At 48.0% G+C, this 57,671-nt stretch carries 49 protein-coding genes and 1 pseudogene (1 of these 50 running past the window's edge); 30 read left to right on the plus strand and 20 right to left on the minus strand.

Translation table 11 applies throughout. The annotated features are described in order from the left end of the window. Positions 1 to 189 precede the first annotated feature (189 nt). On the plus strand, positions 190 to 699 hold the full coding sequence (locus EXT46_RS13530) for a VC2046/SO_2500 family protein (protein WP_138548917.1): 510 nt from the start codon (positions 190 to 192) through the stop codon (positions 697 to 699). Positions 700 to 1,092: 393 nt separating this feature from the next. Here the strand turns inward: EXT46_RS13530 and EXT46_RS13540 are convergent, their stop codons facing one another. Then, the gene (locus EXT46_RS13540) at positions 1,093 to 1,461 is read right to left on the minus strand and encodes a YchJ family metal-binding protein (protein ID WP_165381130.1); all 369 of its coding nucleotides are present in this window, start codon (positions 1,459 to 1,461) and stop codon (positions 1,093 to 1,095) included. A 125-nt stretch (positions 1,462 to 1,586) separates the two neighbouring features. Further along, on the minus strand, positions 1,587 to 2,036 hold the full coding sequence (locus EXT46_RS13545) for a SulA-like leucine-rich domain-containing protein (RefSeq protein WP_026110985.1): 450 nt from the start codon (positions 2,034 to 2,036) through the stop codon (positions 1,587 to 1,589). Between the two features lie 257 nt (positions 2,037 to 2,293). Here EXT46_RS13545 and EXT46_RS13550 point away from each other — a divergent pair, with 257 nt between their 5' ends. After that, complete coding sequence (locus EXT46_RS13550) at positions 2,294 to 3,586, plus strand: NCS2 family permease (protein WP_130147907.1); 1,293 nt, start codon at positions 2,294 to 2,296, stop codon at positions 3,584 to 3,586. 341 nt (positions 3,587 to 3,927) lie between these two features. Here EXT46_RS13550 and EXT46_RS13555 read toward each other — a convergent pair whose 3' ends face one another. Next, positions 3,928 to 4,692: a hypothetical protein gene (locus EXT46_RS13555; RefSeq protein ID WP_045978091.1), complete on the minus strand. Its 765-nt coding sequence runs from the start codon at positions 4,690 to 4,692 to the stop codon at positions 3,928 to 3,930. Positions 4,693 to 5,023: 331 nt separating this feature from the next. On the opposite strand from EXT46_RS13555, the gene cysB reads away from it, so the two are divergent. After that, positions 5,024 to 6,001, plus strand: a complete 978-nt coding sequence (cysB, locus tag EXT46_RS13560) for an HTH-type transcriptional regulator CysB (RefSeq protein ID WP_022944048.1) — start codon at positions 5,024 to 5,026, stop codon at positions 5,999 to 6,001. Between the two features lie 56 nt (positions 6,002 to 6,057). On the opposite strand, the gene EXT46_RS13565 is transcribed toward cysB, so the two are convergent. From EXT46_RS13565 to pabB, 3 genes are all read right to left on the minus strand, one after another. Continuing rightward, positions 6,058 to 7,434, minus strand: coding sequence for an L-serine ammonia-lyase (locus EXT46_RS13565; RefSeq protein ID WP_022944049.1), 1,377 nt, complete (start codon positions 7,432 to 7,434; stop codon positions 6,058 to 6,060). Between the two features lie 81 nt (positions 7,435 to 7,515). After that, complete coding sequence (locus EXT46_RS13570) at positions 7,516 to 8,109, minus strand: CoA pyrophosphatase (RefSeq protein WP_240701140.1); 594 nt, start codon at positions 8,107 to 8,109, stop codon at positions 7,516 to 7,518. Next, positions 8,106 to 9,455 carry an aminodeoxychorismate synthase component I gene (gene pabB, locus EXT46_RS13575; protein WP_130147909.1) on the minus strand — a complete coding sequence of 450 codons (1,350 nt, stop codon included), beginning with the start codon at positions 9,453 to 9,455 and terminating at the stop codon, positions 8,106 to 8,108. The genes EXT46_RS13570 and pabB overlap by 4 nt, the downstream gene beginning before the upstream one ends. A 154-nt stretch (positions 9,456 to 9,609) precedes the next feature. Between pabB and EXT46_RS13580 the strand changes: the two genes are divergently transcribed. The 6 genes from EXT46_RS13580 to EXT46_RS13605 all read left to right on the plus strand — a co-directional run bounded on the left by EXT46_RS13580 (position 9,610) and on the right by EXT46_RS13605 (position 19,818). Beyond that, positions 9,610 to 11,136, plus strand: coding sequence for a fumarate hydratase (locus tag EXT46_RS13580; RefSeq protein WP_053911581.1), 1,527 nt, complete (start codon positions 9,610 to 9,612; stop codon positions 11,134 to 11,136). A gap of 55 nt (positions 11,137 to 11,191) precedes the next feature. Then, the gene (locus tag EXT46_RS13585) at positions 11,192 to 13,255 is read left to right on the plus strand and encodes a S9 family peptidase (RefSeq protein ID WP_053911580.1); all 2,064 of its coding nucleotides are present in this window, start codon (positions 11,192 to 11,194) and stop codon (positions 13,253 to 13,255) included. Positions 13,256 to 13,620: 365 nt separating this feature from the next. After that, positions 13,621 to 14,661, plus strand: coding sequence for a Glu/Leu/Phe/Val dehydrogenase (locus tag EXT46_RS13590; RefSeq protein WP_045978088.1), 1,041 nt, complete (start codon positions 13,621 to 13,623; stop codon positions 14,659 to 14,661). Between the two features lie 86 nt (positions 14,662 to 14,747). After that, a complete protein-coding gene (locus EXT46_RS13595) occupies positions 14,748 to 15,401 on the plus strand; it encodes a CatA-like O-acetyltransferase (protein ID WP_053911579.1) in 654 nt (217 codons plus the stop codon). Between the two features lie 103 nt (positions 15,402 to 15,504). After that, a complete protein-coding gene (locus EXT46_RS13600) occupies positions 15,505 to 16,710 on the plus strand; it encodes a M23 family metallopeptidase (protein WP_053911578.1) in 1,206 nt (401 codons plus the stop codon). 207 nt (positions 16,711 to 16,917) lie between these two features. Next, entirely contained in the window at positions 16,918 to 19,818 is a 2,901-nt protein-coding gene (locus EXT46_RS13605) for a ligand-binding sensor domain-containing diguanylate cyclase (protein WP_053911577.1), read from the plus strand. Here EXT46_RS13605 and EXT46_RS13610 read toward each other — a convergent pair. Beyond that, positions 19,815 to 22,172 carry a helicase-related protein gene (locus EXT46_RS13610; protein WP_130147911.1) on the minus strand — a complete coding sequence of 786 codons (2,358 nt, stop codon included), beginning with the start codon at positions 22,170 to 22,172 and terminating at the stop codon, positions 19,815 to 19,817. The genes EXT46_RS13605 and EXT46_RS13610 overlap by 4 nt on opposite strands. A gap of 92 nt (positions 22,173 to 22,264) precedes the next feature. Here EXT46_RS13610 and EXT46_RS13615 point away from each other — a divergent pair, with 92 nt between their 5' ends. From EXT46_RS13615 to EXT46_RS13630, 4 genes are all read left to right on the plus strand, one after another. Continuing rightward, entirely contained in the window at positions 22,265 to 23,095 is an 831-nt protein-coding gene (locus EXT46_RS13615) for a M90 family metallopeptidase (RefSeq protein WP_130147913.1), read from the plus strand. Between the two features lie 305 nt (positions 23,096 to 23,400). Next, on the plus strand, positions 23,401 to 23,904 hold the full coding sequence (locus EXT46_RS13620; protein WP_130147915.1) for an outer membrane beta-barrel protein: 504 nt from the start codon (positions 23,401 to 23,403) through the stop codon (positions 23,902 to 23,904). Positions 23,905 to 24,152: 248 nt separating this feature from the next. Then, complete coding sequence (locus EXT46_RS13625) at positions 24,153 to 27,326, plus strand: amidohydrolase family protein (RefSeq protein WP_130147917.1); 3,174 nt, start codon at positions 24,153 to 24,155, stop codon at positions 27,324 to 27,326. Between the two features lie 164 nt (positions 27,327 to 27,490). Next, positions 27,491 to 28,060 (plus strand): hypothetical protein, encoded by a 570-nt coding sequence (locus EXT46_RS13630; RefSeq protein ID WP_130147919.1) that lies wholly within the window; start codon positions 27,491 to 27,493, stop codon positions 28,058 to 28,060. A 208-nt stretch (positions 28,061 to 28,268) separates the two neighbouring features. Here EXT46_RS13630 and EXT46_RS13635 read toward each other — a convergent pair whose 3' ends face one another. Continuing rightward, the gene (locus tag EXT46_RS13635) at positions 28,269 to 28,982 is read right to left on the minus strand and encodes a hypothetical protein (protein WP_022945871.1); all 714 of its coding nucleotides are present in this window, start codon (positions 28,980 to 28,982) and stop codon (positions 28,269 to 28,271) included. Positions 28,983 to 29,265: 283 nt separating this feature from the next. Between EXT46_RS13635 and EXT46_RS13640 the strand changes: the two genes are divergently transcribed. Beyond that, on the plus strand, positions 29,266 to 29,640 hold the full coding sequence (locus EXT46_RS13640; protein WP_130147921.1) for a septal ring lytic transglycosylase RlpA family protein: 375 nt from the start codon (positions 29,266 to 29,268) through the stop codon (positions 29,638 to 29,640). On the opposite strand, the gene EXT46_RS13645 is transcribed toward EXT46_RS13640, so the two are convergent. Together EXT46_RS13645 and EXT46_RS13650 are read right to left on the minus strand one after the other, a co-directional pair. Then, entirely contained in the window at positions 29,637 to 29,906 is a 270-nt protein-coding gene (locus EXT46_RS13645; protein WP_022945873.1) for an acylphosphatase, read from the minus strand. The two genes, EXT46_RS13640 and EXT46_RS13645, sit on opposite strands and share 4 nt — an antisense overlap. A 42-nt stretch (positions 29,907 to 29,948) precedes the next feature. Then, entirely contained in the window at positions 29,949 to 30,392 is a 444-nt protein-coding gene (locus EXT46_RS13650; RefSeq protein WP_022945874.1) for a host attachment family protein, read from the minus strand. Positions 30,393 to 30,642: 250 nt separating this feature from the next. On the opposite strand from EXT46_RS13650, the gene EXT46_RS13655 reads away from it, so the two are divergent. Beyond that, positions 30,643 to 31,200 (plus strand): DUF1287 domain-containing protein, encoded by a 558-nt coding sequence (locus tag EXT46_RS13655; RefSeq protein ID WP_130147951.1) that lies wholly within the window; start codon positions 30,643 to 30,645, stop codon positions 31,198 to 31,200. A gap of 50 nt (positions 31,201 to 31,250) precedes the next feature. On the opposite strand, the gene EXT46_RS13660 is transcribed toward EXT46_RS13655, so the two are convergent. After that, complete coding sequence (locus EXT46_RS13660; protein WP_130147923.1) at positions 31,251 to 31,640, minus strand: hypothetical protein; 390 nt, start codon at positions 31,638 to 31,640, stop codon at positions 31,251 to 31,253. Positions 31,641 to 31,805: 165 nt separating this feature from the next. On the opposite strand from EXT46_RS13660, the gene EXT46_RS13665 reads away from it, so the two are divergent. Continuing rightward, entirely contained in the window at positions 31,806 to 32,558 is a 753-nt protein-coding gene (locus EXT46_RS13665) for a Nif3-like dinuclear metal center hexameric protein (protein ID WP_130147925.1), read from the plus strand. Positions 32,559 to 32,564: 6 nt separating this feature from the next. Here EXT46_RS13665 and EXT46_RS13670 read toward each other — a convergent pair whose 3' ends face one another. From EXT46_RS13670 to EXT46_RS13685, 4 genes are all read right to left on the minus strand, one after another. Next, entirely contained in the window at positions 32,565 to 33,128 is a 564-nt protein-coding gene (locus EXT46_RS13670; RefSeq protein WP_053911569.1) for a hypothetical protein, read from the minus strand. Positions 33,129 to 33,133: 5 nt separating this feature from the next. Beyond that, the gene (locus EXT46_RS13675; protein WP_022945879.1) at positions 33,134 to 33,829 is read right to left on the minus strand and encodes a hypothetical protein; all 696 of its coding nucleotides are present in this window, start codon (positions 33,827 to 33,829) and stop codon (positions 33,134 to 33,136) included. Between the two features lie 74 nt (positions 33,830 to 33,903). Next, a complete protein-coding gene (locus tag EXT46_RS13680) occupies positions 33,904 to 34,482 on the minus strand; it encodes a DUF2589 domain-containing protein (RefSeq protein WP_022945880.1) in 579 nt (192 codons plus the stop codon). A 261-nt stretch (positions 34,483 to 34,743) separates the two neighbouring features. Then, complete coding sequence (locus tag EXT46_RS13685; RefSeq protein ID WP_045978077.1) at positions 34,744 to 35,634, minus strand: LysR family transcriptional regulator; 891 nt, start codon at positions 35,632 to 35,634, stop codon at positions 34,744 to 34,746. 299 nt (positions 35,635 to 35,933) lie between these two features. Between EXT46_RS13685 and metE the strand changes: the two are divergent. The 3 genes and pseudogenes from metE (at position 35,934) to EXT46_RS13700 (ending at position 40,426) form a co-directional block, all read left to right on the plus strand. Beyond that, positions 35,934 to 38,200, plus strand: a pseudogene (metE, locus tag EXT46_RS13690) (5-methyltetrahydropteroyltriglutamate--homocysteine S-methyltransferase). Between the two features lie 126 nt (positions 38,201 to 38,326). Beyond that, complete coding sequence (gene pyrC / locus EXT46_RS13695) at positions 38,327 to 39,370, plus strand: dihydroorotase (protein WP_130147927.1); 1,044 nt, start codon at positions 38,327 to 38,329, stop codon at positions 39,368 to 39,370. A 216-nt stretch (positions 39,371 to 39,586) separates the two neighbouring features. Continuing rightward, positions 39,587 to 40,426, plus strand: coding sequence for a 2OG-Fe(II) oxygenase family protein (locus EXT46_RS13700; protein ID WP_045978074.1), 840 nt, complete (start codon positions 39,587 to 39,589; stop codon positions 40,424 to 40,426). A 33-nt stretch (positions 40,427 to 40,459) separates the two neighbouring features. On the opposite strand, the gene EXT46_RS13705 is transcribed toward EXT46_RS13700, so the two are convergent. Both EXT46_RS13705 and EXT46_RS13710 read right to left on the minus strand, forming a co-directional pair. Further along, positions 40,460 to 41,215, minus strand: a complete 756-nt coding sequence (locus tag EXT46_RS13705; protein ID WP_130147929.1) for a DUF3307 domain-containing protein — start codon at positions 41,213 to 41,215, stop codon at positions 40,460 to 40,462. Further along, positions 41,208 to 41,837 carry a hypothetical protein gene (locus tag EXT46_RS13710; RefSeq protein ID WP_022945886.1) on the minus strand — a complete coding sequence of 210 codons (630 nt, stop codon included), beginning with the start codon at positions 41,835 to 41,837 and terminating at the stop codon, positions 41,208 to 41,210. The genes EXT46_RS13705 and EXT46_RS13710 overlap by 8 nt, the downstream gene beginning before the upstream one ends. A gap of 403 nt (positions 41,838 to 42,240) precedes the next feature. On the opposite strand from EXT46_RS13710, the gene EXT46_RS13715 reads away from it, so the two are divergent. The 10 genes from EXT46_RS13715 (at position 42,241) to EXT46_RS13760 (ending at position 51,926) form a co-directional block, all read left to right on the plus strand. Further along, positions 42,241 to 43,158 (plus strand): BadF/BadG/BcrA/BcrD ATPase family protein, encoded by a 918-nt coding sequence (locus EXT46_RS13715; protein WP_045978071.1) that lies wholly within the window; start codon positions 42,241 to 42,243, stop codon positions 43,156 to 43,158. Continuing rightward, positions 43,155 to 44,285, plus strand: coding sequence for an N-acetylglucosamine-6-phosphate deacetylase (nagA, locus tag EXT46_RS13720; protein ID WP_130147931.1), 1,131 nt, complete (start codon positions 43,155 to 43,157; stop codon positions 44,283 to 44,285). Before EXT46_RS13715 ends, nagA begins: the two co-directional genes overlap by 4 nt. A gap of 93 nt (positions 44,286 to 44,378) precedes the next feature. Beyond that, the gene (locus EXT46_RS13725) at positions 44,379 to 45,515 is read left to right on the plus strand and encodes a DUF5009 domain-containing protein (RefSeq protein ID WP_130147933.1); all 1,137 of its coding nucleotides are present in this window, start codon (positions 44,379 to 44,381) and stop codon (positions 45,513 to 45,515) included. A 215-nt stretch (positions 45,516 to 45,730) separates the two neighbouring features. Beyond that, a complete protein-coding gene (gene nagB / locus EXT46_RS13730; protein ID WP_045978068.1) occupies positions 45,731 to 46,525 on the plus strand; it encodes a glucosamine-6-phosphate deaminase in 795 nt (264 codons plus the stop codon). A gap of 198 nt (positions 46,526 to 46,723) precedes the next feature. Next, positions 46,724 to 47,644: an NAD(+) diphosphatase gene (gene nudC / locus EXT46_RS13735; protein ID WP_130147935.1), complete on the plus strand. Its 921-nt coding sequence runs from the start codon at positions 46,724 to 46,726 to the stop codon at positions 47,642 to 47,644. Then, the gene (locus EXT46_RS13740; RefSeq protein ID WP_130147937.1) at positions 47,641 to 48,819 is read left to right on the plus strand and encodes a cystathionine beta-lyase; all 1,179 of its coding nucleotides are present in this window, start codon (positions 47,641 to 47,643) and stop codon (positions 48,817 to 48,819) included. Before nudC ends, EXT46_RS13740 begins: the two co-directional genes overlap by 4 nt. Before the next feature lie 90 nt (positions 48,820 to 48,909). Further along, entirely contained in the window at positions 48,910 to 49,719 is an 810-nt protein-coding gene (locus EXT46_RS13745; protein ID WP_022945087.1) for an ABC transporter permease, read from the plus strand. After that, positions 49,716 to 50,627 (plus strand): ABC transporter ATP-binding protein, encoded by a 912-nt coding sequence (locus EXT46_RS13750; RefSeq protein ID WP_022945088.1) that lies wholly within the window; start codon positions 49,716 to 49,718, stop codon positions 50,625 to 50,627. The genes EXT46_RS13745 and EXT46_RS13750 overlap by 4 nt, the downstream gene beginning before the upstream one ends. A 2-nt stretch (positions 50,628 to 50,629) precedes the next feature. Continuing rightward, positions 50,630 to 51,004 (plus strand): PH domain-containing protein, encoded by a 375-nt coding sequence (locus EXT46_RS13755; RefSeq protein ID WP_022945089.1) that lies wholly within the window; start codon positions 50,630 to 50,632, stop codon positions 51,002 to 51,004. 130 nt (positions 51,005 to 51,134) lie between these two features. Then, the gene (locus EXT46_RS13760; RefSeq protein WP_022945090.1) at positions 51,135 to 51,926 is read left to right on the plus strand and encodes a putative porin; all 792 of its coding nucleotides are present in this window, start codon (positions 51,135 to 51,137) and stop codon (positions 51,924 to 51,926) included. Between the two features lie 69 nt (positions 51,927 to 51,995). On the opposite strand, the gene EXT46_RS13765 is transcribed toward EXT46_RS13760, so the two are convergent. Continuing rightward, on the minus strand, positions 51,996 to 53,864 hold the full coding sequence (locus EXT46_RS13765; protein ID WP_130147939.1) for a M2 family metallopeptidase: 1,869 nt from the start codon (positions 53,862 to 53,864) through the stop codon (positions 51,996 to 51,998). A 189-nt stretch (positions 53,865 to 54,053) separates the two neighbouring features. Between EXT46_RS13765 and EXT46_RS13770 the strand changes: the two genes are divergently transcribed. After that, positions 54,054 to 56,327 (plus strand): acyl-CoA dehydrogenase, encoded by a 2,274-nt coding sequence (locus tag EXT46_RS13770; RefSeq protein ID WP_130147953.1) that lies wholly within the window; start codon positions 54,054 to 54,056, stop codon positions 56,325 to 56,327. Between the two features lie 38 nt (positions 56,328 to 56,365). On the opposite strand, the gene EXT46_RS13775 is transcribed toward EXT46_RS13770, so the two are convergent. Both EXT46_RS13775 and cysK read right to left on the minus strand, forming a co-directional pair. After that, entirely contained in the window at positions 56,366 to 56,800 is a 435-nt protein-coding gene (locus tag EXT46_RS13775; protein ID WP_022944544.1) for a hypothetical protein, read from the minus strand. 116 nt (positions 56,801 to 56,916) lie between these two features. Next, positions 56,917 to 57,671, minus strand: the 3' portion of a protein-coding gene (gene cysK / locus EXT46_RS13780; protein WP_022944543.1) for a cysteine synthase A. 214 nt of this gene lie beyond the right edge of the window; the window shows 755 of its 969 coding nt (coding positions 215-969); its start codon lies beyond the right edge, outside the window — the gene reads right to left on this strand; its stop codon occupies positions 56,917 to 56,919.

Here is a 57,671-nt window from a genome sequence, read left to right on the forward strand (position 1 = left end):
GGAGCTGGATTCGAACCAGCGAAGGCAATGCCGTCAGATTTACAGTCTGATCCCTTTGGCCGCTCGGGAACCCCTCCTAAACAACGGCGGCGATAATAGCAAACTCAGAGTCCAAGTAAAGAAAAAAACTAAAGAAAGCTGAAAAAAGGCCGATAACTGCTTAGAAGTAATTCAGGTTGAATAAAGTTTATGCAAGTTAAGCCCGTCATTCGTAACGAACTACAAATGGACTCGCAATTATGTCGCAGTGTCCATGAGGCCCGTCGTGGAGACTTTGCTTGGCTGTTAGCATCATTATCAGCAGATGCACTCGATTTTGCCCAGTTTCACCTTCCCAAATCGGAACTAGAATCTCACCAAGTGGATGAGCAGCAGTTGCGATTGCAATTAGGCGCTGCGCCTGCAAAACCAACGGCATTACCGGATTACCACATAGATAGAACTCAGCATGACAGGGCATTATTGGCGCAAAGCTCAATGACAACTCTGCGCTTAAAAGAGTGTCTAACCCCCGAGCCTTTGGCAGTGCGAGACGACAAAACCTATGTTCCACTACCTATAATTGACAATTGCGATCCGAGCGTACAGGCAAAACATCATCGCCAATATGAGCCACTGAACGAGCCGCAAATGGATAGTGCAGCTTTTTACGATCAACTTGTGGATATGAATAAGTCTTCCTCTTTAGCACACGCGTAGTGGCCTGCGCATAATGGCGTTTGGCCAGTCAGAGCGCGCTAATCAGGGTGCAATAGCAGGTGCGAGCCAAGGGGCTCTTGTACTAGGGTCTGTTGATCTTTGCTGTTCTATTTTTGTTCTCTTTGAGCGTGCTTTTATCGCGGCGCTCGATGTGTGGCCTAGTAATCTAAGCGAATATTGAGCAACAATGAGAAAAGTGCGCTCAAAAGAACCGTTCGGCAGCACTTGATTGGCTTTTCTACTGTGTTATCGGCTGGCTCACATAGAATAACTATGCAACGCAGCCTCTGCCTTGTATAAAACCCAATCAAACTGCTGCAAAAACGAACTTGAAAGGTCAACAGACCCTAATTAAGCGAATACCTAAAGCTGCCACCGGGCGGCGGCATCACATCAAGGCATACAGCATTTTTTGAATTTATTGCCACTTAAGCATGGGCAGGGATCGTTGCGTTTAAGCTTTACATCAGCGGCTTCAAACAACCGCCCGCTGTCGTATTTCCACTGGTGGTGGCGTTGAATGAACTGTGAGCGTTCATGAATACAGTGAAGGGTGTCAGCAATGATGTAAAAAGCCTTAAATTCAACATAGGCCAAAGCATCGCCAGGCTCATAATCCATTATGTGTAAGCGCACAAAACGCGCAGCTTGGGCAAATTCAGCCACTTCCTCTCTGGGGTTTTGTTCTAGGGCTTTCTCTGAGCAGGTAAAACATAAGTAATCAATAGCTTGTTCACAAAATGCACTATAACGAGAGCGCATCAGGCTCTGGGCGTCGGGGGCATCAATAGCTCTACTTACAAACCGGCCGCAGCAATCAGCAAAAGGCTGCGGCAATCCACAATGGCACATCGCATTTTCTAACTACAAGGAATCACGCCACTATATTAGCAGACTTGTAACTGCGAGGGCACAGTTGTTTGTTCGCTGGCGTTATGCTCGGTAGTGAAACAGTAAAGCTGTGCTTTAGCTTGGTGGGTATTAAGTTGTAAGGCTTCGAGTTGCTGCTGTTTTAAAATATCCGTCCAGGTGATCACCGCCGCAAAACGGCCATTTTGCAGCGCACAATTAAGCATGTATTCCATATCAACAACATGTTTAGCCCGAATTACCAGCAATTTATTCGTGTCGATAGAGCAAGCGTCCAATAGGTGGCGGCTAGGCACATTGTCAGGGGCGACTAATAGCGTCCAGCCATTATTTTGATTGTAACGATGAACGATTTTAAGCATCTCAAATGTTGCAGAAATCTCATCCTCAGTTTTTACGATATTGATCACATTAGGGTTATCTTGCTGATAGCTTTTAACATGACGAACACTTGCTGTATGTAACATAATTGCCTCGCTGTGGATTTTGTGAACCATATACAGTGTTTTATACAGTATGCGTATACAGTAGTTTATACAGTTGTTCAGTGCAAGTTTTTTTTGTTTCTTTTTTAAACGTCTTGTTCGTTGCTTTAAACGCTTAGCGATACCGAAGAAGCTAAAGCCGTGTTTCGGTGCCAATATTGCTGTGTAAACATGCGGTCATTTGTCCGCATTTATGCTAGTATCCGCCGCTTCTATTTTACGTATCATTGTTTACTCCTATGTTCGAAAGACTGTTCAAAATAAAATCGCATGGAAGCTCTGTTAAGCGCGAGGTTATCGCAGGACTCACGACCTTTATCACCATGGTGTACATCGTGTTTGTCAACCCGGCAATGCTAGCAGAGGCGGGAATGGACCAAGGGGCAGCATTTGTAGCAACCTGTATTGCTGCTGCTATCGGTTGCTTCATTATGGGTTTTTGGGCGAATTATCCGTTGGCATTAGCGCCAGGCATGGGCTTAAATGCATTTTTTACCTACGGCGTAGTATTAGGTATGGGTTACACCTGGCAGGCGGCTTTAGCGGCGGTGTTTATGTCGGGGTGTATCTTTTTAGCGTTGAGCCTATTTAAAGTCAGAGAGTGGATAATCAATGCCATTCCACTGGTACTTAAGCGCGCTATCGCCACAGGGATTGGCGCTTTTCTGGCGCTCATCGCACTGAAAAACGCGGGTATTGTTGTTGCCAGTCCAGCCACGCTCGTTCAGATGGGTGATATTACCAGCAGTGGGCCTTTGCTCGCTATCCTGAGCTTTTTCGTAATAGCGGCGTTGTTGTATCGTGATATCAAAAGCGGCGTATTGATCAGTATCATGTTGGTAACAGGCATTGCGTTATCTATGGGGCTGGTTGAATATCAAGGGGTGATCTCAGCGCCACCGTCCATCGCTCCTACCTTTATGCAATTAGATTTTGCCTCAGCGTTAGAGTTATCCATGCTCAGTGTCATTTTCGCATTCTTGTTTGTGGATTTGTTCGACACCTCAGGCACCTTAGTGGCGGTAACGCAAAAAGCGGGATTGGCCGATGAGCAAGGGCGTATGCCACGTTTGGGTCGAGCACTGAGTGCCGATAGTACAGCGACAATTGCAGGCTCTATGCTTGGCACCTCTACGACCACTTCCTACATCGAGTCAGTATCTGGTGTGTCAGTGGGTGGGCGTACAGGCTTAACAGCTGTGGTGGTGGGCTGTTGCTTCCTACTGATGATGTTTTTTGCTCCTTTGGCAGCCATGGTTCCAGCTTATGCAACAGCGGGTGCGATTTTGTATGTCTCGGTGCTCATGCTGCAAAACCTTAAGCTGATTGATTGGGATGATATGACAGATGCGATTCCAGTTGCCGTGGTGCTGTTGATGACGCCGTTAACTTTTTCCATTGCCCACGGCATTGCCCTTGGCTTTATCGCCTATACGGCGGTGAAATTAGTGTGTAATAAGGGGGCGGAGATTAGCTTGAGTGTGTGGATTCTAACAGTACTATTTTTGCTTAAGTTCATGTTTTTATCTTAGTAAGCAAGGTCATATATAACAGCTAAAAAGGCACAGCTATGACGCTGTGCCTTTATTTTTTGTATGAGCCAACGAGCTTCAAAAAACCAGCCTCTATTGTCAATTGTCGCTCCTTGACGTCGCACTTCGCAGCCGTACCATGGCTAGCCCTGCGTACCGGCGCAGCATTATGGAGAGTTTGGTTTTGGGTGTTCGCACACACAGCTGGATGGTATGTATGGCTCAATGATTGAAGGTAGTGGGCAGATTTTACGTAAGGTATTTACCCTGCATGGCCCGGTACAGGCAGCAGATAGGCGATGTTTGATATCGGCCTATCTGTTATAGCTTGATTTACGCTGTTACCACTTTTTCTTTGGCGCGAATAACACATCCAAATCGTCTTTTTCTTCCTCTTCGCGTTTTTTACGGGCGGAGGCGTTAGAGGCTTTCAACTCAGAGCTGATCTCGTTGAGATAATCCTCAAGCTGATTTTTCTTATTCGTGACATAATCGTCGCTGTAATTCAAGGCGGTAATTGTGGCATACGCTTTTTCGAAATACTGCCGTGCCGAGCCAACCATATTGGCGTTTCTTGCAGCCACGCCGCGCTTAATTTGGCTTTCAATATTTATCTTTAATTGCAGGCGCTCAAAGGTTTTGTCCTCTTGCATAAACACAGGGGTATCGATTTTGCCCTTGCTGTGTTCAGAGCGCATGATGGTGCGCAGCTTCTTTATTCCCTGTATCAATGAAATAAGCTGTTTGTCATGATCGGGAAGAGCAAAGTTTTCGCCCATATTAGCGCTCTCATCAACGCCACTGGTTAAGCGAGTTTTTGCATCATTAAGCCGAGATTTAAGCTCTTTCGAGGAGGGAGATAACTCAACCATGGCGGCGAGCGCATCGTGAATTCGACGATAAAGAATCATCATCACATTATTAGATAACGGGATATTGACACTGTTGACCAGCACTTCTTCCGTCTCTTCTATTATTTTTTTCTGCTTTGCGAGCTCTTGGCGGCGCTGAGCTTCTTGCTTTTCTTTATGCTGTTGCACTGCACTTACCCAAACCGCAATAACGATAAGCGCGACAATTAACATAATAATGATAGAGACTATCATACCCCGATTCTCTTACTCATTGAGTTGCCCAATTACCACCCATCTTAACCGAAAGAACCTAGGTTGGGGTAGTAATACACGTTAAATTCATGAAATAACATTAAATAAAATAAGAGTATAGGAGAACATCGCAGCCTTGAACATAAATCAACAGTACCGAGACATAATTAAATGTGCTAGCCTAGCTAATTGCAATAGCTAAAATGTATAAGAAGATGGGCTCAAGGTGTTGATTTGCCTTCCCATTCACCAGGAAGATTAGGGTCTAGGCCACTGCGTATAACGCCTGGTGCAATCGCAAGTAAAATAATAATAGAAAGTAACAACGACCATGAAACTACAGCAGCTAAAGTATATTGTTGAGGTGCTTAATCATAACCTCAATGTATCCGCCACAGCGGAGAGTCTTTATACTTCGCAGCCCGGTATCTCCAAACAAGTACGTATGTTGGAAGACGAATTAGGGGTGCAAATTTTTGGACGCAGTGGCAAGCACCTGACGCACGTAACCAGTGCCGGTAAAGACATTATCAATATTGCTCGTGAGATTCTCTCCAAAGTCGAGGGAATTAAGGCTGTAGCCAATGAGCATACCTTGCCAGACCAAGGTAAACTTAATATTGCCACCACCCACACTCAAGCGCGTTATGCTTTGCCGGAAGTCATTCAAGGCTTTATGAAAAAGTACCCGGCGGTTTCATTGCATATGCATCAAGGTACGCCGCAGCAAATCTCTGATGCAGCGGCACGTGGAGATGCTGATTTTGCTATTGCAACAGAAGCCTTACACTTGTATTCCGACTTAGTGATGTTGCCTTGCTATCACTGGAATCGCAGTATTGTGGTGGCGAAAACTCACCCGCTGGCGCAAAAAGCCGATAACCTTAGTATTGCTGATGTTGCTGAGTTTCCGCTGATCACTTATGTGTTTGGCTTTACGGGTCGCTCAGAACTAGACAAAGCGTTCAATGCTCAGGGGTTAGAGCCCCATATAGTCTTCACCGCCACCGATGCGGACGTTATAAAAACCTATGTACGTTTAGGTTTGGGCGTCGGGGTGGTCGCCTCGATGGCTGTTGATGAAATCACCGATAAAGATTTAGTGTGCATTGATGCCAGCCACTTATTTGAGGCTAGCACGACCAAAATCGGCTTCCGTAAAGGAACGTTTTTGCGTGGCTACATGTATGACTTCATTGAGCGTTTCGCGCCGCACTTGACCAAAGATCGGGTTGAAAAAGCCTGCTTATTACGTAATCAAGATGACGTCGATGCGATGTTCGAAAGCATTGAGTTGCCAGTGCGCTAAGTGATCAGTGATATGATATGAAAAAAGGCGCCTGTTGGCGCCTTTCTTTTGTGCGATTAACACTCAATGATGTTTACCGCCAGACCGCCTCGAGCGGTTTCTTTGTATTTGGTTTTCATATCATTGCCGGTGTCCCACATGGTTTTAATCACTTTATCCAAGGAGACCTTTTGCTCACCGCTGCCGCGCATGGCTAGGCGTGAGGCATTAATGGCTTTAATCGCACCCATGGCGTTGCGCTCTATGCAAGGCACTTGCACAAGGCCGCCCACAGGATCGCAGGTGAGACCGAGGTTATGCTCCATGCCGATCTCAGCGGCATTTTCTACATGCACTACGTTACCGCCCATGATTTCCGTTAAGGCGCCCGCAGCCATTGAACAGGCAACGCCCACTTCGCCCTGACAACCCACTTCGGCCCCGGAGATAGAAGCATTCTTTTTGTACAAGATACCAATTGCTGCTGCGGTCAGCAGGTAGCGCGTGGCGATATCGCGATCCACCTCTTTGATAAAGGTGTGGTAATACATGAGTACTGCCGGCAGGATACCTGCGGCGCCGTTGGTGGGGGCAGTGACTACTCGACCCCCAGCGGCGTTTTCTTCGTTTACGGCAAGAGCGAATAGGTCAACCCAATCCATTGCTCTAAGTGGGTCGTTATTGTTCTCAACATTTAACTTTAAATATAAGCTGGGTGCGCGACGGCGAACTTTTAGGCCACCGGGAAGAATGCCTTCGGTGCGCATACCGCGTTCAGTACAGGCTTTCATCACCTGCCAAATATGAAATAACTCATCTTTGATATCAGCTTCGTCGCGCAAGGTCTTCTCATTGGCCATCATTAGGCTTGAGACGCTCAGGCCGGATTCCTTACAAAGCTCTAGCAGTTGCTGTGCGTTATCGAACGGGTAGGGGGCAGGATTTTGCTCACGGATATCCAGCGCAGCCTGCTTTTCCTTATCAAAGTCCTCGTCGCTGACGATAAAGCCGCCACCAATAGAGTAATACACTTGCGAGGCAATGCGCTCATCACCCTTAAAGGCAATAATCTCCATGGCATTAGAGTGCTTGGGCAAAGTCTTGCGGCGATGAAATACAATCGCCCCTTGCTTTGGAAACTTAGCCTGGTGGGTTTTATTGAGATAAATAACCTGCTCTTGCTCGATTTTGGCCAAAATATCGGGCACGGCGTCGGCATCGACCGTCTCTGGGTCGTACCCGGCCAGCCCTAAAATAACAGCTTTACCTGAGCCATGGCCAACACCGGTTTGACCCAAGGAACCAAACAGCTCTACTTTTACCTCGGTAACATCCTCAAGTGTGCCTTGCTCTTGCAGGGTTTGCACAAACAACCGAGATGCGCGCATTGGGCCTACGGTATGGGACGACGACGGCCCAATGCCAATGCTAAACATATCGAATGCACTGATCATAAAATCTATACTCACATTGCCTTTGAACGGGCGCCTATCATAACGTTAAACACCAGGGATGTAATCCTCTGTACACTAATTTTAGCTGATCGGACCAAGGCGCTTCGTAAAGCGCTCAATAATTCGCTCGGTCGCTCCCCACAGCAGACCATAAGGGGTTTTAAAAACGCGAAAGTGGAGATTTTTTTGTTGCCGCTCGACCTGCAGAGACTGCCAGTTTTGGGTTGCTAACAGTTCAGCCAGAGGCACAAAAAATGCGGCTTCGACCTCATTTTGATCAATTTGCCAACGGGCACCGGCGCGTAGCTGTGCTAGATACGGCGTAATACTCATATCATTGAGGGTGCTCACCTCATCGAGACGGCCGATGATGGTGACATCTTTGTTGTCTATATTCAGCTCCTCGTGTAGCTCTCTAAGGGCGGTGTGAGCAAGCGTCTTATCCTCGCGCTCTTGCTTTCCCCCTGGAAAGCACAGTTGGCTGGGGTGGTGGCGCAGATGGGCGCCGCGTTTACACAGCAACACTTGTGCTCCGTGCTCAGACTCTGAGAGCAGCATAACCACAGCGCTACGGCGCTTTGGGTGGGTTGGAACAAAGCTGGAGGGCGCGGCACTGAGATTAAACCGCGCAATAACCTGAGCGCATGAGAGCGCCGCATGGGGTGGTTTTATCACGTCAATACCGGTAAGATTTTATTTACCTTATCGTAAGTCTCTTGGTACTCAGAGGCAACATCTGAGTCGGCAACAATGCCACCACCGGCCCAGCAATGTAGGGTATTGTCTTTGGCCACTAAGGTACGAATGGTGATACTGGTGTCCATATCTCCGCAGGCGCTAATGTAGCCAATTGAACCACAATAGGCGCTGCGCCGATGTGGTTCGAGCTCTTCAATGATTTCCATCGCCCGGATTTTCGGGGCACCGGTGATAGATCCGCCCGGGAATGCGGCCTTCAGTTGGTCGAGCGCCGTTTTACCTTCAGCCAATTGCGACTGCACGGTACTGACTAAATGATGGACAGCGGGGAAGCTTTCTATGGCAAAAAGTGAGGGCACATGCACCGAGCCCGGTTTCGCAACCTTGCCGAGGTCATTACGCAGTAAATCGACAATCATGACGTTCTCGGCGCGGTCTTTGGGGGAGCTTGCCAATTGTGCTGCCAAGGCTTCATCTTTTTTAGGGTCACTGCTGCGCGGCAGTGTGCCTTTAATCGGTTTGCTTTCGACCTGATTGTGGTGCACTTCGATAAAGCGCTCTGGCGAAATGGATAAAATGCAGCCTTGCGGCAAACGCATAAAAGCAGAAAAGGGGGCGCTGTTGTGGCTGCGTAAACGGCGATAGGCTTGCCATTCGCAGCCCTGATATGTGGCACTGAAGCGCTGTGCCAGGTTGATCTGATAGCAGTCGCCGCTGCGCAAATAGTCCTGTATCTTTGTAAATTTATCGGCATATTGCGCTTGGCTCATATTGGAGGCCCAGTCACTGGTTAAGGCAAACTTACCTGCGTTTGCGGCGGCGGGTGGCTGCAGGTAACGCTGTAAACGGGCTTCGACATCCACCGTTGGCTGGGCAATATAATACCATTGGCTGGCCGCTTTATCGTAAATTAAGGCATCAAGATAAAGACCCAGTTGCATCTGCGCCAAGGCAATATCGTCCGCCGCTAAGCTGGGTAGGCGCTCTAGGGTGCGTCCTAAATCATAGCCAAAGTAGCCAAGCCAGCCGCCACTAAAAGGCAGGTCATGCGCCGGGGATTGCGTGCACAGGCTAGCTAGGCGTTGCTGCATATAGGCGAACACCTCTTGATGCAGCTCAACGCCGTCTAGGTATACCTTGTTGTGCTCGACGCTGAGCGTCGCTTCAGGCTCAATCACTAAGATATCGAAGCGGCTATTGACGTGCGCTGCACTAGCAGAGTCAAGAAAAACCGCCCCTTTGAGATGGTGTAATTGGGCAAACACCTCACATGGCGAGGATGAGAGCGCCAATTTACGGCAATGTAATTGCGAATTTGTCATTATCTTCAACTCGAAGAACTAGCCCGAAACGGGCAGGGAGGTTATCATAAGTTACACTTTATCAGAAGACGCGGTCTAACCGTGCACACGTCACCGAGTCGTCGCACCGACTTATGTATTAACTGAAGGTGTGACCCAGTAGGAAGGATTAATCATGAGCACTATTCGCCAGCAAGATTTTATCGACAGCATTGCCGATGCGCTGCAGTATATTTCTTTTTATCACCCGCTAGACTTTGTTCAAGCTTTAGAAAAAGCCTATAACAAAGAGCAAAGCAAGGCGGCCAAAGACGCCATTGCGCAGATCCTTATTAATTCTCGTATGTCTGCCGAGGGCAAACGCCCACTGTGCCAAGATACCGGCATTGTTACTTGTTTTGTTAAAGTTGGTATGGATGTGCGGTGGGATCAAACCGACATGACGGTGCAGCAAATGGTGGATGAGGGAACTCGTCGTGCCTACACCAATCCAGATAACCCGTTACGTGCATCGATTGTTGCCGACCCTGCTGGCAGTCGAAAAAATACCAAAGATAACACCCCGTCCGTGGTGCACATTGATATGGTGCCAGGCAATGAAGTGGAAGTGATGATTGCGGCTAAAGGCGGCGGCTCTGAGAACAAAACCAAGATGGTGATGTTGAACCCTTCCGATGATGTTGCCGAGTGGGTAGAAAAAACCTTACCAACAATGGGCGCTGGTTGGTGTCCACCGGGTATGTTAGGTATCGGTATTGGCGGCACTGCGGAAAAAGCAGCGGTATTGGCCAAAGAGTCGTTGATGGACCCTGTGGATATTCATGAGCTGATCGAACGAGGGGCTGAAACGACAGAAGAGAAAATGCGCTTGGAGATTTTTGAGCGAGCTAACAAGCTCGGTATTGGTGCCCAGGGGCTCGGTGGTTTAACCACCGTCGTAGACGTAAAGGTCAAGACCGCGCCCACTCATGCGGCGTCAAAGCCTGTGGTGATGATCCCCAACTGCGCGGCAACTCGTCATGTGCACTTCACTCTTGATGGCTCGGGTCCCGCCGATTTGCAGCCGCCGAAATTAGAAGATTGGCCAGAAGTGACCTGGGAAGTAGGCGAAGACACTCGTCGCGTTAATCTTGATACCCTTAACAAGGGTGATATCCAAGACTGGAAGATGGGTGAAACCGTGCTGCTTAGCGGTAAAATTCTGACCGGTCGTGATGCGGCCCACAAGCGTTTGCAAGGAATGATTGAAAGCGGTGAAGGCTTGCCTGAGGGTGTTGATTTTACCAATAAATTTATTTACTACGTGGGCCCTGTGGATGCGGTGGGCGATGAAGTCGTCGGCCCCGCAGGACCCACTACCTCGACCCGTATGGATAAATTCACCGACGTGATGCTAGAGAAAACCGGCCTTATTGGCATGATTGGTAAGGCTGAACGCGGTCCAGCTACAGTTGCCTCAATAAAAGACAACAAGGCGGTATACTTAATGGCTGTTGGCGGCGCCGCTTACCTGGTCGCCAAAGCGATTAAAAAGGCCCGCGTGGTGGCATTTGAGGACTTAGGTATGGAAGCTATCTACGAATTTGAAGTGGAAGATATGCCGGTCACTGTGGCCGTGGACAGCGAAGGAGCAAATGCTCACACCCAAGGTCCAGCAATTTGGAAAGCAAAAATTGAAGAATTGGATGGTGCGTTGAAGTAATGCATCGGTTCGGTTAAGAAGGGCGCCCTGGCGCTCTTTTTTATGGAGTGAAACAATGACAACAATAAATTCTATCCTCAGTGTTATGTTGCTTGGCGGCTCAGCGCTGAGCGCCCAGGCTGAAGTACTCAGCGTTGAAAAACTAACTCAGCTCAATAAAGTGCACAGTGTAGCGGTATCCAGTGATGGAAGGCAGCTCGTTTACGGTGTAAAAACGCCCGAGGGCAGCGATTTATATCTGCAGCCCTTATCAGCAATGAGCAGCAGTTATACTGGCTCGGCCAATTTAGCGAAAGCGACACGGTTAACCTATGACAGCAGCAGTGAAACAGCGGTACGCTTTTCTAGCGATGGCCAAGCTATCTACTTTTTATCATCCCGATCGGGCTCCAATCAGCTGTGGCGACTACCCCTTAGCGGCGGAGAGGCGCGCCCCGTCACCGACTTACCTGTGGATATCGAGGGTTACACCTTAAGTTCTGACAACCAATCCGTGGTACTGAGCTTAGATGTGTATCCCGATTGTGATACCTTAGCGTGCACTATCGAGCGCGATGCCAATCCACCGGCCCATAACGGCCAAGTCTATGACAGTTTAATGGTGCGGCATTGGGATCACTGGAATGACGATAAAGTACGTCATCTATTTAGTGCTAAACTTGCTGACAAAGTGATCACCGACGCTAAAGACATCACCCCACAGTGGCAAACCGATGTTCCTGCTAAGCCTTTTTCCGGCATGGAAGAAGTGGCAATTAGCCCCGATGGCACCAAGGTGGTGTTCAGCGCTAAGGTTAAAGCCCCGGATAACGCTTGGAGCACAAACTTCGATTTATTTGAAGTGGCTATCGAAGGCGGCTCTATTCGCAACCTCACCGAAGCAAACAAAGCCTGGGATGCAGCGCCGCAGTTCTCCGCTGACGGCCGCTACCTTGCCTATAAAGCGACGATAAAACCTGGCTTTGAATCAGACAAGTTCACTTTGCAGTTGCTAGATTTGCGCACTGGTGAGAACAAAGCACTGGCACCGCAGTGGGATCGCAGTGTGAGCAGCTTCCAATTCGGTGCGAATGGCCGTGCTATTTATGCCACCGCCAAAGATTTAGGCCAGACCAGCTTATTTGAAATCAGCACCGGGTTTGGCGATATCCGTAGCGTGTTCAGCGATGGCTATGTCGGTGACGTGCAGGTCGTAGGCGAGCAAATCGTGTTTTCTCGCCATGCTCTGAATTCACCGAAAGAGCTCTATCGTATTAATCGCGATGGCAGCGGCTTAATGCAGTTAAGTGATGTCAATAAAGAAAAAATGGCTGATGTGACTTTAGGTGACGTAGAGCAATTTAGCTTCAGCGGTGCCAACGATGAACAAGTATACGGTTATCTTGTTAAGCCGGCCCAGTTCGATGCCAACAAGCGCTATCCACTGGCATTTTTAGTCCATGGGGGGCCGCAAGGGTCGTTCGGCAATATGTTCCACAGTCGTTGGAATGCTCAGCTTTGGGCGGCGCAAGGCTATGGCGTAGTGATGATAGATTTTCACGGCTCGGTGGGCTATGGCCAAGCGTTTACCAATTCTATTTCCCGCGATTGGGGAGGTAAACCGCTGCTAGACCTACAAAAAGGTCTCGATTACGTGGGCGATAATTATGTCTGGTTAGACATTAACAACGGCTGTGCCCTCGGTGCCTCCTACGGCGGTTACATGATGAACTGGATTGCCGGAAATTGGCCTAAAGGCTTTAACTGTCTGGTTAATCATGCGGGCTTGTTTGATATGCCAAGCTTCCATCAAAGCACCGAAGAATTGTGGTTCGCTGAGCATGAGATGGGCGGCCCGTTTTGGGCGAAAGACGGGGATTACAGTAAGTATAACCCGGCTAACTTCGTCGCCAATTGGCAAACACCGATGTTAGTGACTCAAGGCCTTAAAGACTACCGCGTACCATATGCGCAAAGTTTAGGGGCGTTTACCACCTTGCAACGCAAGGGCATCGACTCGCGGCTGGTGGTCTACCCTGAGGAAAATCATTGGATCCATAACCCTGATAATTTAATTCACTGGTATCAGCAAGTATTTGCGTGGATGGCAAAGTACACCCAGCCACAGAGCGAACAATAATAAGTTCTGCTCTGACCAGTTAAGGGCGTCGCCAGCGATTAGACTGGCAGCGCCCGTCCTCCTTGAAACTCGACATTCCCGCCCAGCGTATTAAAATATTTACATAGGTGTTGCCGTTAACGTAAACGTCAGATGGGCGTGGATAAAGGTGGTACATAGGGTGATTGGTTGTAGTTTAAAGTTCGTTAATTTAACCATATTTTGAATTAAATATTCACTTACTGTTCTATGTGTGAATAGAAATTCAACCACAAAGGAAATGCGTGGTTTTATCATCTTATATAGTGGTAAGGCACAGCACTTAGTGATAGAGTCTGCGGCAATTTCAGCGCACCCAAGTAGGGTAACAAGTTCGGAGAATAACAGTGGCTGTTTTTAATCAAGTTGATTTCGATAACCACGAGCAAGTGGTTTTTTGTAGTGATAAAGAATCAGGCCTAAAGGCAATTATTGCCGTACACAACACTAACCTAGGCCCGGCTGTGGGCGGTTGCCGGTTGTGGAACTATGCCAGTGATGAAGAAGCCGTTACCGACGTACTACGTCTTTCCAAAGGCATGACTTACAAGAACGCTGTGGCGCGTTTGCCTTTCGGTGGCGGTAAATCTGTGATCATCGGCGATGCAAAAAGCATTAAATCAGAAGCACTATTTCGTGCTTTTGGTAAGCAACTAGAGCGTTTAGGCGGAAGCTACTATTCTGCTGAAGATGTCAACATCACCACCGGTGATGTCATGATGATGCACCAAGAAACAAACTATGTAATGGGCTTGGAAGGTAAAAGTGGTAATCCATCGCCGTTTACTGCTTTAGGTACTTTCCTAGGTATTAAAGCGGCTTTTCAACACAAGCACGGTCATCAAAACCTTGAAGGTGTGAAAGTGGCGGTACAGGGCCTAGGCGCTGTGGCCTACGACCTATGTAAACATTTGCATAACGCTGGCGCAGAGCTATTTGTGACCGATATTAACGAGCAGTCGGTAGCGCGTGTAGTCAATGACTTCAATGCCACAGCTGTGGGCATTGACGACATTTATGACCTGGATGTGGATGTATACGCACCTTGTGCGCTAGGAGCGACTATTAATGACAACACCATTCCGCGTATTAAGGCTACGATCATTGCCGGTTGTGCTAACAACCAGTTAGCGGAGCCTCGTCATGGTGAGATCATTCGTGAAAAAGGCATGCTGTATGCGCCAGACTACGTTATTAACGCCGGCGGCATCATCAATGTCTATTACGAAACCAAGCCACAAGGCTATAATGCTGACGATGCGACTAAGCACGTTGAAGGCATCTTTGATACTTTGTTGGAGATTTTCCAACGCTCGGAAAAAGAGCAGGTATCAACGCATGTTATCGCTGATAAACTGGCAGAAGAGATCATCGCTCAGGGTCTTTAGTACTCAGCGTTTAGGCGCATTTTATTGCTCCTAATACCAGATTAAGGCATGCTCTTGGGCATGCCTTTTTTGTTGTCGAGTAGATAATGCCTTATCCCGCCACGCAAGTGGACCTCCAGCAATGGCCGCGTGCACAGCACTTTGCCTTTTTCAAAGATTTCCACCAACCTTACTTCAATGTGTGTGTGCGCCTAGACGCACGGCTGTTATTTGCATACTGCCAAGCGCAGGCTTTGTCTTTTTTTAGCGCTTACATTTATTTGGTGCACAAAAGCGCGCAGCAATATTGGCCAATGGGGCTACGTATTGTCGATGATCAGCCTGTGCATTATCAGCAAGTGACGATGAGTGTGGTGCAACTGGCCGAGGATGACAGCTTTCGCTTTAGTTATCTCGATGACACGCCATGTTATACAACTTATACCCAGCGTATGCGCGAAGAAAAAGCCCGTGCTGCGTGTGAGCCTTTGTTTAGTGAGGCTTTCGCGCACACCGAAGGGCGCGCCGATGTGCTGCATGTATCGGTATTGCCGTGGTTGCAATTTAGTAGTTTTTCTCACGCTACTTGTTTGGGTGCTACTCACGGTATTCCTAAAGTGGTGTTGGGGCAATATGATAAAGTTTCAGGTTGCATGCCTTTAGCCCTGGATGTGCATCATGCACTGATGGATGGTCTGCATAGTGCAAAATATATTCAAGTATTGCAGGAAATGATGCATAATCCTTCGGATTATTTGTGATTTAAATGTAAATATTTAAACATTAAATTTACATTTGTTCCCTTTATAGATCTATAGTGAGTATTCCCACATACGGGACATGATAACGGTAGAGGGAACAAAGATGAAATTGAACATCATACTCACCGGCATAGCCTGCGCCGGTGCAACAACACTATTGAGCTTTTCGGTGCAGGCAGAGCATGCCCAGTTACCCGAGCGCATTGTTGCTAAGCAAGATATGGCGCTGATTGATTTACACAGCGAAGCGCTTATTGCCGATGAACAGTTTGTTTTTAATAACGCTCTGGCAGCGCGGGATTGGACTAATTTCTTCGCTGGGCTCAATAGCGAATTACAAGCAAAGCAAGAAACGATACTGCATTTCGCTGGCTACGCCAGTATCAACCCAGAGCTGTTATTAGCATTAATGGAGCAGCAGAGCCAACTAGTCACGAACCCCACTGCCGAGGCAATGCAAAGGCCTTTCGCTGATTTGAGTGATGAAGTCGGATTTGAAGCGCAGCTTCGCGATGTCACTAACCGGCTCAGCCATACCTTTTATGCCTATAAACGCTTCGCACAAAGCAGCCAGCAATTTAATCAAGATGTCGCCAGTTTTGCGCTGGTCGATATGTTTATTATGCGGCAAAAGCCGGTGGGTCCGCGCCGCCCGCGTAAGGGTAAGAAGATCACCGCGTTGATGAGTGCCTATGAGGTTGTGACCGGGAAACCATCAATACAACTGACGCAAAAGCAGGTATCAGCCCCACAGCGCCAAGCGCTCAGTGCGCAGCCTCACGCTCAGGTAGCTTTTCGTATGAATCTTCCGTGGCCAAGGGGCTATGCATGGTTCAGTGGGGGGGCACACTCTAACACCGGCTCTGGATATCCGTACTCCTCGTTAGACTTTAATAATGGCTCTGGAGGATGGGGCAGCAATACACCTTGGGTGCAAGCGGCCCATGAGGGCACTGTTACACGTTATTCGCAATGTAATATTCGCATCACTCACCCAAGTGGCTACGCGACCAACTACTACCACATGGATGCGTTGCAATTTTACTCCGGTGATTATATATCCGCAGGGAGTTGGATAGGGCGCTATGCTAACAATCAAAGTACTGCGCTGTGTCAGGGTGGTCAGTCAACGGGACCACATGTGCATTTTTCACTGCTGTATAATGGCCAATATGTGAGCCTACAAAATCGCTATATTAGTGGTTATCGTATTGATGTGGGTAATTACAACTATGACTATAATTGCTACAACTTTTACTTTGAGCGTAACGGTTATAAAACCTGTGCGTGGCAGCGCCTGTATCGCTAGTGCGAACGGATAGCGCCGGTCTACGGCGCTATTTACATTATCTTCACTAAAGGTTTATATTTAAATTCAAAAGGTTAAGTTCTTATTGAAGGGCGTTATAGTGCCTATTGTTATTAGTTGTAAGCGATTTGGCTCAAGCTAATTGTTATTTTATGTGTTTGAAGTAGAATAAAATTTAATAATAAAAAAAAACGTAGGCGCGCTGCTGTGAAAATCATCCTTTATTTAGCTATTTCACTGTTAAGCCTAAGCAGTTTCGCCAATCAAGTCCCCAAAAACATTCCTAGTAATGTTCCCCTAAGTCACTACTTTGCCGAAACCTGGGATACCCGTGATGGTTTGCCTCACAACAGTGTTAATGCCCTAGCTCAAACTCCCGATGGTTATGTCTGGGTAGGTACATGGGAAGGTGTCGCCCGTTTTAATGGCCGTACTTTTAAGCTTTTTACTCGCGGCGTTCTCACCGGGTTGCCCGATTCAGGGATCCGCAGCCTCAATGTCGATAAAGCGACTCAGCAGCTCTATGTAGCTGGTTCTCGGGGTGGGATCAGCGTGGTCAAGCGCGAGCGTTGGCAAGCACTTAAACCGGCACAAACGATGGTGAATTTTGCCGTGCGCAGTGGTGATGGCGCCTTATGGCTGGCGCTAGAAGATGGCGGCTTGGTGCGCAGAACACAACAGAGCGACGAGCAAAATTTGCTGCCTAATGTCAGTGCCTATCAAGTCTTCGAGCAACAAGAAGGGCGAATTTGGGCAGCAACAAATAACGGCCTTTATTACTATGAAGATGGAGCCATGCATAGTGCTGACAGTGATAATAGCGCTATTACCGGCGCCATTTATTCGTTGGCTGAAGACCGAGATGGGGCGTTATTGGTTGGCACCGAGCAGGGTGTATGGCGTTATGTGAATAACGAATTTACGTTGCTACATAACGCTCTGGCAGACGATTCTGTGTCGAGTATTTTGGTTGATTTTCGTGGTGACATTTGGCTTGGCACCATCAATCAAGGGGTATTTCGCTTCAGCGAGTATGGTCTGGAAAAGTTGGATGCCAATGTTGGCCTACCAAGCAATCGCATTTTATCGCTGCTTGAAGATAATGAACACAGTATTTGGATTGGCACCAATGGGGGACTTTTTCGCTTGCGCCAAGCACCCTTTACCACCGTCAATACCGCACGTGGGCTCTCAGGAGATTATGTGCGTAGTGTGCTCTCGCACACTGATGGAGCGCTCTACATTGGTACCAGTAACGGTTTAAACCGCTACACCCAAGGACAGGTGGAGCAAATTTCATCTCCTCTGGATGCGCCCATTTCTGTACTTTCACTCACGAGTAGCCAACGTGGTGGTGTGTATGTCGGTACCTATACCAGCGGGTTGATGTATTTTGACGGCCAACGTCTGACAACAGTGATCAACCGGGATACGGGTCTGCCGAGCAACGAAGTAAGGGCCCTTCACGAGCAAGCTGACGGTACGTTATGGATTGGCACTGCGGGTGGCCTTGTGCGTATGAAAAACGCCGAAGAAGTAACAACCTTGACCGACAAACAAGGTTTGCCCGGTAACTTTATTATGGCGCTGGCGCAAGATAAACAACAGCGACTGTGGATAGGCACCGGGGTCGGTGTTGCTTTTTATCACCAAGGGCAGTTTACCACCTTGCCGTTGCGCGAGCATTTCGATGCCGACTACGCATTTGGGTTTTTAGTTCAGGATGATACGCTGTGGATGGCCACCGATCGCGGGCTGCTCCATTATGATTATCAAAGTCATCGTCTGCGCAAGCTCGGTCGAGAGCAAGGGTTACCGGTTGATAAGCTGTTTGCCGTTGTAAATGATAAGTATGATCACTTGTGGCTTTCCAGTAACCGAGGAGTGATCCGCATAAGTCAAGCTCATGTGATGGCTTCCCTTGATAGCGAAGATGCACAATTAGAATTCACCTTATTTGATGAAGGTGATGGCATGCTTAGCTCACAAGCCAACGGCGGCTCCCAATACCCAGCAGTGCGCCATCATGATGACAGCGTTTGGATTGCGACAGCGCGTGGTGCAGCGGTGGTCGACCCAGCGAAGTTGGTTCGTATGGCCAGTGTCTCACTGCCGGTGAGCATCGAGAGTATTGGTTTTGACGATGAGCAAGGCTTTCTACCTAACCTTGATAAAACGTCGTTAACGGTGCCTTCAGAAACAGACCGTTTATCTATTACCTATGCTGGTTTAGGCTTTATTATGCCGGAGCGCATTGAGTATCAAACTAAGCTCAAAGGCTTTGATAATAACTGGATAAATCGCGGTAACCTCACACTGACCGAATACACTAATTTACCGCCCGGTAATTACGAGTTTCACGTGCAGGCGCGTTATCCTTATAGCGAATGGCCCGCATCTGCGGCACGCTTTCATTTCACCATTACCCCTAAGTTTTGGCAAACACTCAGCTTTAAAGTCGTAATGATTGTGGTGTTAGCACTGGCATTATTTACCCTATATCGTTTGCGCTTTTTACACCTTAAGCGCAGCGAAGCTCAGTTAAAGTTAAGGGTGCAGGCGCAAACTCGCAGCCTAGCCGAGCAAGCTAAAGCCTTTGAACATCAAGCGACGCATGACCAACTCACCGGGGTGGCGAATCGTCGTGCCTTTGACAAATGGTTGATAGCGCATTTTGAGCAAGCTAAGCAGCAACAACAACCTCTAAGCTTAGCGATCATTGATATTGATCACTTCAAAAACATCAATGATAAATACTCGCACATGGTCGGGGATAAAGTGATCACCGAAGTGGCCAACCTCATTCATCATTGTGCGCCGCAAGAGGCGATGTTTGCTCGCTGGGGTGGGGAGGAGTTCACATTGCTACTGCCAGGGTTCAGTGTACATGAGGCGCAAGTCTGCGCCGAGCGTATTCGGGTATTGATATCCGGCCATGATTACTCGGCGCTTGCCGATGGTGTGCATATTACCGTGAGTATCGGCGTTGCCGACAGTCAAGGCGCACAGGACTATGACCGAATGCTCGCCCAAGCGGATAACGCCCTATATCAAGCGAAGCAGGGCGGCAGAAACCAAGTCGTGGTGTACCAAAAGCCAATGCTCTAGCGGATATCCACAAGCTTACTGGCTTTTTTATATTGAATTTTAAGGCCACTCCACGCCGGTAACTCCCAGCGCTTGGGTGGGTCTTTGCGCTCGCCGCTGTGGTAATGGGCGATTAACCGCTTAGCGCGAAAGTGATATTCGATGTTGAGTACCATACTCGGGAGTGTGACTTGCAAGGGAAAGCGCTCATTAAAGTCTTTCGCATGCCAAGGGTCAATGCCCTGATAGTGCAGATCCTCGGCCTCTATTAACTGTAGATCTTCTTGGCTTTGTACACCCAGAGAATGTAAACGCTCAGCGATAAAGGTATCGGCATCCATATCAATGGCTGGTTTTAGATGGTAAGCCTGATACAAATTATGCTGAGCAATAGCCTGCGATATCCGCTCATAGCTGCCGGCGAATAACTGGTTGTCACGCATAAGCGCAACCACGCTGGCGCTTAGATGTTGGCCATCGACGCGCTGATGGCTTGACCCTAACTCGACTCCCGCATAGCTGTGGATAATATCAGCACGAATTTCTCCCTCCGGGCACTGCTCGTCAACATACCAATAACACTGGCCTAGGGTGGTGTCGTAAGGTACAGCTTGGCGCACCTGGGATAATTGCATTGGCGCACACATAGTCGCTAAGGTGTCGGCGTGCTTTTTACCGCGCCCGGCTAAGGAAAATGTTGCCAGTACCAGCGCCGCATTGCTGTTGTGTTGAAGCAGAGAGCTTTTTGCGGGACGCACTTCATCTTCGCCATTGGCGAAGCTGCCACGGCGATTATCGCGTTTTACATAGACACAGTGTGGGTTTAGCTCGGCGATGATCTCGACTAGGATGGCATGTTGGTATCGCGCTGCTTTATCAAGCTCTGGTAATTGATAGGCATGGCGTAAATAGTTGGCATAGGTGCGCGCTTCGCTAAGCGCCTCGCTATTGATAGTGAGTATGTGCTGTGCAGCGCCGCCACGGACCACGGCGATATGCAGCGCCAGGTCGCACAGGGCATACAGCTCACCGAGTTGCGCTTGCAGTTGTTCACGCTCACTGCTGCTTGGTGGCGAAAATAGCGCTGCTGGGGTGGCGATGGCGGCGGCCAAGTCAATCATTGCTTGGCGCAATACATTGCTGGGCATATTGTGGATCAGCATACCTAAATCAGCATCCACAGGAAGTGGGTAAATGGTTTTACCCAACGCCGTGGCTAAGCCGTCTGCGGTTACGGCCCCTAAGCGTTGTAATTTTGTCATCGCTCGTTGCAAAGACGAGTCCGGCGGCGCGGTTAGCAGCGGTAAATCATCCACGGCAATACCGGCGCAAGCACTGGCTAGCACGAGTTCGTCTAATGCTTCACGTTCCACCTCTACCGGCGTGGTGCTGAGCAAGGGCGCATGCTCACCAAATAAGCGAATATACAGCCCAGGCGCGATGCGTCCACAGCGGCCCATACGTTGGCGCATGGAGTCTTGAGCTATGGCGTCAAGGCCGAGTACGGTTTTCCCCTTGCGAAGATGCGTGCGGCGCTCAAGCCCGGAATCGATAACGCATTCGACCCCAGGCACGGTGAGCGAGGTTTCGGCCACGTTAGTGGCAAAAATAATGCGTCGCTGCGGCCCTTGGCGCAGCGCGCGCTGTTGCTCTTGTAGCGGGCTGGAACCGTGTAGTGAAATACATTCAGCGGGTAAGTCCTGGCAGGCGCTGACGCACGCAGCTATCTCAGCGCGACCGGGTAAAAACACCAAAATATCAGCGCCACTGTTTTCCAGTGCATAGACACCGGCTTGGCGTACACGCGCCGCTAAATCTTGGGAGCTGGGCATTGCTCTGGCGTCGCTGGCGAAGGTGTGGCTGCTGATAGGGTAGGTACGGCCATGGCTGGTGAGCGCTTTGGTGGTGAGATAAGCGCTTAAAGCACGGTCATCTAAGGTCGCGGAGGTGAGTATCAGGCGGTGCTCGCCATGGTGTTTCAACAGCGCCAAGAGTAAATCGGTATCCCAGCGGCGCTCGTGAAACTCATCCAGCATGACCACGTCAAAATCAGCGAGCTGTTGCTCGAAAAACCACCTGAGTGCGACCCCAGGGGTGGCAAACACAACCTTGGTTTGGGCCGCCATTTTAGCCTCAAAGCGAATCGCGTAGCCGATGCTTTGTCCTGGTTTTTGCTGGCATTGCTCAGCCAAATAGTTCGCTAACGAGGTGGCAGCGATACGCCGTGGTTGCACAACCAAAACACGCCCTTGTGTGCTTGCCCATAGCGGTAAGTTGGTGGACTTACCGCTGCCGGTTGGCGCATGAACAATTACATTTTGCTGCCTAAGTGTTGATAAAAACTGATCTTTTATTGCCTCGATTGGTAATGTCATAGGATACAAATAATGTTGTTTAAGCTTGTAGAGGAATTGAAAATTAGCGCCAGCGGTCATATTAACATGTAATAGCGCCAAGGAATTACCCGATGTTAAACCTGATACTGTTGATTTTGCTAATTGTGTTTGTGGTAGCGTATTGGCAATGGGACCATGTCCGCCTCAAGCGCTGGCAGCGACAATACCATGATGCCGGACTCAGCCAGGAGCAGCAGATTTTTTTGCAGCGGGCTATGCCCATTTATAACGCTATGACCGATGCCGATAGAGCCAAGCTTGAGCGTCATATCTGTTGGTTTTTGGGCGAAAAGCGTTTTCTCGGTCGCGATGGTTTAGAGGTTAATGAGGCGATGAGACTGGTGGTGGCCGCCGATGCCTGCCTGTTGGTGCTCAATAAACCTTGGCCTTTGTACCCTAATGTTAAAGAAATCTTGCTCTATCCCAGTGCTTATTACGCCAATGTCACCCAGCGTGATGTCGCCGGTTTGGTGAGCTATCATCAAGTGGTGCGTGAAGGCGAGTCATGGCCCGGTGGTACCTTGGTGCTCAGCTGGCACGATGTGCTCGAGGGCAATCGCCTCCCGGAAGATGGCCATAACTTGGTGTTTCACGAATTTGCACACCAGTTAGATCAGGTAACAGGCAGCACCAATGGTACGCCGCAGCTAGCAACTAAGGCTGCATATCAACGCTGGGGCGAGGTATTCTCGCGCGCTTTTACCAAGTTAAAAAGCCATGTTGCTTACAATATGCCCCATGTAATGCACAGCTACGGGGCCACCAATGAGGCTGAGTTTTTTGCTGTGGCCACCGAAACCTTTATCGAAAAACCCATGGCGATGCGGCAGTTTGATGCTGAGCTATTTCATATCCTCAAAGATTATTACCAATTCGACCCCAGTGACTGGCAAAGACACTAAAAGTGTAAGCGTTCCAAGGCAACTTAGTACTTAAATGGTCAGAAAAAAGATCAAGCTTAACTCTAGGTAGCTAATGTTGTTTTTTGTTAACATCCGCATCGAAGTGACAAAGGTGTTAGTTAACTAGCTATCACTACAGGGTTACTTCTAGGGATGGAATTTGTCGTTGGGATGCGATTAGCCTTTCTATGGCAGTGACTCTGCGCTCTCCCGACAGCTGTTATGCCAGCAGTTAAAAGATGCGGGTATACGCTGAAGATTTGTTCTCTCCCGGCAATGCTAATAATTAAATAAAGGGAAATAACATGATGAAAAAAACACTGCTAGCACTGGTTTTAGCCGGTACGTCATTCGCTTCTCAGGCTAATTGGCAAGCGGGTGTAGGCTATGTAAATCTTTCTGATAGTGAAGGTGGTGATAGCATCAGCCTTAACGCTTTGGTTGGTTCTTTAGGCTACAAATTTAAAACAGGTGACAACTTTTACCTTGTACCTGAGTTACGTTTGGGTACAGGTGTTGGTGATGACGAGTTATACGGAGCTAAAATTGAAGTAGAGAGCTTTACGGCTCTATCACTTCGTGGTCAATATGACCTTGAGAGCGGCCTGTATATCTACGGCACTCCTTCATACGCTAACCTAGAGGTTAAAGCATCGGCTTACGGCGAGTCTGCCTCTGAAGACGAATGGGAATTTGGCTTAGGTGGCGGAGTTGGTTATAACTTCAGCAACGCTATGCTAGCTGAGCTGTCATACGAACAGTTTGATGGTGTGGATGTGGTTAGCCTTGCTGTGAAGTTTGACTTCTAAGTCACGCTAATCATGCTAACAGCGACAGATCGGAAGGTCTGCGCTGTTGGCTCGCTATCTTTTACTTTAGCCTCAAGTTGGTCAACGACATTGCCATAGCTTGCAATCTTGCTCACATAACAACGATACTCGCAGACTTGCTATTCCATCCCCCATTTTTGCTTATTAAACCCATGTTACTTCCACTTTTATACGGTTTTTGTTTTAGTAGGTAATGATAATAAATAAATAGAATAAGAGACCCACAAATGAAGACTCCACTCTACAGTGCTTTAGCACTGGCGGTTTCGCTGGCTTTACCGGTCAGCGCCGAGCAAGAAGAAAAACAACAATGGCAAGTAGATAAGCCTCAGGGTGAATTTGTTGATGCCAACATCAACGTCACTCAAGGTACCTGGATGAATGTCGATGTCAGCCCCGACGGCCAGACCTTAGTATTTGATTTGCTTGGTGATATTTACACAATGCCGATCAGCGGTGGAGAGGCGACACAGTTGACCTCAGATATTGGCTGGCAAATGCAGCCTCGCTTTAGCCCAGATGGCAAGCATATTGCGTTTACCTCAGATCAAGGCGGCGGTGACAATATCTGGATTATGAACATCGATGGCTCGGAACAAACGCAGGTAACCAAGGAGTCATTTCGCTTGCTTAATAGCCCAGCATGGAGCCCCGATGGCGACTTTATTGTTGCCCGTAAGCACTTTACTGCAAGCCGTTCATTGGGTGCCGGGGAAGTATGGATGTATCACAAAGCCGGTGGCTCGGGCGTGCAGCTAACAGAGCGCCCCAATGATCAGAAAGACTTAGGCGAACCCGCATTCTCACCGGATGGCCGCTATGTGTACTTCTCACAGGATGCCACCCCAGGTAAAACCTTCCACTACTCCAAAGACTCGGTACAGGGCATCTACAAAATTAAGCGCTATGACCGCGAAACAGGTGAGATAGAAACCATTTTAAGCGGCCCCGGTGGTGCAATCCGACCCACGCCTTCTCCCGATGGCAAAACGTTAGCCTACATCAAGCGTGATGATTTCCAAAGCACCCTGTATTTATATGATTTAGAGTCGGGCAAAGAAACCAAGCTGTACGATAAGCTTGAGCGTGATATGCAAGAGACTTGGGCAATTCACGGGGTGTATCCTAGCATGGCTTGGACTCCTGACAACGAGTCGTTGGTGTTTTGGGCCGGGGGTAAAATTCACAAGCTTGATGTGCAAAGCGGTGAGAGTTCAGAAATCGCTTTTGCAGTAAACACCAGTAAATCTATCCAAAAAGCGGTGCGTGTAACCCAGCAGTTAGACTCCTCAGAATTTGACGTAAAAATGCTGCGCAATGTGCAGGTATCACCCGACGGTGAAACCGCCATTTTTGAGGCCATGGGTCATATTTACAAGCGCGACCTTGAATCAGGTAAAGTGCAGCGCCTAACACGCCAAGACGATCATTTTGAATTCTTCCCGACCTTCTCTCGCGATGGTAAAAAGATTGCCTATGTCACCTGGGATGACGAAAAACAAGGCAGTGTTCGCGTGGTTTCGGCGCGTTCAGGTCGCGGTGATACGCTGACCTCTCAGCCGGGTAAATATGTCGAGCCAGCGTTCAGTCCCGACGGAGGAACCGTGGTATTTAGAAAATCTTCGGGTAGCAGTTTACTTGCCCCGCAGTGGTCGTTGAAAGCAGGCATTTACGCAGTGGATAGTGATGGTGATGAGCAGCCAGAGCTTATTACTGAGCATGGCTATCAGCCACAGTTTGGCAAAGCCAATGACCGTATCTATGTGATGAGCCCGTGGCCAAAACCAACTTTGAGTGTGGTTGAGCTGGAAAGTAAAAAAATCCGCAAACTGTATGAATCTGAGCATGCCACTGAGTTTCGTATTTCACCAAACGGAGAGTACTTGGCGTTTGCTGAGCGTTTTAAAGTGTTCGTGACGCCTTTTGTGGAACGTGGCAAAACCATTAATATCGGCCCTAAAGACAGCCAGTTCCCAATAGAGCAGTTATCTGTGCGTGCTGGTGAAAATATCAGTTGGAGTGGTGCAAGTGATAGGCTTTACTGGAGTTTAGGGCCCGAGCTTTATCATGCCTCACTGGCGGGTATTTTTAATATTCAAAGCGATGAGAACGCCGACTTTAAAGTAGACAGTGGCGATAATATTGGTTTTAAACAAACCATGGCAGAGCCACAGGGCATGATAGCGCTGGTGGGAGCAAAAGTGATCACCATGCAGGGTGATAAAGTCATTGATAATGGCGTGGTGTTGACCGATGGTAAGCACATCAAAGCGGTTGGCAGTCAAAACCAGGTAGAGATTCCACAAAATGCTGAAGTGATTGATGTCAGTGGTAAAACCATTATGCCGGGGATCATCGATGCGCACGCGCATGGCGCTCAAGGCAGTGACGAAATTATTCCAGAGCAAAACTGGAAAAACCTAGCCGGTTTATCCCTGGGAGTCACCACGATTCACGACCCCAGCAACGATACCACGGAAATTTTCGCTGCCAGTGAGATGCAAAAGGCCGGTAAAATCGTTGCACCACGTATTTTCTCCACAGGGACCATTCTATACGGAGCAAACATGCCGGGGTATACCTCCCATGTTGACTCCCTTGATGATGCGAAATTCCACCTTCAGCGCCTGCAGAAAGTCGGTGCGTTTAGTGTGAAGTCGTACAACCAACCGCGTCGCGATCAGCGCCAACAAGTGATTGCCGCCGGTCGAGAGCTTGGTATGATGGTTGTCCCTGAAGGGGGTTCTCTGTTGCAGCATAATCTGACCATGGTGGTTGATGGCCACACCACGATTGAGCACTCCATTCCGGTTGCTAATATTTATGATGATATTCGCCAGTTATGGTCGCAAAGTGATGTTGCCTACACCCCTACGTTGGGCGTGGCTTATGGCGGTATCTGGGGGGAGAACTACTGGTACGATAAAACCGATGTGTGGAATCATCCACGGTTAAGTAAATTTGTGCCCAAGAATCAGTTGCTCCCGAGAGCGATGCGCCGTACCAAGGCGCCCGATCACCACTACAATCACTTTAACAATGCGCGGGTTGCAGCACAGTTGCAAGACCAAGGGGTGCTGGTGAATGTTGGCGCGCATGGTCAACGTGAAGGCTTGGCGGCACACTGGGAAATGTGGATGTTTGCGCAAGGCGGTATGAGTCCGTTAGAGGTGATCCGCACAGCCACCATAGATCCGGCGAAAACCTTAGGTCTAGAAAATAACCTGGGCTCGCTAGAGGAAGGCAAGTTAGCGGATCTCATCGTCATTGATGGCGATATTCTAAGTGATATTCGTCAAAGCGATAAGGTACGTTACACCATGATCAATGGACGTTTGTTTGATGCTGCAACCATGAACGAAGTCGGCGAGCCGGCACGCGCTCCGCTGCACTTCGAATAAGCCCTGTCGCAGTAATGCTACTTGAGCCCGTCATCGACGGGCTTTTTTGTGGGTGTCGCTTCGCTGCAGATAAATAAACAGTGCTGTGGGGTACAAAGTGACTGGAGAGTTGTCTCTGTATTAACTACACTGCAAACAGAACCCACAGGGAAGGACAAGCCAAGATGAAACGCTTCACTATCACAGCTATCTTGCTGCTCATTGGTGGCTGTGCGCAACAGCCCCGCTCAGATGATGTTAATGCACTCACCAAGGCGTGTATTGGTAGCACTGCACTGCCAGCGCAGTGGCAAGGACAGTTTCGCGCGGTCGACAACCCCGAACTGCTGCAATCGGCGCTGGGTGAGCCACAACAAGGAAAGCTCTGTCAAGGTCAGGTGTATGAAAGCACACAGCCTACGGCAGTGATTTTGTACCGCGCTTATAACAGCACTAACCCAAATAGCCGCTTTGGGAGCTGGTGGGCATGGGCAAAACCCAGTGGCACGGTCAGCGAATATCGCGCCAACTATGAAATTTGCTACCAATGGTCGCCGCTAGATAAATTAGTACGCTGTGAGCTTAAACCCGGCGTACAAGTGGTGGTGGGCAATGGCCAAAGTGCACAATGCTCTGAGTATTTGCGCTATGACGTATCGGCGGTGCAGCAAGTTTTTATAGCCGATGCCGGTGACGCTGTGCACAATTGCAGCGATTTCAATGCCGTAATGCAGTGGCAGCCGATACAAAGGTAAGGGATCATAGTAAAGAGAAAAGGATAACATCAGCCTAGAGTATAGGTCTTGGTTGTTATCCTTTTGCTAACAAAGGACATGTGTTATTTATTTAAAATGAGAGTTTATTTTTAAATTAACAACACTGAGGCCTTTAATTATTTAATCCACAATACAACCCAAGTAATAGCTATTATAAATGGGTCGAAGTTGAGATTTTTTGGTGCTGTTATGATGCAAAGCCTCTTTCAATATCACGGAACGTCCATTGTCCTTTAGCGTCGGCAATATCAATAAGCTCACAGGCTTTTTTGTTCCATGCGGCGAGACAAGCAATGTAGTTGGTTAGTTGATAGTAGGCGCGATCTGGGGCATCAGGGCGAATTCGTGATACCGAGTAAGCAGAGTAGGTCGCACCGCTGCCAAGCCAAGTGACGATGGATGAAGCAACGCCTCCACCTGGCACAACAAAGCCTGCGGTGGTGGTCACTAGACCCAAAATAGTCGCCGCTTTTTCAACACCGTGTCCTGCTTTGGTAATGTCGTCACTGAGAATAGGGTGTAATAACGCGAGCAGGTTAGTGGCTTGCGGTTGGTGGCTCGCTACGGCAACATCGTCGGAGGTTTTTGGAGCATTGCCAGGTGCCGAGCTGCCGCCGCGCATAGCTGGCAATAAGGTGTTAAAAGCTTTCTGACTGTTATTACTGGCGGAGAAGGTCACTGATTGCGTACTTAAGCCTCCGGCTTTTACGCGCTTTTGATCTTTAGGTGTAATAGTGGATTTGTAGGTGCGTTGCAAGCGACGATAAACAGCAGCGCTGCACTGTGTCATCTGTATCGCTAATGCGGCTTGGTCTTTAAATTCACGGCCTATGGCACGTTCAGCCAGCTTAGTTAACTGGGCTTTTTTCTTTTGCACCAGTTGTCCCACGATAATATCCATAAAATATATCCTTATAAAAATATAAAACGCGATGAATATTATCATGAGTTTATGGGGGTGGATATTTAAATTGTCAGCTATTTTATTCTCGTTTTATGAAGCTGGCCTTGTCTCTATATTTAACCGTTGCGTTGCGACAGCCTAAGCAAGTTGGGGTCATTGCGTATCGAGTTTCATACAACAGTGCCTGGAGTATCACCAGCGCGCTCAGTTTGCTGGCGATACATGCTTAGTTCACGTTTTGACTATTACACTGAGCGTTTAGTAGCAAGGAGAGAGCAGTATGTTCAGAAGTATCATTGCCGTGGTGTTATTAGTTGTTTTAACAGGCTGCGCCAATCACTTGCCTGCTGAAAAAGGAGCCGTGCAGCAGGGCCTCGCGTCTTATTATCATGATAAGTACCATGGGCGCACTACCGCTAGCGGCGAGCGTTTTGAGCAAACAGCTCTGAGTGCAGCCCACCGTAACCTTCCTTTCGGTAGCAAAGTAAAAGTCACCAATATCAATAATGGGCGCTCAGTTGTCGTACGGATAAATGACAGAGGCCCGTTTGTTTCAAGGCGCATCATAGACTTGAGCCGTCGTGCATTTAAGCACATCAGCAATTTGTCTGCCGGCGTGATTGCCGTAGAGGTAGAAGTGCTCAGTGAGCCCTAAGCGGTGGTAAACTCACTATAACCCTGTACATCAACCTCCTTGTGGTTGAGCTGCTCAACGTGAGCCGTTTGCGGGCCCTGCTCTAACCAAGTAAGTAAGGAAGTTAATGCTGCCTTATCCCCCTCTGCGTGGACTTCAACGCGACCATCATCAAGATTTTTGGCGTAACCAGCAATATTGAGAGCCTGTGCTTGGCGGGCAGTGTTAGCACGGAAATACACGCCCTGAACTTTGCCACTTACCCAAGCTCGAAATGCGTATGTCATCATCTCTCCTCAAAAAAGGCGGCTACGCCGCCTAACGAATCATTAATGAACTTTCTTAAGGTAGTCTAGAATTTGTCCCTCATTAGCGCCAATCACATCTTTAGCGAGGGTCTTATCTATCAGTTCGGTGGTGTGCTTATTGAACTCACCGCGTAGCTTGCCTAAAAAGCCCGACTCAGCAATCAGTTCGATACGATATACTTTGTCGTTTTTACGTTTGTCGTCAAGCCACTTGGCAATATCTGCGGCAAAGCGTTGCGCTTCTATATCAACCGCATCTTTTCGGCTCATGGCATCGACACCTTGCACTTGCTTTGCCGGGGCGCTTTGACGGCCCGCACGGTCAGTATAAATATCTTGCTCGTCTGAGCGTGCGAAGGGGTTTGACCAATGGGCTTGTAGCTCCAACTCGGTGGAATGATTACGTAAGGCAAAAATTTGTGCTTCACTGTGGTTGGCAACCACCACATAAGAACGACCAATCATATCAATCTCCTTTTTTGCGAGCCAAAAACTTGGCCCTTACTATAGAGCTTGGAATGGATGGGGAGTTTTTCAACCCTAAGAAGTAAAGATTGTCGTTTTTCTCCGGCTGTGTTCAACTTAAACTGATTTATGAATAACTTAGCCTTTTAATGAGATGTGGGTGCCGATACATGGCATACACTTAGGAGAGAGAATGACAGGGAAACGAGGTACAGGGGGTTGGCTTTTTGGGGCCGCGCTCATCATAGCTATGCCGGTTGCGGCAGAGCCAAGCTTCAGTGAGCAATTAGTTAGTGCCGCCAACGAGCGGACTCAAGCGGACGTGACCTATGATGGTCGCTATATTGCTATTGATTACCCAGGGGGGGATGTACCTGCTGGGATTGGTGTATGTACGGATGTAGTGATACGCAGTTATCGTGCCTTAGGCATCGATCTGCAGCAGTTGGTGCATGAGGATATGGAGCGTAACTTTGATGCCTATCCATCTCAGAGAATTTGGGGGTTAACTCGCCCGGACAGCAATATTGACCATCGTCGCGTGCCAAATTTACGTGCTTTTTTTACTCGTCACGGACAGAGTCTGAGAGTGAGTGATAACGGTAACAATTATAAACCCGGTGATATTGTTTCATGGATGCTACCAGGAAACTTGCCGCATATTGGTATTGTCAGCGAGCAACGCAATGAGCTGGGACAGCCTTTAATTATTCATAATATTGGCGCTGGCCCGCAAGTGACAGATATTCTTTTTCAGTATCCTATTACCGGTCATTATCGCTATGGTGGTGACGGCTTAGGCCAATAACGAGCACAAAAAAAGCCGCTCTTGAGCGGCTTTTCTTTATTATTGAAAGCTTACACTACGCCGCGAGGTAGGCGACAGTCGTGATCTTTCTCTGCCAGTTGCTTAATCCAAAGCTCTTCTGCGGTGTAACCTTCTTCATTAGGTTTAGCCACAGTGAATGCTGCTTTCTTCTCAGCTGGTTTTGCCTTAGGAGCGGCTTTCTTAGTCGTTGTTTTCTTGCTCGCTTTGGCCGGTGCTTTGCTCTCTGCTTTGGCGACTTCTTCTGTTTTACCAGAAGTGAGTTCTTCAGTTAGCGCAGCTACATCGGCAAGGCGCATGTTCTTTCCGCCGTCAATGCTATACCAGCCAGGCTTAGTGGTGATTTCTGGCTTTTTGCCATGGGCTGCTTCATAGGCAGCTTCAAAAGCAGCTAACACTTCTGTTTTGTCTAGTTTACTCATCAAAAGGTCCTAGTCGTTAACGCAGGTTAATTTTATTACAAGTTTATAGTTATACCCATTTGCGCTGAGTTTTTCAATTTTTTGTGCCTAAACACCGAATTTTCTTTATTTTTACCGGTGTTCACGGGACAATTTGGGAATATTTGTGGTTAACAGGGGGGTAATATGCACCGTAAAGAGCTCGCACAGATCCTTGAACAAACATTAATGGCACAGCCAATCAAAGATTTTTGCCCCAATGGGCTGCAGGTTGAAGGGCGTGCGCACATCAATAAGGTGGTCACGGGGGTGACTGCGAGTCAGGCACTGGTTGATAAAGCCGTGGCCCTCGAAGCTGATGCATTAATTGTTCATCATGGCTATTTTTGGAAGGGTGAATCACAAGCCATTACCGGTATGAAAAAGCGCCGTATTGAGGCGCTGCTCAGCGCCGGTATCAATCTGTTTGCGTATCATTTGCCTTTGGATATCCACCCCCAGCTAGGCAACAATGCGCAGCTAGCACAGTTGTTGGATATTGAAATTCAAGGGCCGATGGAAAGTGGCCCAAGTAGTGTGCCGGTGTGGGGGCGTTTGCGCACGCCGCTGTCTGGGCAGGCTTTTGCTGATAAAATTGCCAAGGTCTTATCCCGAACGCCGCTGGCTTCTGTGGTACGCGATGAGGTAATTGAAACTATTGGATTATGCACCGGCGGCGGGCAAGGCTATATAGATTTGGCGGCGAGTCTGGGGCTGGATGCGTATCTAACCGGGGAGGCTTCGGAGCAAACTATTCACAGCTCCCGAGAGCAAGGAGTGGATTTCTTCGCAGCCGGGCACCATGCCACTGAGCGCTATGGCGCCAAAGCCCTAGGTGAATTTTTAGCGCGTGAGCATCATCTGGATGTCACCTTTATCGATATTGATAATCCAGTATAGCGACGGTTATTGCTGCGCCAGCATGTTGTGCAACAATTGCTGCAAGAGATAGCGGCGGTCGGTGGCGCTGTAGCGTGCCTGCAGATATAAAAACATGGTTTGGGTATCTGTGTGCTCTCCTAATGTTTGCCAGATACTATCAAGATAGTGAGTTGTTAAGGTCTCGGGAATGGGCAGCGGCTGCTTAGCAAACCCCAAGGCAAGCAGCTGCGCGAGTTTATCGTTGGCCTCACTAAAGTGTTGCTCAATGCGTTGCAGCTCCTCATTGAGTTGCTGCTCTGCTTTACTCAAGGTGGCGGCAACGAAAGCCCGTTTGCCTTTACGTTTACTGCGACTATGGCTTTGTACGGATGGATCTTGATAGCCATCGTCGCAGGCTTCAATCAGCCCGCGTAATGAACTCAGTGTACTGACCAAAGGGCTGCGCAAAGGTGCTAGCTTGACTTCCGTGTTTTTCAACCATTGCGCAGCATCAACAACATAGCTGGACTCCTGTGCCAGGTATTTGTCACTGAGTGCGGGTAACAACATTAATTGTGTGATAATGGTTTCTTTGAGAACGGATTGCATGGCCGTTACTCCGGCATCAGTTTGTTCTTGGTCTGGCCGTTCTCAAGGCCTGTGGCCCACTCTAAGCCTTCTTCACGAATAGTGATATTAAGACGAATGCTATTTTGAGGCGTGGCGGTCTCTTTTACTTCGGAGCTAACCACGCTGGTTTTTATCGCAGGTGGAGTGGAACGCGATTTTAAGGCGATAGCGGAAACATTGTGACGCACCTGCTTATTCACCGCACTGAGACGCTCAAATGGTACTTCTTTATCGGAGCCGCTTTTTTTCAGGGCTTTTTGAAAGGCTTCGTCAACGGCTCTGACCATACTCTCTTTGCTGATCCGCACATCTCCGTTACGTTGGCGCTCTGTTACTTTATCCAATGCGGCACGGGCTTCTCTGTCGAAATTGTGTTGAAAGCTTTTCGTACGACTGAGAATATCTTCGTCATCGAGTGCTTGGTTAAAGTGGCTCATCAAGGCTTTGTGAACATTGGCGGGGCTGTCTAATTCGGCATTTTTAGCCGGTATGTGCTGATTAATGGTCAGTGGCATATCTATGGTCAGCTCAGGGACGCGCACCCGAGGTAGACTCATGCCCTCAAGTAAGGGGTGGTCTTTATAATATTCGGCGACGGCGGCTGTTTCTTCATCGGCAAGGCGGCGTGCGTGCACTAAGCTTATCATCAGCGATCCTAGCACCTCACTTAATTCACTCATGGCATTTCCCTCTTAGTGAGTTAGATAAGGGGGCGCAGCCTAAGGCTTTGCCCCATAAGTTAGTTAATGTGGCGTTATGCCGCCGATTCCACTTCAGTGATGGAGTTCTCTAAAATGCCTAACAGTTTCTCCGTTCCCGCTGGAAGCTCGTCTTGAACGGCACGAACATTAACAGACAGGCTGTAGGTACGCTCAATTTTCGATGAGCTTGAGCTCGACTTCTTGTACGAGTAGCTGGCGCTGAGTTTAGCTGATACTGGCCCCCAGCCTGCTTTCACCGAGAGCTTACTATTGAGCTCATGAGAGGAGGAAGTACTGGACTCCTGCACTGAGTTTATCTTTGCGTTAAAAGCAATAGTGGTCTCTTCAACGCGAATAAATGGAATAGGTAACATGGTTAAGATGGGTACGGTAAGGTCGAATTTCTTCGGCTCTGTGCCGGTCACATTACCATCTCCATCTCGGGTTTCTACGGCCTTCATATAACTGAAGGTGATCATGGTGGGTTCATTGCTGTCAGCGTCAAAGCCGACAGATTTTATAAAATCTACCGAGGTCTGAGCCGATTGCGCTTGAGCGCGCACCACAGCATCAAGGGGGCCGCCAATCATAGATTTAAAATCAATACTCGATAGTTCGTCGCCAATAGCCATACAAATTCTCCTTTTTTTACGGCGCGGTTGAGGCTCGAGTTACACTGCCTACTCGAGATAGGTGTGTATAAAAAACACACAAGATTTATAGTGTATAAAAGGCAAGAGTAACAGCTGATTTGTTAACTTTATTTTTACCTTTGTCCCTGTTAATTTCTAAGTTGTTCTTTTTAAGGGACTAAAGTGAAGGGGCAGTTGAAATGGTCAGAGCAGTGCGACTGTGTGCAATGGGGCCAATTGATCAATCAGCCCCCGTAATTGCTACTTGCGAGTGTTGTTTTGCTTACAGGTATTCAAAAAGTGGCGATAGACAGGGTTATCTTTCATTTCTTTTTTCATGGCCAAGTACATGGGGCGATTAAGACCCAATGCACCAAGGGGAATAGATTTTATTAACCCTTGCGCTTCATAGGGGGTAACAAGCCAATCAGGTAGCGCAGCAACACCCATGCCGGCGCTCACTAATTGGAAAATAAGCAAGCCTTGATCCACGCTTTTCAAGGTGCCATCGAAACGCGCATTTTGGATAAAGTGTTTGAAAATATCTTGGCGCTCGCGAGGAATAGGGTAGGAGATAATGGTTTCGTCTTTTAAATCCAGCGCTGTGACATAGGCTTTATTAGCCAGCTCATGGTCGGGGGCAACGATCAGCTTGAGCTTAAAATCGAATAAATGCACGTACTCTAGGCGCTCTGGGTCACGTATATCCGAGGTTAATACCAGATCTAAATCGCCCTCAAGCAGCTCTGGGATAGCGTCGTAACTAAAACCACGTTCGTAGTCCACATGAATGTCGGGCCAAAAGTTATTAAATTCTTTAATTGTCGGTAATAACCAGTGAAAACAGGCGTGGCACTCGACGCTCAAGCGTAATTGCGAGATTGGCTGATTTAAGCTCTCTTTCAAACGGCATTTCGCCGCTTCAACTTTTGGTAGTACATCATGCGCAAGCTCTAATAGCAGCATGCCTTGTGGTGTAAATCGTACCGGGTGGGTTTTACGCTCAAACAATTGGCAATCGAGTTTGTTTTCTAAGTCTTTGATTTGATGAGAAAGTGCAGATTGAGTTAAAAACAGCTCACGTGCGGTATTCACTAAAGAGCCGGTCTCTTTCAAGGTGGAAATAGTCTTGAGGTGTTTTATATCTATCATCTTTAGTAAATCTCATAAAAATTGTGAGCGGTGCTCAACGTGAATACAGTTTACTGCATCGTAATAGACATTTCAAAGTCTAGACGTCCATAAATGATGTATAAAATGTAAACGTGAAGCTAACCATAGATAAATTCCACTATAGCAATAAAAATGACAGCGGTGTCATCTAATTTGGCATTTCCTTATAATTTTTAGCTATGAATAAAATTCACATTAATGGTGAGAAAGCTGCGTTTGCACAGTGGGGGAGAGGAATCTAATGTTTAGCCATCTATATAGCTAAACGGAGTTTTGTTATGGCATTAATACATAATCTTGGTTTCCCTCGAATCGGCAAACAGCGGGCGCTTAAGTTTGCCCTTGAGGCATACTGGGCGGGCACCATCGATCAGTCCACATTGCGAGCAAAAGGGGCTGAGATACGCAAGCAAAATTGGGCTTTGCAAGCACAGGCCGGTGTTGAGTTGCTCCCCGTTGGTGATTTTGCATGGTATGACCATGTGCTCGCTACCACGGTGATGGTCGGAGCCGTGCCAGCGCGTCATCACAGCTCAGATAGTACCCCCTTTGATACCTTATTTCGTATTGCTCGTGGGCGAGCGCCCTCAGGGTGTGCCTGTGCCGCCAGTGAAATGACCAAATGGTTCGATACCAACTATCATTATATTGTGCCCGAGCTCAGCGCCGAGCAGCGCTTTTCGCTGACTGATTCAGAGTTATTTACCCATGTCAGTGAAGCACAGCAACTAGGCCATACACCAAAGCCCGTGCTTATCGGCCCGGTGACCTACTTATATTTAGCCAAATGCGCCGATGAACCTTTTGACAAACTTGCGCTATTACCTCAGTTACTTGAGGTGTATCAGCAGATATTAAACAAACTTGCAGCGCAACAGGTTCAGTGGGTGCAAATTGATGAGCCTATTCTCGCCCTGGAATTGGATGATGCTTATTGCCAAGCCTTGAAAGACAGTTTTACGAGTTTATCTGGCCACGGGGTGAAGCTGCTATTGGCCACTTACTTTGATGATGTCAATCATCATCTTGATGATATTCAAGATTACGCCATCGACGGAGTACATTTTGATTGGCTGGCGAGCACGGTGGATATACAGGCTTTAGATAAGGCCGTAGGCAATGAGCGAGTGTTGTCCTTAGGGGTTGTTAATGGACGTAACGTTTGGCGTGCGGATTTATCCTCGTTGCATGCACAATTACATCCTATTGCTGAGCAGCGGGGCGAGATGTTGTGGATAGCCCCTTCATGTTCATTGCTTCACACTCCGGTAGATTTAGAGCAGGAGCAGCAGCTCGACAGTGAACTAAAAAGCTGGTTGGCTTTTGCAACACAAAAGTGTCAAGAGCTGCAACTGTTACGTCATGCACTGCATAGCAGCGACACCACTGCCATTGATCGCTACAGTGCTGCGGTTAAGGCTCGGCAGAGCTCAACGCGAGTGAATAACAAGAGGGTACAACAAAGCGTTGCGGCGCTCAGTGCGCAAGACGCACAGCGACAAAGTGCGTTTTCTAAGCGGGTGAAAACCCAGCGGCAAGCCTTGCAACTGCCACTATTACCGACCACCACTATCGGCTCTTTCCCGCAGACCCAAGCTATTCGCCAAGCGCGGCGGGATTTTAAAAATGGTACTTTAGACTCCCAGGCGTATCACACGCAAATGGAAGCTGAAATTCGCTACGTCATTGAAGAGCAACAAGCGCTTGGTTTGGACGTGTTGGTGCATGGCGAAGCTGAGCGTAACGATATGGTTATTTTGGTGAACTGCTCGAGGGCGTATCCTTTACTCAGTTTGGCTGGGTGCAAAGCTACGGCTCGCGCTGTGTGAAGCCACCGATCATTTGGGGTGATGTGGCCCGTTCGCAACCAATGACTGTGTATTGGAGCCGCTATGCGCAGTCACTTACAAAAAAACCGGTGAAGGGCATGTTAACTGGGCCGGTGACGATTCTATCTTGGTCTTTTGTCCGTGATGACTTAGACAACCCCACTATCGCCAAGCAAATCGCGGTAGCGCTGCGTGACGAGGTTGTGGATCTGCAAAATGCGGGCATTGGCATTATTCAAATTGATGAGCCTGCTTTTCGTGAGCGCATGCCGTTAAAAATAAGTCATTGGCAAGATTACTTGGATTGGGCGACTTATGCATTTCGCGTCGCTGCAAGCGGTGCCGAGGATAAAACTCAGATTCATACCCACATGTGTTACAGTGAATTCAATGATATTATTGGCGCTATTGCTGATATGGATGCCGATGTCATCACCATTGAAACGTCCCGTTCTCATATGGAGTTACTGAACGCCTTTGAACACTTTGATTACCCCAATGAAATAGGGCCGGGTGTGTATGATATTCACACTCCTAATGTGCCCGATGTTGCGTCGATAAAGACCTTAGTCCACAAAGCTGCACAGAAAATACCTGTTGAGCGATTATGGGTTAACCCTGATTGCGGTTTGAAAACGCGACAATGGCAAGAAACCCGAGCCGCGCTTTATAACATGGTAGAGGCCGCAAAGGAGTTACGACAAGAGCTGAACTAAATTAAGCTCACTGTAGCGGGGTGGGCCCAGGCACCCCCCGCTCAGCCTAGGTATTACCCCGCAGATTGCTTTACTTTCCCTTGTATCCCCCCTAAGATCACACAAATTTTTCAGTGGATAAGAGCAATGACAAGTACCCCGCAACGTATTACCCTCACTCGTCCTGACGATTGGCACATTCACCTACGCGATGGTGAACAGCTAAAAGATACCGTGCGTGATGCGAGCCGCTATATTGGCCGCGCGATTATTATGCCTAACCTAGTGCCACCTGCGACCTGTACCGAGACGGCATTAGCTTATCGTGAACGGATTATGGCGGCAGGTCCTCGCGCGCAATTTGAACCATTAATGGTACTTTATCTCACTGATAACACCACGCCTGAAGAAATTCGTAAAGCGAAAGCCAGCGGTAAAATTGTCGCGGCTAAATTGTATCCTGCTGGCGCGACGACTAACTCGGCTTCAGGGGTGACGGATGTTGAAAACATTTATCCTGTGCTTGAGGCAATGCAAGAAGTAGGCATGCTGCTTTTGGTCCATGGTGAGGTGACCGACTCTAGCATCGATATTTTTGACCGTGAAAAAGTGTTTATCGAAACCAAACTGAAAAAAGTGGTCTCTGATTTTCCTGAGTTGAAAGTAGTGCTCGAGCACATTACCACTCGCGATGCCGTGGAGTTTGTGCGCTCAGCATCAACCAATGTGGCAGCAACTATTACGGCTCACCACCTACTATATAACCGCAATCATATGTTGGCTGGTGGAATTCGCCCGCATTATTACTGTTTACCGATTCTTAAGCGTAATACCCATCAACAAGCCTTGATTGAAGCGGCCACCAGTGGCAGCGCGAAATTCTTTATGGGCACCGATTCGGCCCCGCATTTAAAAGATAAAAAAGAAGCATCCTGTGGCTGCGCCGGCGCCTATACCGCCCATGCTTCATTGGAGCTGTATGCAGAAGCGTTTGAGCAAGCCGATGCGATGGATAAACTAGAAGGCTTTGCCAGTCATTTTGGTCCTGACTTTTACGGCCTCGCACGCAACAGCGATACTGTTACGTTGGTACGTGAACCCTGGCAAGTGCCCGAAAGTTACCCACTTGCCGATGACAAAGTGATCCCTATCTGCGCCGGTGAAACACTTAACTGGCAGGTTAAGGACTAAGAGTTTAGAGCCCGGTTTGATACCGGGCTTTTTATTGGCTATCCGGCCATGCAATGTCAGCTGCGCTGTTACTTTGATCTGCGTCAATAGCCGCTTCGCTGAGAGGGCTCTGCGGACAATTGTCCTTATGAATTGTGGTGGCTTTGACTAAGCTCTGGCGCTAAAATTAAGCATGTTTTTCGTGCTTAGCGCTACAACGAACAGGTGAAATTTACCATGCACTTACCTACAGTGGACTATCAGTCGCCCAACGCTCCAGCTGAATTTGTCGAGTCTCTTCGCAATACCGGCTTTGGGGTATTGACGAACCATCCGATCCCGCAGTCTTTAGTGGAATCAATTTATGAAAATTGGCAGGCTTTTTTCAACTCTGAGCAAAAGCACGAGTTTTTATATGATAAGACTACACAAGACGGATACTTTCCACCGGAAGTAAGTGAAGTAGCCAAAGGCTTCAATGTTAAAGACATTAAAGAGTATTACCACGTTTACCCTAAAGGTCGCGTCCCGGCACAACTAGAAGAGCAAATTCGTGAGTATTACCGACTTGCTAATGAGTTTGCTAGCGAGCTACTGAGCTGGGTGCAAGCGCACGCACCAGAAGAAGTACAGAAACGTTTTTCCATTGATCTTAAAGACATGATCAAGGACTCTGAGCAAACCTTACTGCGTATACTTCATTATCCGCCAATGACCGGTGACGAAGAGCCGGGTGCTATTCGCGCGGCGGCGCATGGCGATATTAACCTATTAACGGTTTTACCTGCAGCGAACGAGCCTGGCTTACAGGTGCAAACTAAAGAGGGTGGTTGGTTAGATGTGCCAAGTGACTTCGGTAATCTGATCATCAACATTGGTGATATGCTGCAAGAAGCATCAGGTGATTACTTCCCTTCGACCATTCACCGCGTTATTAACCCGACTGGGAAAGCGTCAACGAAATCACGTATTTCACTGCCACTGTTTTTGCATCCGCGCCCGGATGTGGTGCTCTCCGAGCGCTATACAGCAGATAGCTACTTACAAGAGCGTTTACGAGAGCTTGGTGTAAAGTAATTAGAAAAAGCCCGCATTAGCGGGCTTTTTTCGTTATAGGGTGTTTAACAAAGCGCGGGTAGCGAGGCCGATGGCCAATGTTAAGGTGACACTTAATAAGGTGCCCAGCATCACGTATTCGGTCAGGTGCTTTTCTTTGCTATTGGTCAAATCGCCAAAGCGAAACACCGATTTAGCCGCTAGCACAAAACCGACACCAGCGAGTTCATCAATCAGTACAAAGGTTAGCATCAGCACGCGCTCAAGTACGCCAATACTATGCCCCGCCTGTGGCAGCTGTTGCTCATCATGGCTACAAGGTAGCTGCCAGCGTTCCAACAACATACGAATAGCCACGGAGCAGGGGTTTAAAACCAAGGCATAGGCGAGCAGCGTCACCCACAATGATTGTCTACTCAGCCCCTGACTCGCCCATTGTGTGAGGGTATCTGCATCACTGAGCCACAGGCACAACGAAATGATCACCATTATGTGTGCGAGCTGATCAACCACAAAGGGTATAATACCGCCTCGAGTATAGGACTTTCCTACATCAATGAGCCAATGGCTGAGCATAATACTCAATGTAGCCAGCAACACGCCCGGCCACTCTCCTAAGCCGTAAATGTGCTCCCACGCAATAAGCACGGTGGCCGATAACACGCCGTGAACTAACACATGCAGTGCTAATTTGCTTGATTTATAGTGGTAAGTGTTGCGATTGTGCACCCAGTGCATGGGTTGCAAATAAAAATCGGCAATAAAGTGCGCTAATAATAGCGCCAGTAGAAGTGCTATTTGCTCATCCATAAGCATGTTCCTTTGCGGCTACGGCTATAAATTCATCAACGAGGTGGTAGTTGCCAGCGTTAAGTAGCTTGGTGGCGTTTTCTCTTGAAGTTTCAAGCTCTTTGGCTATGGTTGCATGGTCATTATTACGTAACCAATGGTACAAATACAAGGCTTGTGCTTGTTTGGCACTGGTGTGACTGATGAGGTTATCTATAAAGCGAATATTCAATACAAAACTTGGGCTCATGTCTATTTGGTGTAGACTAAGACGTAGACGCATATTTTTTATATTATCTAAGCCCGTCCCCGAGAGGAGTAGCGCTGGACCGGTAGCGGTTTTTATATCTTTGCGGTAGTTATCTATCGGGCCCCATGCCTCACTAATGCGTGCGTCCAGAGCTCGGGCACGTAAAAACAACCGCAGCATAATGCTGGCTAGCAAAGGGGTGGGGCTTTGGCTAAGAATACATTGGAAGGCATCACCGCGATAAATGCTAAAGTCGCCATCGAAGCGTTCACAGATAGCGCGTAGCCCTTGCTCTAGGCTATATAATGCATTGTCATAGTCGTCACTGCTTAGCTTACGAGAGTCGACGAGATCACCGCTTAACACAGTGTAATAAGAAGGTGTTTGGGGCATAAAGGAACTCTCAATGGTTACATTCGGTTAAGTAACTAATTAAAGTTACATGTACTTAGGTAACTCAATATAGTTACATAAACCCGTTGATGCAAGGAAACACATGCAAGCCGAGCGGTTAGTCAGATGGTAGGAATTATTTATTCTATTATTCTCGATTGATGGAACTAATGAATTCATATATGCTGATGTCTTAGCTATCCTACTAGAATTAAGAAAAGGCCAATAAAAACAAAGTAGTAACCTAGTGAATAGAATTAATTAGGGAAAATTTAAAAAAATTAATGACAACGCTGTCATTAATTGTGTAACATAATTTCAACATGGGTTGAGGAAGAGCATACGCGCTACAAAAACGATAAAGCGTATTTGCGAATACATTAACAAGGTTAGAGGTCGTACAATGATGGCGAAGAGTGCGAGTCAAGAGCAATTATTTATAGGCATAGATGGTGGGGGAACCAAATGCCGGGCGACCATTTACTCCGCCCAACGGGGAGTACTGGGTACCGGTTTAGGCGGCCCTGCAAATCCATTACATGGTCTTGAACGCACTTTAGAGTCGATTATGGTGTCTACTCAGCAGGCGATGCGTGACGCAGGCCTACGCCTAGAGAGCGTGCATCAGTTAGTGGCTGGTTTAGGCTTGGCAGGGGTTAACCTGCCCAGTCTATTTGAGAAAATCAGTGAGTGGGAACACCCATTTCAAAAAATGTATTTGACCACCGACCTGCATACTGCCTGTATCGGCGCACATGAAGGCGGTGACGGGGCAGTGATTATTACCGGTACTGGCTCTTGTGGCTTTGCCTGTGTTAAAGGTCACAGTGTTAATTATGGCGGCCATGGATTTGCTCAAGGCGACAAAGGCAGCGGTGCATGGCTGGGTCTTGAAGCACTCAAGGCGGTATTATTAGATTTGGACGGGCTGGGTCCGCAAACTCGCCTGAGTGAGATGTTTAAATTGCATTTTAATGCCAGCTCAGCAATGGGAGTTGCAGAGCAAATGGCGGGTCAACCCTCAAGCAGCTACGCCAAACTCGCGCGTATGGTCATAGAGGCGGCTCATGATGGTGATATGGTCGCGCTCACCATAGTCAAAGACGGTGCGCGCTACATCAGTAATTTGGCTAAACGATTATTAGAAATTAACCCTCCACGTTTATCTATGATTGGCGGCTTGTCTGAACCCATGCAAAAATGGTTAGATCCTGATATAGCTAAACGTGTTGAAGTGCCTCGTCAGCCACCCGAGATGGGCGCTGTTTATTTTGCCCAAAATGCGCTGTTAGAAGAAGAACAAAAGGTCGCAATTAAATGAGTCAAAGTTTCCATGCTGAACGCCTATTTGACGGGCAGCGTTTTCATAACGATGTTTATTTTCAAAGTGTTAACGGTAAAGTGCAATTTATTGATGCACCCACCAGCGACCCTGTCACCGAACTTTCTGGGCTCGTAGTCCCCGGCTTTATCGATGTACAAGTAAACGGTGGTGGCGGCGCGTTTTTTAATGCTGAACAAAGTGTTGACTGCTTAGCGCAAATAGCGAGAGCGCATGGTCAATTTGGCTCAACGGCCAATATGCCGACCTTAATCACAGACGACATCGCGATTATGCGTCGTGCCGCTGACGCAGTGGCTGAAGCGGTGGCAAAAAATACTCCGGGTATTTTAGGTGTCCATTTTGAAGGACCGCATCTCAGTTTGCCAAAAAAAGGCACGCACAGCGAGCAGTTTATTCGCCCCATTAGCAATGAAGAGTTTGCGATTTACGAGCGCGATGACCTTGGTATTAAAATGGTTACCTTGGCGCCAGAAAATGTTAGCGCAGCGGATATTAAGCGTTTAGTCGCCATGGGTGTAAAGGTCTCTTTGGGCCACACCAATGCCGACTATGAAACCACGATGTCGGCGCTAGACGCTGGCGCTGATGGCTTCACCCACCTATTTAATGCTATGTCTGCCTTTACCTCACGTGAACCTGGGGTTGTCGGTGCGGCGTTGTGGCATGACAGTAGTTGGTGCGGGTTAATTGTTGACGGTCATCACTTGCACCCGGATTCGGCGAAGTTGGCAATTCGTACCAAGCAGCGCGGCAAGATAATGCTTGTTACCGATGCAATGCCTCCAGTAGGCACCGATGCTGAAGAGTTTGATTTTTTCGATGGCCGTAAAGTCTATCGCACCGGCGACCGGTTGAATTCCAGTACGGGCGAATTAGCTGGCAGTGTGTTGGATATGGCCAGTGCTGTGCGCAACACCGTAAATACTTTGGATATCAGCTTAGCCGAGAGCCTGCGTATGGCATCACTCTATCCGGCGCAGTACTTGGGCTTAGCACAGTGCAAAGGTCGACTCCTTAATGGGTTCGATGCTGATTTTGTGGCGCTGGATGAGCATCAACAAGTGCAGGCCACCTACATAGGCGGTATACGCCTTCGCCGCTAAGCACAGTGAACCCCTTATAAAACAGGCCGTCATGGAAGAGGTACGCATGGATACAGTGATGTAACAGTGCGCAGAAACTAACAGCGAGAAACTATGACAACACCTGATACCGGCAAAAAAAAACAACGCTTAGCCTCGTTAGATGCGCTGCGCGGTATGGACATGTTTTGGATTTTAGGCGGGCAATCTATTTTTGCCGCATTGTTCGTATTAACAGGTTGGCAAGGGTGGAAGGCATTTGAGGCTCATACAGTGCATTCGCAATGGCACGGTTTCACCTTTTACGACCTTATTTTCCCGTTATTTATCTTTCTCTCTGGTGTGGCCATGGGGCTTTCCCCGAAGCGGATTGATCATCTGCCGCTGGCCGAACGCAAACCTTTTTATCACAAAGCAGTAAAACGCCTGTTACTACTTAGTGCCTTAGGAGTTCTCTATAATCATGGCTGGGGCACAGGAATGCCAATGGCATTTGATGAAATTCGCTATGCCAGTGTACTTGGGCGTATTGCTATTGCCTGGTTTATTGCGGCGATGCTGGTATGGCATACCTCGTTGCGCACTCAAGCGATTGTCGCTGTCGTAATTTTGTTAGGCTACTGGCTCTGGTTGACGGTGTTGCCGGTACCCGGCGGCCACGGCTCGCCGCTGAGTCCTGAGGGAAGTTGGAATGCCTGGGTTGATCAACACCTATTACCCGGTATTACCTACCAAAACCGGCCTCTCGACCCAGAAGGTTTACTCTCAAATATCCCCGCAGCCGCCAACGCTATTTTAGGGGTCTTTGCCGGACAATTAATTGCTCAAGGTGCCACTCAAGGCCAATGGCGAGTAGCGGCGCAGCTGCTTGCTGCGGGGTTAGTCAGCTTAGCGCTAGGATGGGTATGGGACAGTGTCTTTCCAGTGAATAAAGAATTGTGGACCAGCTCGTTTGTACTGGTTACTGTCGGCTGGAGTGCAATTTTACTGGCGGTGTTCTATGGCGTGGTTGATATTCTTGGCCAACGTAAAGCCGCTTATCCATTTGTAATTATCGGCGCTAATTCAATTATTATTTATCTCGCTTCAAGCTTAGTGAACTGGGGCTACATCGCCAATAGTGTGTTTGGTGGGGTCGTGCGCTCTGTCAGTGAGCCATGGCAACCTCTATTTGCTGTCGTCGCCTTGTTAACGGTACAACTGCTTGTCCTACACTGGATGTATAAACGTAAAATCTTTGTCAGTGTTTAACCCTGTTGATTCTTAATAAATAACTAAAAAAGTGACATTTTTTGCTCACTTTTACTTTACAAAGTAGGTTTTATGACCAATAATGACAGCGTTGTCATAATGGTGTAAACCTAATTACAGTATCCCGATTAGGTTCTGACCTATGATCAAGTTCAGATTGCACGGAAGGCTTGGTCATAGGTCCCATTTTTATCAACTATAACAACGAGCTAAACATGCAAATCGTGATTCTTAAAGATGCTACAGAGGTGGCCCGTTACGGCGCTGACCTATTTGTAGCCCAGCTAAAAAAGCAACCCGCTTCCACGCTCGGCCTGGCGACAGGCTCAACGCCAGTGGCGCTATATCAAAATTTGATCGAAAAAAATCAACAGGGTGATATCAGCTTTTCACAAGTCACTAGTTTTAATCTAGATGAATATTTAGGCTTAGACGGCTCTCATCCGCAGAGCTATCGCTTCTTTATGAATGAGCAGTTGTTTGACCATATTGATATTGCCAAAGAGCGTACCCATGTACCGCCGGGCGATGCCCAAGATCCGATTGCTGCATGTCAGGAATATGAAGCGCGCATTCTCGCAGCCGGTGGCATCGATATTCAGTTACTTGGCATAGGGCGCAATGGCCATATAGGCTTTAATGAACCCTCGTCAGGCTTAACCTCGCGGACCCGTGTTAAGACCCTAACGAAGGCAACGATCGATGATAATGCTCGCTTTTTCAGCGAGGATGAATATCAGCCGCATTTATCCATTACCATGGGCATAGGCACCATACTTGATGCCAAAAAAGTGGTGCTATTGGCAACCGGTGAAAATAAAGCGGCAGCCATCAAAGCCACGGTGGAAGGGCCGTTAACTGCCTCTTGTCCAGCTTCGGCACTGCAGATGCATCGCGATGCCGTTATCGTTATTGATGAAGCCGCAGCCAGTGAGCTTGCTGACGTTGATTTCTACAAGCATATAGAGGCTGAAAATCAGAAGCTATTGGCGCGCCTAGCAGCTAAGTAACATCATGCTAAATACCATTAAAGCCCAGCTCGGGCTTTTTTTGTATCTGTGTTAGAGGCGTTTATTAATGAGATCAGGCACAACCCCTTAATAACTAATGTAACGATAAAAGAAGCGATGTCACTATCACCCGCATTACTGTGATTTTACTGAACTGTGATAATGTAGAACCATGTTGTCCTGAATTACCGCAAAACCATGCTGCAATACACCCAGTTGCCATTGGATAGGCACTCAAGCGAGCGTAAAGACCCTAACTGGCTGTTAAATAAGCGCCCGCAGGGGCGTTATGTATTAATAAATACAGATCGAAATCTGTTCAGTATTAATAATCAAACCCCACTGTTTTTGAGCTATGAGCAAGTAAAAGACTTCGCCCCCGATAACGCGATTTATTTAGGTGAGCATCAATGCCAGCATTACTTTGCTCTTGATGTGAGTGAAACATTGCCTAACGACTGTGCTTACGCCGAAGGTGAATTTGTCGATATCCGCCGTTATGGCTCGATAGTTGAGCCTGGCGCTGCTGCAATACTGGTACTTGCGCGAGGGCTGTGCCATTGGCATAAGACCCACCGCTTTTGTGGCCGTTGCGGCAATGAAAATATTCAAGCGGAGGCCGGTCATGCCCGAAAATGCATCAACCGCGACTGTCGTCACCTTACTTTTCCACGTACCGATCCGGCCGTTATTATGTTGGTGCATCATATGTTCAATGATGGTATCGAACGCTGTTTATTAGGTCGTCAAGCAAGCTGGCCTGAGGGCGTCTATTCCACCTTAGCTGGATTTGTCGACCCAGGGGAAACACTCGAAGCCGCTGTTGCCAGAGAAGTGATGGAAGAGGCGGGAATAGCCGTACAATCGCCACGCTATATTGCCTCACAGCCATGGCCTTTTCCAAGCTCGCTGATGTTAGGCTATATGGCACAGGCGAGCTCAACAGATATCTTTATTGACCAAGACGAGCTCAGCGACGCACGTTGGTTCTCTAGAGACGAGCTAAAGCATTTTGGCACTTGGGGAGAAGCGGGTACTGACTATAAACTTCCCCGCTGCGATTCTATTTCACGGTATCTTATTGATACTTGGGTTGCACAGAATGAGGAAAACAAATGAAAAAACAAACACAGTTGATAAGCTCTGGGCGAGATAAAAAGTTCACTCAAGGGGTTGTTAACCCTGTGGTGCAGCGCGCTTCTACCGTGGTTTTTGATTCCGTCGCTGAGTTTAAAGACGCAGCTAAAAATCGTGGAAACCATGCATTATTTTACGGTCGTCGCGGCACCACAACCCACTTTGCGCTACAACAAGCGATTGCCCAGCTAGAAGGCGGAGCCGGCTGTGCCCTTTATCCGTCGGGCGCCGCTGCCATCAGTAATAGCCTGCTATCTTTTGTCAAAGCTGGCGATCACATTCTGATGATGGATAGTGCCTATGAACCTACCCGGGATTTTTGTGACAAAGTGCTGGCAGGATTAGGGGTAACAACCACCTATTATGACCCGCAAATTGGCGCCGATATTAGTACGCTTTTCCAAGAAAATACCAAGGTGCTATTTATGGAATCCCCCGGCTCAATCACCATGGAAATCCAAGATGTGCCCGCCATGGTGGCCGAGGCTAAGGCTCACAATATTATGACCATGCTGGATAACACTTACGGCAATGGTATGCATTTTCGACCCTTAGAGCATGGTGTTGATATTAGTATTCAGGCGGCCACCAAATACATAGTGGGTCACAGTGACGTGATGATGGGAGTCAGTGTTGCCAATGAGCAGCATTGGCCGGTGCTGCGCGAGCAGTCATACCTTTTGGGGCAATGTTGCAGTGCCGACGATGCATATTTGGCTTTGCGAGGGCTACGCACCATGGCTGTGAGGTTACAGCAACATGAGCGCAGTGCATTGCAAGTAGCAAAGTGGCTACAGTCGCACCCATTAGTGGATCATGTTCGTCACCCTGCGCTGGAAAGTTGTCCGGGCCATGTGTTTTTCAAACGCGATTTTGATGGCAGTAATGGGTTATTCTCCATTGTAATGAAAGAGGGCACACAACAGGCCCTTGATGCCTTGGTTGAATCATTACACCATTTTAAAATGGGCTTCTCTTGGGGTGGCTTTGAGAGTCTAATTACCACCAACCTGAGCATGAAGGCTTTGCGCAGTGAAACGTCATGGCAGTATGGCCCGGTAGTGCGTTTGCATATCGGTTTAGAAGACGTCGATGACTTAATTGCCGACCTAAGCCAAGGGCTTGATGTGTACGCCAATGCTTTAGCCAATAAATAGCGTCAGACACATCTTTTTACAAGCGCTCATACTTTTGAGCGCTTTTTTCATTTATAGTAGCTACAAATAACTACAAATCAGGATATCAGGATGGATCCAAGGCGTATCTTCGAGCTGGTTAAATTTGAACTGGCGCGACACTTTCTTACCAAAAAGGCGTGGTTGGCGCTGCTTGCTTTTGCCTTAGTGTGGTTGATGATTTATCGCTACGGTATTTCTCAAGCTGTATCGGTGCTTTCAGACCCTAACTTTGAACAGTTTATGCTTGCCGCTTTTGGCAACCTCGGGTTACAGAGTTTATTGCACTGGCCTGATGCAGAAATGGCCGTATATTGGCTGATTGCCTTAGTCACCTTTCCTCTTTTCATTATTTATTTAACCAGTGATCAATTTGTTAGCGACAAAGAACGCGGCACGCTGCGGTTCATCGCTTTACGCGCCACTCGCGCTGAAATTCTATTAGGGCGCTATTTCGGTCATTGCTTAAGCGCCGCTGCGTTGCTGGCAATTAGCATTATCGGCACGCTGATCCTCATTGCCTTTCGCGATACCAGTGCACTGGTCCCTGCTTTGGCACGCGCGCTGCAGTTTGAACTCCTCCTGTTGGTTAACCTAATGCCATTTATTGCCTTGATGACGTTATTGAATACCATAGCGCGCTCATCACGTATGGCGCTTATTTACGTTATTTTATTGTACACCATAGGGTTAATGGTACTGGCTATTTTACAAGGCCAGTTAGGACTACCGATGTGGTTGGATTACCTTATTCCCGGTGAGCCGCTAGATAATATCGCCACCGTTCGGCCCAGCCCTGTCACCGACATAGCTTGGCCATTGTTGCAAAGTGGCCTGTTGTTAGCGCTAAGTTTTTATAAGTTGCAGCGGAGTAGTCTATGAGCCAGTTAATTTTAGCACGCGGCGTTAGCCACTATTTCGGCAGCAAAAAAGCGCTCGATAATGTTGATATTGAATTACAACCCGGAAAGCCCATTGCGTTAGTTGGCCCCAATGGCGCAGGTAAAACCACGCTGTTTAGCCTTATCTGCGGCTATTTGCAACCCAGTGAAGGCGAGATTAAGGTATTGGGACATCGTCCCGGCAGCGCCGCGTTGTTCGGTCAGTTAAGTGCCTTACCACAAGACGCGCTACTGGACCCCAACTTTAGTGTTGCCCAGCAATTGGCTTTATATGCACGCCTGCAAGGTTTTAGCCAGCGCCAAGCAAAAATAGAAACACAGCGGGTGTTGGAACTGGTCAATCTCAAAGACACCGCAGACAGTCGCGCTAAAGAGCTTTCTCATGGCATGAAAAAGCGCATTTGTATCGCCCAAGCGCTACTTGGTTCGCCGAAGTTGGTGATGCTTGATGAAGCAACGGCTGGTTTAGACCCCGCCAATGCCAGGGCTATTCGAGAGTTGGTCAGTGCGCTCAGTACCGAGACGACCTTTGTATTGAGCTCGCACGACTTATCGGAGCTGGAGCGGCTCTGCGACCGCGTTTTATACTTGCAGCAAGGGCGCTTGGCGACCCATCAATTGGACTCGCAAACCGAGCAGCTGGCGTATCTAACTCTGCAACTACGTGAGCAAAACGATCATGTTGCAGCGGCGTTAAAGGCGCTTCCTCACGTAGTGAGCGTTGATAATAGTCAGCGTAATGAATTTGTTATTGGTTACAGCAGCGAGGGCCTCAGTGAGGCAATGGATATCGCCTTGCTAACGCTGTGCCATAAACAACAGTGGCGTTATCGCGCCCTGATAAACGGTCACACCCTAGAAAATCAATTATTCGCAACAGGAGCGTAGCAATGGGATTACTTAGTGGATTAATTGGCAATGCCAGTGAAGTAGATGAAGGGGAGTTAGACTCTTTACTTGAAGAGATACTTGCTCCAGGTGAGAACCTAGAAAAAGCGTATAAAGTGATCCGCGACTTATTCTTGTTCACTAACAAACGTCTGATCTTAGTAGACAAACAAGGTGTAACAGGGTCGAAGATGGAGGTGCTCAGTATTCCATTTAGTAAAATCACTAAGTTCAGTAAGGAAAGTGCTGGCCACTTTGATATGGATGCTGAACTAAAAATTTGGATAGGCTCTGATCCGAGTCCGTTGTGTAAGAACTTTAAAGCGGGTGACAACATTAACGAAGTGTATCGGATCCTATCTCGCTACGTTTTGTAAAAAACTGTACCTATATCTAACAAAAACTAACATTTATTTAAAACAATCAAGTGCTTAGTTAAGTTATAATTCATTTCAACAGCGCTAGAGTGGCGCTGTTTTAAAAAACTAGATATAGGGAAATCTATTTATGAAAAAACTATCCGTCGCCATCGCGTCTGTACTTTTCTCCGGTGCTGCCTTCGCACAGTCTTATCAATCAATCAGCAACCTTGAATACCTCAATGTAGAAAGTGAGGACAATGTTGCCGTAGATTCGATTTACTACTTCGCACCAAAGCAGGTGTTGGGCCCGCTTGATCAGTTTGAGTATATTAACAAAGAGTCAAACATCTTTGGTCGTATCTCAGACAATGATTATGCGACTGGCTACAACGTAGGCGGTGAATACTTCGCGGATCAATTCCTAGTAGGCGCGTCTTACAGCGTTGTTGACCCAGATGACTTCGACAGTGCTGATCAATACACACTAAGCCTTGGTTACCTAGTTAGCGACAACTTCTTGTTGAAAGCTGAGCGCGTAGACCCAGAGCACGGTGATGAAACTTACTTCTTCTCTGGCCGTTACGATCACGCTTTAAACAGCACTGATTACATCGGTTTTGAAGTGCGTATTGATGACGAGTTCGACCACCGTGAGCTTAACGGTAAGTACTTCAAAGACCTTAAGCAAGGTAACTACTTAACTGTTGAAGCACAGTACATTAACCGTGACGATGCGGACAATTACTGGCAGCTAGGTTCTAACTACTACTTCAACAAAATGACGTCAGTATTCGTTAACTTCGACGATGAAGACTTCTATAACTTTGGTGCGAAATACTTCATCGACACCAACTTCGCAGTATCTGCTGGTTACGGCAGCAACTGGGATGAGTCAAGCTATGATCAGTGGTTCCTAAAAGCAACTGCACAGTTCTAAGCGTTGAACTAATTAATAAAAAAAGCCCAGCATATGCTGGGCTTTTTTGTCGCTAATGGTTAATAACGCTTACCAACCACATTGACGACCCTTGTTTTGCTCATCTAGGTAAGCTTGTAATGGTGCAAAATAATCAAGAATAGCGGTTGCATCCATTTGCTCTTTACCTGTTACTTTTGCGAGCGCTTGTTGCCATGGCTGCGACGAGCCCATTTCTAACATCTCGTTAAGTCGCTGCCCAGCTTCTTTTGAGTTATAGATGGAGCAACGGTGAATGGCGGCGTCATTGCCGGCAATCTCACATAGGCTACGATGGAAGTCGAACTGTAAAATATGGGCTAGGAAATAGCGAGTATAAGGCGTGTTTCCAGGCACGTGGTACTTGGCTCCCGGATCAAAGTCTGACTCAGAACGAGCGATGGGAGCGCTGATCCCTTGATACTTCTTGCGCAATTGCCACCAAGCTTGGTTGTACTGCTCAGGGGTAATCTCTCCAGAAAACACCTGCCAACGCCACTGATCAACTAACAAACCAAATGGGATAAAGGCCACTTTATCTAGTGCCATGCGCATGAGTAAGCCAATGTCTTTAGATTCATCAGGGACTTCATCTAATAGGCCAATCTCTTTTAAATACTCAGGAGTGACCGACAGCGCAATCGTATCGCCAATGGCTTCATGGAACCCATCGTTGGCACTTTCTTGATAGTACAGAGGTTGCTGGTTGTAAGCGCGTTGGTAGAAGTTGTGTCCTAATTCATGGTGAATGGTGGCAAACTCTTCGCCGGTGCGCTGAATACACATCTTAATGCGTAAATCATCTTTACTATCGAGGTTCCACGCTGATGCATGACATTGCACATCGCGATCCTGAGGTTTGGTAAATAAAGAGCGCTCATAGAAAGTATCAGGTAGCGGTGCAAAGCCCATGGAGGTGAAAAACTTTTCCGCACCGCGCACCATCTCTAGCTCATCATAGTCATGCTGCGCTAGTAGCTCGGTCACATCATAGCCAGGATCGGCATTTTCAGGCGCAACCAAGTCGTAGATATTACCCCATTGTTGTGCCCACATATTACCGAGTAAGTGCGCAGGAATGGTGCCATCTTCAGGTAATTTATCTTCGCCATACTGCTCACCCAGTTTGGCGCGCACATGACAGTGCAGGGAGTCATATAAAGGCTTAACTTGGCCCCATAGGCGATCAAGTTCAGTGGCAAATTCATCGGCGGGCATGTCGTACTTACTGCGCCACATTGCGCCTGTGTCGGCATAGCCAAGCTCTTGCGCGCCTTCATTCGTTAACGTGACTTGCTGTTCGTATAAAGGGCGCATAGGCTTAGAAATTTGTCGCCACCCTTGCCATAGATCTAACAACTCATTGTAGTCGCGACTCGATGCCATGGTTGCGGTCATCTCACCGAGACTTAAACATTGGCCATCAGCTTTACAATACTCGCCTTTGCCATACAGACCATCAAGCTCAGCGACAATATTGGCCAGCTTTTCGGTTTTTGCTGCATCTTTTGGGGCCGGTAGCGTCAGTGCCAGTTTCAGTTTATCGAGCTTGCGACGGCTATCAGCGTCTAACTCCAGATCATCAAAACGGGCAGCCTCATTGGCTAAACGTACGATGGTCTCGGTTACTTCTTGGTTCGCGGCCGCTGCGAGCTGTGCCGTATCATGAGTAATAAAATTGGCGTAAATCCACGCGGCACGGCTACTTTTCTCATACAGCTTGGCTAACTGCTGTTCAGTGTTTGCTAAAAACGCTTTGGCATCAGTTGCTGTGAGTTTGTTGCTGCTCATTTTTGTTTCTGCAGCGCTCTCAGCGCTCTCAGTGGGCTGAGTTGTGGTTGTGTCATTGCAGCCACTTAACCCTAAGGTTACCGAGACCAAAACCGCACTCAGGCTCAGTTTAAATGGAAGACGTGTCATTATTTTTCCTCTAATTGTTATCGGCGATGGTGGGCATCGCTAACGCCGGCTAAATATAGCAGCGTACGCAGAGGGGGTAAATTATTATAGATAGTCAGAGCACTCGGCTAGTACATTGAAGGGATTGTAAATATTTGCCGTTCGTCCATACTGAAAAACACCCTTTACGGTATCAAGGAACACAAGATGATGTGGTTAGTTTTATTAATCATCGTAGCTGTGATCGTTATTTTCGCAGTACGAGATATTCGCATGAGCATTGTTACTCGACCAGTTTTCAAGTGGTTTAAACAAGCATTACCGCCGCTGTCTGCGACAGAGCGAGATGCCATGGAAGCGGGCGATATCTGGTGGGATGGGGAGCTCTTTCGCGGCAACCCCGATTGGCACCAATTGCACCAGTATGCAACCTCACAGTTAAGTGCTGAAGAACGTGAGTTTATTGATAACCAAGTCGTTGAGCTGTGCGCCATGCTTGATGATGAAACCATTACCGCACAACAGGACATGCCAGAGTCAGTGTGGCAGTACCTAAAGGATGAGGGGTTTTTCGCCCTAATTATTCCCAAAGAGCACGGTGGTCATGACTTCTCGGCATTGGCCAACTCAACCATTGTTGCCAAAATTGCCAGTAAAAGCCTAAGTGCTGCGGTGACTGTCATGGTGCCCAATAGCTTAGGCCCCGCTGAGCTTCTGCTTCATTATGGCACCTTGTCACAACAACAACAGTGGTTACCAAAGCTTGCCAAAGGCGAAGCACTGCCATGTTTTGCCTTAACCGGTCCAGAAGCAGGTTCGGATGCCGGTGCCATTCCGGATACTGGGGTTGTATGCAAAGGCGAATTTGCCGGTAAGGAAGTGCTGGGTTTACGCCTAAACTGGTCAAAGCGCTATATCACCTTGGCACCGCGCGCGACAGTATTGGGCTTGGCCTTTAAAATGTTCGACCCCGACGGATTATTAGGGACAACAAAAAATATCGGTATTACCTGTGCATTGATCCCCACCGACCACCCTGGAGTACGCACTGGCGACAGGCATAAACCCATGAATATGGGCTTTTTAAATGGCACCACAGAAGGGAAAGATGTCTTCATTCCACTTGAGTGGATTATCGGTGGTGAAGTGCAAGCAGGCAACGGTTGGCGCATGCTAGTGGAATGTTTAAGTGCAGGGCGCGGTATTTCATTGCCAGCGTTGAGCACGGCAACCGGGCACTTGAGTGCGCGCACCAGTGGCGCTTACGCGGCACTAAGGCAACAATTTGGTGTCGCGATTGGCGAATTTGAGGGAATACAAGAAGCCCTCGCTCGCATCGGCGGATTAACCTATCAATTAGAAGCTACGCGGGTCTTGACCGCAACGGCGATAGACCAAAAATTAAGTCCCTCGGTGATCACCGCCATCGCTAAGTATCATATGACCGAGATGGGCCGCCAAGTGATCAACGATGCCTTGGATATACACGCCGGCAAGGGCATTCAAATGGGCCCCAATAATTATCTCGCCCATTGTTATATGGGCACACCGGTATCGATCACCGTAGAAGGAGCCAATATTCTTACCCGGAACCTGATGATTTTTGGGCAAGGCGCGATCCGCTGCCACCCCTATGTGATTGATGAAATGGTTGCTGCAGGGCTTGATGATGAAGAAAAAGGGGTGCGTGAGTTTGATCCGCTGCTTTGCCAGCATATGTTATACAGTGCTGGCAATGGCGTTATGTCGTTCGTGCATGCGCTCAGTGGTAGTTATTTTGCCAAGGCCCCCGTTGGTGGAGCGACAGCCAAATACTACCGCTATCTAGGGCGCTTCTCTAGAGCACTGGCATTTTGTGCTGATATTGCCATGCTCCGTTTCGGGGGCGATTTAAAGCGCCGGGAAATGCTGTCGGCTCGTTTGGGTGATGTGCTCAGCCACTTGTACCTCGCTTCAGCAGTACTTAAGCGCTACCAAGATGAGGGCCATCAACACGCGGATTTGCCATTTGTACAATACAGTGTTGAGCGTAGCCTTTATCTGTGCGCCAAAGCCTTTGATGAATTTATCTACAACCTAGGAAGCTGGCCACTGTCGTTGGCTGTTCGTGCCGTGGTACTACCACTGGGCAATCATTTTAAAATGCCTAAGGATGAGGTCGCTAAGCAAGTTGCGCAGCATATGACTCGCAGTGGCGTGGTACGCGAGCGCCTCACGCATTTATGTGTGGTTGATGACAGCAATGGTACAGCGGTGCTGGATAAAGCTTTAGAAGCGCAACAACATGCAGCTCAAGGATATCGTGAGGTTCATAAGTTGCGTAAAAAAGGAGAGATTCAAGGGCTGACGATGATGCAGCTAATTGAAGATGCACGGGCTAAGAATAAGCTTAGCGCTGAGCAAAGCGAGCAACTGATTGCGGCTGAGTCACTAAGGCAAGAGGTCATCGCTGTGGATGTTTTTGCCGCACAAGAGTTTGAGTGATTAGAGACAATAAAAGGCCGCAAAAGCGGCCTTTTTTACTAACGACCGTAAGGGTCGGGGACAATCTCACTCACCAGCCAATCACCGCGTTCGCGGATCATCTTCACACTGCGCATATCATCGACTTGGTTGCCATGAAAGTGCCCGGTGAATACTAAATTGATGGTAGCGCGGTCGCCGTATTGTTGGCGAACACTCATCTCGGTACGGTCTAACTCGATGGTGACCTGATCATATTGTAAATTAACTAGGTTACGGGTGAATTGTGATGCCGTACCGTAGGAGCGCATAATACGCGCTAATTTGGGGGTCGCATATTGTGTGGCGCGCTCAAGGTTATCGTGGTTGTACAACGCATAGAAGTACTGAGTTGCCACGTAGCCCGGAGAGTTAGGATCGCCTGTAATATCATCGTCGTTTTGGCCGCAGGCAGTCAATAAAAGTATCAGAGCGAGAAGTAAAGTACGTTTCATTCCACTGTATTTAATAAAGGCTATACACTGGAATAAAGTGTGAGGGGCAATTGAAAATATGTAAAGAAAAAGGCGCTAAAGCGCCTTTTTTTCAGAATAAAGAATGGCTCTTGGCTTTACTGCTCAAGTTCCTGATCACTGAACTCACCAGCAAACAACGGACTTGAAAGGTAGCGCTCGGCAGAGCTTGGCAGAATAACCACGAAGTTTTTATCAGCATTCTCTGGCTTTTCAGCAAGACGCTTAGCAGCGACCACAGCAGCACCAGATGAAATACCGGCTAAGATCCCTTCGTTTTTCATTAGTTCATGCGCCATAGCGATGGCGTCATCATTACTGACTTGTTCAACCCCATCTAACAACTCTAAATCTAGGTTACCAGGAATAAAACCAGCACCAATACCTTGAATTTTATGGGGGCCCGGCTTGACCTCTTGACCTGCCATTGTTTGGCTGATCACTGGAGAATCCGTTGGCTCAACAGCAATAGATTGCACATTTAAGCCTTTCTCTTGCTTAAGATAGCGGCTCACGCCGGTGATAGTACCGCCAGTGCCGACACCAGCAATGAAGAAGTCGACTTTACCATCAAGTGCATCAAAGATTTCTGGACCCGTTGTCTCGAAGTGAATTTTCGGGTTAGCTGGGTTTTCAAACTGCTGTAACAGAATGTACTTATCAGGATCGCTGTCATGAATTTCTTTGGCTTTCTCAATCGCACCTTTCATGCCTTTAGGGCCTTCGGTGAGCACTAAATTAGCACCTAGCGCTTTGAGTAGCTTACGACGCTCCAAACTCATGCTGTTGGGCATGGTCAACGTCAACTTGTAACCTCGAGAGGCCGCAACGAAAGCGAGGGCAATTCCGGTAT

This window comes from Pseudoalteromonas sp. CO325X, assembly GCF_004208955.1.
GTDB lineage: Bacteria > Pseudomonadota > Gammaproteobacteria > Enterobacterales > Alteromonadaceae > Pseudoalteromonas > Pseudoalteromonas ruthenica.

What these genes read in the sequence shown, in the direction of transcription:
- EXT46_RS13585 (WP_053911580.1), top strand. Translation starts at nt 11,192, where the DNA reads ATGACAACAATAAATTCTATCCTCAGTGTTATGTTGCTTGGCGGCTCA.
- EXT46_RS13625 (WP_130147917.1), top strand. Translation starts at nt 24,153, where the DNA reads ATGAAGACTCCACTCTACAGTGCTTTAGCACTGGCGGTTTCGCTGGCT.
- EXT46_RS13530 (WP_138548917.1), top strand. Translation starts at nt 190, where the DNA reads ATGCAAGTTAAGCCCGTCATTCGTAACGAACTACAAATGGACTCGCAA.
- EXT46_RS13665 (WP_130147925.1), top strand. Translation starts at nt 31,806, where the DNA reads ATGCACCGTAAAGAGCTCGCACAGATCCTTGAACAAACATTAATGGCA.
- EXT46_RS13705 (WP_130147929.1), bottom strand. Translation starts at nt 41,215, where the DNA reads ATGGATGAGCAAATAGCACTTCTACTGGCGCTATTATTAGCGCACTTT.
- EXT46_RS13620 (WP_130147915.1), top strand. Translation starts at nt 23,401, where the DNA reads ATGATGAAAAAAACACTGCTAGCACTGGTTTTAGCCGGTACGTCATTC.
- EXT46_RS13685 (WP_045978077.1), bottom strand. Translation starts at nt 35,634, where the DNA reads ATGATAGATATAAAACACCTCAAGACTATTTCCACCTTGAAAGAGACC.
- pabB (WP_130147909.1), bottom strand. Translation starts at nt 9,455, where the DNA reads ATGACAAATTCGCAATTACATTGCCGTAAATTGGCGCTCTCATCCTCG.
- EXT46_RS13765 (WP_130147939.1), bottom strand. Translation starts at nt 53,864, where the DNA reads ATGACACGTCTTCCATTTAAACTGAGCCTGAGTGCGGTTTTGGTCTCG.
- EXT46_RS13540 (WP_165381130.1), bottom strand. Translation starts at nt 1,461, where the DNA reads ATGCGCTCTCGTTATAGTGCATTTTGTGAACAAGCTATTGATTACTTA.
- EXT46_RS13760 (WP_022945090.1), top strand. Translation starts at nt 51,135, where the DNA reads ATGAAAAAACTATCCGTCGCCATCGCGTCTGTACTTTTCTCCGGTGCT.
- EXT46_RS13545 (WP_026110985.1), bottom strand. Translation starts at nt 2,036, where the DNA reads ATGTTACATACAGCAAGTGTTCGTCATGTTAAAAGCTATCAGCAAGAT.
- EXT46_RS13660 (WP_130147923.1), bottom strand. Translation starts at nt 31,640, where the DNA reads ATGAGTAAACTAGACAAAACAGAAGTGTTAGCTGCTTTTGAAGCTGCC.
- EXT46_RS13655 (WP_130147951.1), top strand. Translation starts at nt 30,643, where the DNA reads ATGCCGGTTGCGGCAGAGCCAAGCTTCAGTGAGCAATTAGTTAGTGCC.
- EXT46_RS13755 (WP_022945089.1), top strand. Translation starts at nt 50,630, where the DNA reads ATGGGATTACTTAGTGGATTAATTGGCAATGCCAGTGAAGTAGATGAA.
- EXT46_RS13700 (WP_045978074.1), top strand. Translation starts at nt 39,587, where the DNA reads ATGCACTTACCTACAGTGGACTATCAGTCGCCCAACGCTCCAGCTGAA.
- EXT46_RS13715 (WP_045978071.1), top strand. Translation starts at nt 42,241, where the DNA reads ATGATGGCGAAGAGTGCGAGTCAAGAGCAATTATTTATAGGCATAGAT.
- EXT46_RS13670 (WP_053911569.1), bottom strand. Translation starts at nt 33,128, where the DNA reads ATGCAATCCGTTCTCAAAGAAACCATTATCACACAATTAATGTTGTTA.
- EXT46_RS13630 (WP_130147919.1), top strand. Translation starts at nt 27,491, where the DNA reads ATGAAACGCTTCACTATCACAGCTATCTTGCTGCTCATTGGTGGCTGT.
- EXT46_RS13740 (WP_130147937.1), top strand. Translation starts at nt 47,641, where the DNA reads ATGAAAAAACAAACACAGTTGATAAGCTCTGGGCGAGATAAAAAGTTC.
- EXT46_RS13645 (WP_022945873.1), bottom strand. Translation starts at nt 29,906, where the DNA reads ATGACATACGCATTTCGAGCTTGGGTAAGTGGCAAAGTTCAGGGCGTG.
- pyrC (WP_130147927.1), top strand. Translation starts at nt 38,327, where the DNA reads ATGACAAGTACCCCGCAACGTATTACCCTCACTCGTCCTGACGATTGG.
- cysB (WP_022944048.1), top strand. Translation starts at nt 5,024, where the DNA reads ATGAAACTACAGCAGCTAAAGTATATTGTTGAGGTGCTTAATCATAAC.
- EXT46_RS13615 (WP_130147913.1), top strand. Translation starts at nt 22,265, where the DNA reads ATGTTAAACCTGATACTGTTGATTTTGCTAATTGTGTTTGTGGTAGCG.
- nagA (WP_130147931.1), top strand. Translation starts at nt 43,155, where the DNA reads ATGAGTCAAAGTTTCCATGCTGAACGCCTATTTGACGGGCAGCGTTTT.
- EXT46_RS13775 (WP_022944544.1), bottom strand. Translation starts at nt 56,800, where the DNA reads ATGAAACGTACTTTACTTCTCGCTCTGATACTTTTATTGACTGCCTGC.
- EXT46_RS13580 (WP_053911581.1), top strand. Translation starts at nt 9,610, where the DNA reads ATGAGCACTATTCGCCAGCAAGATTTTATCGACAGCATTGCCGATGCG.
- EXT46_RS13750 (WP_022945088.1), top strand. Translation starts at nt 49,716, where the DNA reads ATGAGCCAGTTAATTTTAGCACGCGGCGTTAGCCACTATTTCGGCAGC.
- EXT46_RS13550 (WP_130147907.1), top strand. Translation starts at nt 2,294, where the DNA reads ATGTTCGAAAGACTGTTCAAAATAAAATCGCATGGAAGCTCTGTTAAG.
- EXT46_RS13770 (WP_130147953.1), top strand. Translation starts at nt 54,054, where the DNA reads ATGTGGTTAGTTTTATTAATCATCGTAGCTGTGATCGTTATTTTCGCA.
- EXT46_RS13565 (WP_022944049.1), bottom strand. Translation starts at nt 7,434, where the DNA reads ATGATCAGTGCATTCGATATGTTTAGCATTGGCATTGGGCCGTCGTCG.
- EXT46_RS13635 (WP_022945871.1), bottom strand. Translation starts at nt 28,982, where the DNA reads ATGGATATTATCGTGGGACAACTGGTGCAAAAGAAAAAAGCCCAGTTA.
- nudC (WP_130147935.1), top strand. Translation starts at nt 46,724, where the DNA reads ATGCTGCAATACACCCAGTTGCCATTGGATAGGCACTCAAGCGAGCGT.
- EXT46_RS13710 (WP_022945886.1), bottom strand. Translation starts at nt 41,837, where the DNA reads ATGCCCCAAACACCTTCTTATTACACTGTGTTAAGCGGTGATCTCGTC.
- EXT46_RS13680 (WP_022945880.1), bottom strand. Translation starts at nt 34,482, where the DNA reads ATGGCTATTGGCGACGAACTATCGAGTATTGATTTTAAATCTATGATT.
- EXT46_RS13640 (WP_130147921.1), top strand. Translation starts at nt 29,266, where the DNA reads ATGTTCAGAAGTATCATTGCCGTGGTGTTATTAGTTGTTTTAACAGGC.
- EXT46_RS13725 (WP_130147933.1), top strand. Translation starts at nt 44,379, where the DNA reads ATGACAACACCTGATACCGGCAAAAAAAAACAACGCTTAGCCTCGTTA.
- EXT46_RS13595 (WP_053911579.1), top strand. Translation starts at nt 14,748, where the DNA reads ATGCCTTATCCCGCCACGCAAGTGGACCTCCAGCAATGGCCGCGTGCA.
- EXT46_RS13675 (WP_022945879.1), bottom strand. Translation starts at nt 33,829, where the DNA reads ATGAGTGAATTAAGTGAGGTGCTAGGATCGCTGATGATAAGCTTAGTG.
- EXT46_RS13650 (WP_022945874.1), bottom strand. Translation starts at nt 30,392, where the DNA reads ATGATTGGTCGTTCTTATGTGGTGGTTGCCAACCACAGTGAAGCACAA.
- EXT46_RS13610 (WP_130147911.1), bottom strand. Translation starts at nt 22,172, where the DNA reads ATGACATTACCAATCGAGGCAATAAAAGATCAGTTTTTATCAACACTT.
- EXT46_RS13555 (WP_045978091.1), bottom strand. Translation starts at nt 4,692, where the DNA reads ATGATAGTCTCTATCATTATTATGTTAATTGTCGCGCTTATCGTTATT.
- EXT46_RS13745 (WP_022945087.1), top strand. Translation starts at nt 48,910, where the DNA reads ATGGATCCAAGGCGTATCTTCGAGCTGGTTAAATTTGAACTGGCGCGA.
- EXT46_RS13600 (WP_053911578.1), top strand. Translation starts at nt 15,505, where the DNA reads ATGAAATTGAACATCATACTCACCGGCATAGCCTGCGCCGGTGCAACA.
- nagB (WP_045978068.1), top strand. Translation starts at nt 45,731, where the DNA reads ATGCAAATCGTGATTCTTAAAGATGCTACAGAGGTGGCCCGTTACGGC.